General features: G+C 66.2%; 48 protein-coding genes and 2 pseudogenes (2 of these 50 only partly in view). 32 read left to right on the top strand and 18 right to left on the bottom strand.

Features of this window, described 5'->3' with window-relative positions; all coding sequences use genetic code 11:
• Window positions 1–688, bottom strand: the 5' portion of a protein-coding gene (locus F793_RS0101355) for a GNAT family N-acetyltransferase (protein WP_018881869.1). The gene continues 1,241 nt to the left of window position 1, outside the view; the window shows 688 of its 1,929 coding nt (coding positions 1–688); its start codon is at window positions 686–688; its stop codon lies beyond the left edge, outside the window.
• 229 nt (window positions 689–917) lie between these two features.
• Here F793_RS0101355 and F793_RS0101350 point away from each other — a divergent pair, with 229 nt between their 5' ends.
• From F793_RS0101350 to F793_RS0101235, 25 genes and pseudogenes are all read left to right on the top strand, one after another.
• Window positions 918–1,208 carry an STAS domain-containing protein gene (locus F793_RS0101350; protein ID WP_018881870.1) on the top strand — a complete coding sequence of 97 codons (291 nt, stop codon included), beginning with the start codon at window positions 918–920 and terminating at the stop codon, window positions 1,206–1,208.
• A 10-nt stretch (window positions 1,209–1,218) separates the two neighbouring features.
• Window positions 1,219–1,581 carry a response regulator gene (locus F793_RS0101345; RefSeq protein WP_018866670.1) on the top strand — a complete coding sequence of 121 codons (363 nt, stop codon included), beginning with the start codon at window positions 1,219–1,221 and terminating at the stop codon, window positions 1,579–1,581.
• 2 nt (window positions 1,582–1,583) lie between these two features.
• Window positions 1,584–2,331, top strand: a pseudogene (locus F793_RS14245) (Hpt domain-containing protein); the annotation flags it as partial.
• A gap of 107 nt (window positions 2,332–2,438) precedes the next feature.
• Window positions 2,439–3,650, top strand: a pseudogene (locus F793_RS14240) (chemotaxis protein CheA); the annotation flags it as partial.
• Between the two features lie 20 nt (window positions 3,651–3,670).
• Complete coding sequence (locus F793_RS0101335; RefSeq protein ID WP_018866668.1) at window positions 3,671–4,192, top strand: chemotaxis protein CheW; 522 nt, start codon at window positions 3,671–3,673, stop codon at window positions 4,190–4,192.
• Between the two features lie 20 nt (window positions 4,193–4,212).
• Entirely contained in the window at window positions 4,213–4,992 is a 780-nt protein-coding gene (locus tag F793_RS0101330) for a ParA family protein (protein WP_018881872.1), read from the top strand.
• A gap of 26 nt (window positions 4,993–5,018) precedes the next feature.
• Window positions 5,019–7,265: a methyl-accepting chemotaxis protein gene (locus tag F793_RS0101325; protein WP_018881873.1), complete on the top strand. Its 2,247-nt coding sequence runs from the start codon at window positions 5,019–5,021 to the stop codon at window positions 7,263–7,265.
• Window positions 7,266–7,285: 20 nt separating this feature from the next.
• Entirely contained in the window at window positions 7,286–8,107 is an 822-nt protein-coding gene (locus F793_RS0101320; RefSeq protein ID WP_018866665.1) for a protein-glutamate O-methyltransferase CheR, read from the top strand.
• Window positions 8,107–8,730 (top strand): chemoreceptor glutamine deamidase CheD, encoded by a 624-nt coding sequence (gene cheD, locus F793_RS0101315; protein WP_018866664.1) that lies wholly within the window; start codon window positions 8,107–8,109, stop codon window positions 8,728–8,730. The genes F793_RS0101320 and cheD overlap by 1 nt, the downstream gene beginning before the upstream one ends.
• The gene (locus F793_RS0101310; RefSeq protein WP_018866663.1) at window positions 8,731–9,810 is read left to right on the top strand and encodes a chemotaxis response regulator protein-glutamate methylesterase; all 1,080 of its coding nucleotides are present in this window, start codon (window positions 8,731–8,733) and stop codon (window positions 9,808–9,810) included.
• A gap of 11 nt (window positions 9,811–9,821) precedes the next feature.
• Window positions 9,822–11,021 (top strand): methyl-accepting chemotaxis protein, encoded by a 1,200-nt coding sequence (locus F793_RS0101305; protein WP_019592763.1) that lies wholly within the window; start codon window positions 9,822–9,824, stop codon window positions 11,019–11,021.
• Between the two features lie 99 nt (window positions 11,022–11,120).
• Window positions 11,121–11,426 carry an STAS domain-containing protein gene (locus F793_RS0101300; protein ID WP_018866661.1) on the top strand — a complete coding sequence of 102 codons (306 nt, stop codon included), beginning with the start codon at window positions 11,121–11,123 and terminating at the stop codon, window positions 11,424–11,426.
• 8 nt (window positions 11,427–11,434) lie between these two features.
• Window positions 11,435–13,213, top strand: a complete 1,779-nt coding sequence (locus F793_RS0101295; protein WP_018881875.1) for a SpoIIE family protein phosphatase — start codon at window positions 11,435–11,437, stop codon at window positions 13,211–13,213.
• Window positions 13,210–15,504 (top strand): bifunctional diguanylate cyclase/phosphodiesterase, encoded by a 2,295-nt coding sequence (locus F793_RS0101290; RefSeq protein WP_018881876.1) that lies wholly within the window; start codon window positions 13,210–13,212, stop codon window positions 15,502–15,504. The genes F793_RS0101295 and F793_RS0101290 overlap by 4 nt, the downstream gene beginning before the upstream one ends.
• A gap of 137 nt (window positions 15,505–15,641) precedes the next feature.
• A complete protein-coding gene (locus F793_RS0101285; protein ID WP_018881877.1) occupies window positions 15,642–16,361 on the top strand; it encodes an SDR family NAD(P)-dependent oxidoreductase in 720 nt (239 codons plus the stop codon).
• Between the two features lie 559 nt (window positions 16,362–16,920).
• Window positions 16,921–17,124, top strand: a complete 204-nt coding sequence (locus tag F793_RS0101280) for a cold-shock protein (RefSeq protein WP_018873518.1) — start codon at window positions 16,921–16,923, stop codon at window positions 17,122–17,124.
• Window positions 17,125–17,632: 508 nt separating this feature from the next.
• A complete protein-coding gene (murJ, locus tag F793_RS0101275) occupies window positions 17,633–19,213 on the top strand; it encodes a murein biosynthesis integral membrane protein MurJ (protein WP_018881878.1) in 1,581 nt (526 codons plus the stop codon).
• A gap of 54 nt (window positions 19,214–19,267) precedes the next feature.
• Window positions 19,268–20,230, top strand: coding sequence for a bifunctional riboflavin kinase/FAD synthetase (gene ribF / locus F793_RS0101270; RefSeq protein WP_018881879.1), 963 nt, complete (start codon window positions 19,268–19,270; stop codon window positions 20,228–20,230).
• Between the two features lie 33 nt (window positions 20,231–20,263).
• Entirely contained in the window at window positions 20,264–23,110 is a 2,847-nt protein-coding gene (gene ileS / locus F793_RS0101265) for an isoleucine--tRNA ligase (RefSeq protein ID WP_018881880.1), read from the top strand.
• Window positions 23,110–23,613 carry a signal peptidase II gene (gene lspA / locus F793_RS0101260; protein ID WP_018876656.1) on the top strand — a complete coding sequence of 168 codons (504 nt, stop codon included), beginning with the start codon at window positions 23,110–23,112 and terminating at the stop codon, window positions 23,611–23,613. Before ileS ends, lspA begins: the two co-directional genes overlap by 1 nt.
• Window positions 23,614–23,627: 14 nt before the next feature.
• Complete coding sequence (locus F793_RS0101255; RefSeq protein WP_018876657.1) at window positions 23,628–24,062, top strand: peptidylprolyl isomerase; 435 nt, start codon at window positions 23,628–23,630, stop codon at window positions 24,060–24,062.
• Window positions 24,063–24,088: 26 nt separating this feature from the next.
• Window positions 24,089–25,039 (top strand): 4-hydroxy-3-methylbut-2-enyl diphosphate reductase, encoded by a 951-nt coding sequence (gene ispH, locus F793_RS0101250; RefSeq protein WP_018881881.1) that lies wholly within the window; start codon window positions 24,089–24,091, stop codon window positions 25,037–25,039.
• Between the two features lie 177 nt (window positions 25,040–25,216).
• Window positions 25,217–26,071: a formyltetrahydrofolate deformylase gene (gene purU / locus F793_RS0101245; protein WP_018876658.1), complete on the top strand. Its 855-nt coding sequence runs from the start codon at window positions 25,217–25,219 to the stop codon at window positions 26,069–26,071.
• A gap of 110 nt (window positions 26,072–26,181) precedes the next feature.
• A complete protein-coding gene (locus F793_RS0101240; protein WP_038028714.1) occupies window positions 26,182–27,027 on the top strand; it encodes a S1C family serine protease in 846 nt (281 codons plus the stop codon).
• A 54-nt stretch (window positions 27,028–27,081) separates the two neighbouring features.
• On the top strand, window positions 27,082–28,041 hold the full coding sequence (locus tag F793_RS0101235) for a hypothetical protein (protein WP_018881882.1): 960 nt from the start codon (window positions 27,082–27,084) through the stop codon (window positions 28,039–28,041).
• Window positions 28,042–28,417: 376 nt separating this feature from the next.
• On the opposite strand, the gene F793_RS0101230 is transcribed toward F793_RS0101235, so the two are convergent.
• From F793_RS0101230 to F793_RS0101190, 9 genes are all read right to left on the bottom strand, one after another.
• Entirely contained in the window at window positions 28,418–29,524 is a 1,107-nt protein-coding gene (locus F793_RS0101230) for a nucleotidyltransferase family protein (protein WP_018878431.1), read from the bottom strand.
• A complete protein-coding gene (locus F793_RS0101225) occupies window positions 29,521–30,426 on the bottom strand; it encodes an HprK-related kinase A (RefSeq protein ID WP_018876662.1) in 906 nt (301 codons plus the stop codon). The genes F793_RS0101230 and F793_RS0101225 overlap by 4 nt, the downstream gene beginning before the upstream one ends.
• Window positions 30,423–30,725 carry an HPr-rel-A system PqqD family peptide chaperone gene (locus tag F793_RS0101220; protein WP_018878430.1) on the bottom strand — a complete coding sequence of 101 codons (303 nt, stop codon included), beginning with the start codon at window positions 30,723–30,725 and terminating at the stop codon, window positions 30,423–30,425. The genes F793_RS0101225 and F793_RS0101220 overlap by 4 nt, the downstream gene beginning before the upstream one ends.
• 52 nt (window positions 30,726–30,777) lie before the next feature.
• Complete coding sequence (locus F793_RS0101215; RefSeq protein WP_018881884.1) at window positions 30,778–31,545, bottom strand: hypothetical protein; 768 nt, start codon at window positions 31,543–31,545, stop codon at window positions 30,778–30,780.
• Window positions 31,546–31,799: 254 nt separating this feature from the next.
• Window positions 31,800–32,534: a bifunctional 2-polyprenyl-6-hydroxyphenol methylase/3-demethylubiquinol 3-O-methyltransferase UbiG gene (locus F793_RS0101210; protein ID WP_018866644.1), complete on the bottom strand. Its 735-nt coding sequence runs from the start codon at window positions 32,532–32,534 to the stop codon at window positions 31,800–31,802.
• Between the two features lie 13 nt (window positions 32,535–32,547).
• Entirely contained in the window at window positions 32,548–33,270 is a 723-nt protein-coding gene (locus F793_RS0101205; RefSeq protein ID WP_018881885.1) for a GAF domain-containing protein, read from the bottom strand.
• Window positions 33,271–33,422: 152 nt separating this feature from the next.
• Entirely contained in the window at window positions 33,423–36,758 is a 3,336-nt protein-coding gene (locus F793_RS0101200) for a VanZ family protein (protein ID WP_018881886.1), read from the bottom strand.
• 279 nt (window positions 36,759–37,037) lie between these two features.
• Window positions 37,038–38,327, bottom strand: a complete 1,290-nt coding sequence (gene tviB, locus F793_RS0101195; protein ID WP_018881887.1) for a Vi polysaccharide biosynthesis UDP-N-acetylglucosamine C-6 dehydrogenase TviB — start codon at window positions 38,325–38,327, stop codon at window positions 37,038–37,040.
• A 102-nt stretch (window positions 38,328–38,429) separates the two neighbouring features.
• On the bottom strand, window positions 38,430–39,560 hold the full coding sequence (locus tag F793_RS0101190) for a hypothetical protein (RefSeq protein WP_018881888.1): 1,131 nt from the start codon (window positions 39,558–39,560) through the stop codon (window positions 38,430–38,432).
• A gap of 571 nt (window positions 39,561–40,131) precedes the next feature.
• Between F793_RS0101190 and wecB the strand changes: the two genes are divergently transcribed.
• The 5 genes from wecB (at window position 40,132) to F793_RS0101170 (ending at window position 45,672) form a co-directional block, all read left to right on the top strand.
• Window positions 40,132–41,286 (top strand): non-hydrolyzing UDP-N-acetylglucosamine 2-epimerase, encoded by a 1,155-nt coding sequence (wecB, locus tag F793_RS0101185; RefSeq protein ID WP_018881889.1) that lies wholly within the window; start codon window positions 40,132–40,134, stop codon window positions 41,284–41,286.
• A gap of 5 nt (window positions 41,287–41,291) precedes the next feature.
• Window positions 41,292–42,254 (top strand): polysaccharide deacetylase family protein, encoded by a 963-nt coding sequence (locus tag F793_RS0101180; RefSeq protein WP_018881890.1) that lies wholly within the window; start codon window positions 41,292–41,294, stop codon window positions 42,252–42,254.
• A gap of 316 nt (window positions 42,255–42,570) precedes the next feature.
• Window positions 42,571–43,392, top strand: a complete 822-nt coding sequence (locus tag F793_RS13485; RefSeq protein ID WP_231366517.1) for a glycosyltransferase — start codon at window positions 42,571–42,573, stop codon at window positions 43,390–43,392.
• Between the two features lie 133 nt (window positions 43,393–43,525).
• Window positions 43,526–44,521: a polysaccharide deacetylase gene (locus F793_RS0101175; RefSeq protein ID WP_026280827.1), complete on the top strand. Its 996-nt coding sequence runs from the start codon at window positions 43,526–43,528 to the stop codon at window positions 44,519–44,521.
• Between the two features lie 110 nt (window positions 44,522–44,631).
• The gene (locus F793_RS0101170; protein ID WP_018881892.1) at window positions 44,632–45,672 is read left to right on the top strand and encodes a GNAT family N-acetyltransferase; all 1,041 of its coding nucleotides are present in this window, start codon (window positions 44,632–44,634) and stop codon (window positions 45,670–45,672) included.
• On the opposite strand, the gene F793_RS0101165 is transcribed toward F793_RS0101170, so the two are convergent.
• Genes F793_RS0101165 through F793_RS0101150 form a run of 4 tightly spaced genes read right to left on the bottom strand, consistent with a single transcriptional unit; the run spans window position 45,635 to window position 50,091 of the window.
• Window positions 45,635–46,285: a GNAT family N-acetyltransferase gene (locus tag F793_RS0101165; RefSeq protein ID WP_018881893.1), complete on the bottom strand. Its 651-nt coding sequence runs from the start codon at window positions 46,283–46,285 to the stop codon at window positions 45,635–45,637. The two genes, F793_RS0101170 and F793_RS0101165, sit on opposite strands and share 38 nt — an antisense overlap.
• A 37-nt stretch (window positions 46,286–46,322) precedes the next feature.
• Window positions 46,323–47,291 carry a GNAT family N-acetyltransferase gene (locus tag F793_RS0101160; RefSeq protein ID WP_018881894.1) on the bottom strand — a complete coding sequence of 323 codons (969 nt, stop codon included), beginning with the start codon at window positions 47,289–47,291 and terminating at the stop codon, window positions 46,323–46,325.
• Window positions 47,288–48,523, bottom strand: a complete 1,236-nt coding sequence (locus tag F793_RS0101155) for a pyridoxal-dependent decarboxylase, exosortase A system-associated (protein ID WP_018881895.1) — start codon at window positions 48,521–48,523, stop codon at window positions 47,288–47,290. Before F793_RS0101155 ends, F793_RS0101160 begins: the two co-directional genes overlap by 4 nt.
• Window positions 48,520–50,091: an acyl-CoA ligase (AMP-forming), exosortase A system-associated gene (locus tag F793_RS0101150; RefSeq protein WP_018881896.1), complete on the bottom strand. Its 1,572-nt coding sequence runs from the start codon at window positions 50,089–50,091 to the stop codon at window positions 48,520–48,522. Before F793_RS0101150 ends, F793_RS0101155 begins: the two co-directional genes overlap by 4 nt.
• Window positions 50,092–50,326: 235 nt before the next feature.
• Here F793_RS0101150 and F793_RS0101145 point away from each other — a divergent pair, with 235 nt between their 5' ends.
• Together F793_RS0101145 and F793_RS0101140 are read left to right on the top strand one after the other, a co-directional pair.
• Window positions 50,327–51,760, top strand: a complete 1,434-nt coding sequence (locus F793_RS0101145) for a putative O-glycosylation ligase, exosortase A system-associated (protein ID WP_018881897.1) — start codon at window positions 50,327–50,329, stop codon at window positions 51,758–51,760.
• Window positions 51,761–51,782: 22 nt separating this feature from the next.
• Complete coding sequence (locus tag F793_RS0101140) at window positions 51,783–53,618, top strand: hypothetical protein (protein WP_018881898.1); 1,836 nt, start codon at window positions 51,783–51,785, stop codon at window positions 53,616–53,618.
• Window positions 53,619–53,632: 14 nt separating this feature from the next.
• On the opposite strand, the gene F793_RS0101135 is transcribed toward F793_RS0101140, so the two are convergent.
• The 4 genes from F793_RS0101135 to F793_RS0101120 all read right to left on the bottom strand — a co-directional run.
• Entirely contained in the window at window positions 53,633–54,643 is a 1,011-nt protein-coding gene (locus tag F793_RS0101135) for a glycosyltransferase family 2 protein (RefSeq protein ID WP_026280830.1), read from the bottom strand.
• 231 nt (window positions 54,644–54,874) lie between these two features.
• Window positions 54,875–56,218, bottom strand: coding sequence for an asparagine synthase-related protein (locus tag F793_RS0101130; RefSeq protein WP_018881901.1), 1,344 nt, complete (start codon window positions 56,216–56,218; stop codon window positions 54,875–54,877).
• A gap of 223 nt (window positions 56,219–56,441) precedes the next feature.
• Window positions 56,442–57,437: a hypothetical protein gene (locus F793_RS0101125; protein ID WP_018881902.1), complete on the bottom strand. Its 996-nt coding sequence runs from the start codon at window positions 57,435–57,437 to the stop codon at window positions 56,442–56,444.
• A 102-nt stretch (window positions 57,438–57,539) separates the two neighbouring features.
• Window positions 57,540–57,671, bottom strand: the 3' portion of a protein-coding gene (locus tag F793_RS0101120) for a hypothetical protein (RefSeq protein ID WP_018881903.1). It continues 792 nt past the right edge of the window; only the last 132 of its 924 coding nucleotides appear in the window; its start codon lies beyond the right edge, outside the window — the gene reads right to left on this strand; it ends in the stop codon at window positions 57,540–57,542.

Raw genomic sequence — 57,671 nt, 5'->3', positions numbered from 1 at the left:
TGATCAGGGTATCCACGGGCTCGGGCGCTTCCAGCAGGACATCCGGTGCCCGATAGAGACGCTCCGGCGTGTCGACCCACCGACGGGCGCGCGCCAGCAGGGCACCCACGGCCCGTGGACTCGGTGCCGTCAGCGTGATCGCGGGCCCGCCGTGTCGGAGTGTCCCGCCGAGGAACTCGCCCAGGAGGGTCGACTTGCCGCGACCGCGCGGGGCGATCAGCGCGAGGCATTCGTCGGCACCAAGATGCGCGAGACGATCCAGCGCCGCAGCCTGATCCGGCGTCCACGCAAAGGCAGGCGCCGGACGGTCCGGCACCTCGGGCAACCCCTCCGCCGATGCGGGCGTCCGCACCCACGCCTCGGCCAGCGCCGTCCGCCAGCGCCGGGCGAATGCGCCGGCACCGGTGACCCCGTCGAGGACCACCAGGGTGCCCCCGCCGCGCAGCAGCCCGGCCACGGTGACCAGCGCGTCCACGGCGAGCGGATCCCCGGCCTCGAACACCAGGGCCTGCACTTCGTGGCCCAGCCAGTGCCCGACCTGTGCCGGCGCCACGTGCGGCAGGCCGTCGGGCACATGCCGCCCCACCCAGAGCACCGGCCCCCGGGCTGCGGCGGTCCGCAGCCAGGCCGCGGAGGCCTGCCGGGCCGCCGGGTCGGCCGGTAGTCGGTAGAGCGAACGGGCCTCCATCTCAGCATCTCACCGGGGTCGAAGGTTGCATGGAAAAAGCGGGCTTGCGCGGGCGCACACGGCATCTGGTCACACTGGCGCGACGAAAGTCCAGCGCGCTGCCGACGTTTCCATGTGAATCCGTCCTCAAGTTTTCCCACCCGCAGCCGTACAAGTTTTTTACAAGGAGCTGGGAAATATCTGTACAGCTCCTGTACAGTGTGAACGAATTCACGGAAAGGTAACGGCGATGACCACCATAGCGCTGCCCGAACGCCTGCGCATCGACACCGCGACCGCCTGCTGGCAGGAGCTGCGCGTGGCGCTGGATGCCGGCGAGGACCTTCAGGTGGACGCGACGACCGTGGCCGATATCGACGCGGCCGGTGTACAGGTGCTGCTGATGGCACGCCATACGGCGACGCGCCATGCGCAGGGTTTTTCAATCAACGGCGCAAGCGCCGTCTTCGCACAGGCCTTCCAGGCGCTCGGCGCGGAAAGATCCGCCGCGAGTACCGGACAAGAACACGACACCGATTAAGGAGAGATCAATGGCTAAGGTTCTGGTGGTGGACGATTCTGCCTCGATGCGCCAGATGGTCGCATTCACCCTCAAGCAGGCCGGACACGAGGTCACCGAGGGGCGCGACGGCAACGACGGCCTGGGCAAGGCCCAGGGGACGAAGGCGGACCTGGTGATCACCGACGTGAACATGCCGGGCATGGACGGGCTGCAACTGACCCGCGAACTGCGCAAGCTGGGCGATTACAAGTTCACCCCGATCCTGGTGCTGACCACCGAGGCCGGCCCGGAGAAGAAACAGGAAGGCAAGGCGGCGGGTGCGACCGGCTGGCTGGTCAAGCCGTTCGACCCGGACCAGCTGATGAACACCGTGAACCGGGTGCTGCGCTAGTCATGTCGGTCGACATGGCCCAGTTCGTCGATGCCTTTCTCGAGGAGAGCTTCGAGGGGCTGGAGCGCATGGAGACCGAACTCCTGGCGCTGGACGGCGGCGATCCGGAGACCCTGAATACCATCTTCCGCTGCGCCCATTCGATCAAGGGTGGGGCCGGGACCTTCGGATTCGGCGCGATCTCCGAGTTCACCCACGGCGTCGAGACCCTGCTGGACCGGATGCGCAAGGGTGAACAGGAGGCGTCGCCGGAGACGGTGAACCTGCTGCTGCGAGCGGTGGACATCCTGCGCGCCCAGCTGCATGCCGCCCGTGACGGCGGCGAAGCCGACGCCGGCGAGGTGGCCGAGGTGCGCACCCTGATCGAAGCCCACCTGGATGATGCCGCGCCAGCCGACAGCGCCCCGGGCGGCACGGCAAACGGCGGATCGGGCGGAGACGCTGCCGCCGATAGCGACGGTGGCGGCGGCAACGGCCCGCGCGGCTGGCGCATCCAGTTCCGCCCCTACGCGGACCTGATGCGCACCGGCAACGACCCTTTGCGCATGTTCGAGGTGCTGGAGGAGCTGGGCCGACTGACCGTGCACTGCGAGACCGACCGCCTGCCGGACAGCGCGGAGGCCTTCGACCCGGAGGACTGCTATCTCGCCTGGACCCTGGAACTGGAAGGGGACGCGACCCGCGACCAGATCGAAGAGGTCTTCGAGTGGGTCGAGGACGAATGCGACCTGGAGATCGAACCCCTCGCCGTCCCTGAGACGGCCACGGACACAGTGGCAGAGCAACCGGTTACGTCCCCGGATTCCCCTGCCACGGAGACCCCCGCCGAGCCGCCCGCTGCGCGCGCCGGCAATAAACGCAGCGCGGAATCCAGCTCCATGAGGGTGAACACCGGCAAGATCGATGCGCTGATCGACATGGTCGGTGAGCTGGTCATCACCCAGTCGATGCTGACCGACATCAGCGAACAGCTGGAGGAAGACCCCTCGCAGATGGAGGCGCAGATCGAGCGCCTGCGCACCGGCCTGGCGGAGCTGGAGCGCAATACCCGCGAGCTGCAGGAAAGCGTGATGGGCATCCGCATGGTGCCGATCGCCCAGGTCTTCAACCGCTTCCCGCGCCTGGTGCACGATATCTCCGGGCAGCTCGGCAAGCAGATCGAGCTGACCCTGAAGGGCGAATACACCGAGATCGACAAGACGGTCATGGAACACCTGGGCGACCCGCTGGTGCACCTGGTCCGCAATGCCGTGGATCACGGCATCGAGATGCCCGATGTCCGCGCGGCGGCGGGCAAACCCGAGACCGGCCAGGTCAGTCTGGAGGCCTACCACCGCGGCGGTAACGTGGTCATCGAGATCCGCGACGATGGCAAGGGCATGGATGCCGACCGCATCCTGGCCAAGGCCCGCGACGCCGGGATTGTCGGCCCGAACCAGCAACTGGACCGCCACGAGATCCTGCAACTGATCTTCGAGCCGGGGCTGTCCACCGCCGACCAGGTCAGCGATCTCTCCGGCCGCGGCGTCGGCATGGACGTGGTGAAGAAGAATATCCGTGGCCTGGGCGGCAACGTCGAACTGGAGTCCGAACCGGGCAAGGGTTCGCGCCTGACCATCCGCCTGCCGCTGACGCTGTCGATCATGGACGGTCAGTTGCTGAAGATCGGCGACGAGACCTTCGTGATCCCGCTGATCGCGATCGTCGAGTCACTGCAGACGCAGCCGGAGAGTGTGAAGCAGGCCTTCGGCAAGCTGCCGCTGTACCGGCTGCGGGACGAATACATCCCCATCGTCGATCTGGCCGCGCTGTTCGGCCGGGCCGAGCCCAGCCCGCTGCCGGAGCGCGCCCTGCTGGTGGTGGCCGAGGCCGACGACCAGCGTGTCGCCCTGCGCGTCGACGACCTCCTGGGCCAGCAGCAGGTCGTGATCAAGACGCTGGAAACCAATTTCCGCAAGGTCCCCGGCACCGCCGGCGCGACCATCCTTGGGGACGGCCAGGTGGCCCTGATCCTGGATGTCGCGGGGATCGCGCGGATGGCCTCCGGGCGCGACACCCGCGCGGCGTAAAAATCAAGGAGCCCAACGCAATGGCGAACGACGCAACCCAGTCCATCCACGACCCCGCCACCGCCGGCGAGGACCAGTACCTCACCTTCATCCTCGCGGAGGAGGAATACGGCGTGGACATCCTGCGGGTGCAGGAGATCAAGGGCTGGGAGCGGCCCACCCCGCTGCCCAATGCCCCGGACTACATCCGCGGGGTGATCAACGTGCGCGGGATGATCGTGCCGATCATCGACATGCGCCTGCGCTTCGGCATGGAACCGATGGAATACGGCCCGACCACCGTGGTGATCATGCTGCGCGTGATCAACGAGGACCGCGAGCGCGTGATGGGGATCGTCGTCGATGCCGTGTCCGAGGTCTACAGCGTGGGCGCGGACGACATGCAGCCGGCCCCCGACTTCAATACCCGCATCGGGATCGACTTCGTACGCGGCCTGGCGACGGTCGACGACAAGATGATCCTGATGCTGGACATCGACACCCTGCTCGGCCCGGGCCTGATTGCCAGCACCGACGCCATCGAAGCGGAGGCCACGGCGTAGCCGGGGGCTGCCGGGGAACCATGCGGACCATCGCGGTGATCAACCAGAAGGGCGGCGTCGGCAAGACGACCGTGACCCTGAACCTGGCGCATGCCCTGGCCCTGGCCGGGCATCGGGTGCTGGCGATCGACGCCGACCCGCAGGGGCATCTCTCCATGGCCTTCGGGCTGGAGGACCCGGCCGGCCTGGATCAGGTCCTGCAGGGTGGCGCGCGCCTGGAGGACGCCTTCAGCGAAGCCGGGAACGGGCTGCAGATCGTCGCCGCCGGGGAACAGCTACAGGAGGTCGAGAACCTGAACGAGGGTGGAGCCGCGCGTGGCTGGCGCCTGCAGAAGGCCCTGGACCGGCTGGAACAGCCCTTCGATTTCGTGCTGATCGACTGCCCGCCGTCGGCCGGCCTGTTGGGCATGAACGCCATCATCGCCGCCGACGAGATGCTGATCCCGGTCGCCGGAGACTTCCTGGCCCTGAACGGGCTGTCGCGATTGATGCGCATCCTGCAGGGCATCGAGGCGCGCCTGGGTACGAGCCGTCGCAAGTGGATCGTGCTGTCGCGCTTTGTCGAACAGCGCCGCCACGCCCGCGAGGTGCGCGAGCGCATCCGCGAACACTTCGCCGATGCCCTGCTGCCCACCACCATCCGCGAGTCGGTGGTGCTGGCCGAGAGCCCGAGCTTCGGGCAGACGATCTTCGAGTACCAGCCGCGCCATCGCGCGGCCGCGGACTTCCAGCAACTGGCCGCCGACCTGATCGCGGCCGGGGCACCAACCAACACCCGCCCGACGGCGGCACACGCCTGAGCCGCAAGCCAGGGAGAACACGGGCCATGACCACACGCAAACGCAACAAGCTGGGCAACGACCCGCTGGGCTGGATGGACCCATCCAGCGCGGCCCGCGAACCGGGCTCCGACGAGGCCCCGAGCGAGCGCCCGGCTTCGGACGAAGCCGCCCCCGAAACCAAGTCCGGCCCGAAAACCGAGACGCCGAAAACCAACAAACCCGCCCGCCGCCGCACCTCGGCCGCGCGTCATACGAACAAGCCAAGCGAGGACACCCCCATGGCCGCCAATCCGCAAACCGACGCCCCAGAAACCGACCCGAACGAGATGATGGACGGCCGCTTCATGCGTGCCGCCTGCGAGGGGTCGCAAATGGCGGTGATGATGTGTGACGACGATATGAACATCATCTACGCCAACGAGGCGGTCGTCAGTCTGCTGCGGAAACGCCGCCACATCCTGCAGCAGCACTTCCCGAGCTTCGATCCGGACAACCTCGTGGGACAGTCGATCGACCAATTCCACAAGGACCCGTCACATCAGCGCGCCATCCTGTCGAACCCGGCACGCATGCCCTACACCGCCGAGATCGAGGTCGGTGGACTCGAATTCAAGCTGCAGGCATCCGGGATCACCGATGACAACGGCAGGATCATCGGCAGCATGGTCGAGTGGCAGGACGTGACGGAATGGAACGAGGCGGACCGCGAGCGCGCGCGCTTTGCGGCCGCGATCAACGGCGCCTCGTCCTCGCTCATGATGTGTGACGAGAACATGACCATCACCTTCGCCAACGCCGCCCTGACCGCGATGTTCCAGAAACACCGCGAGGCCTTCACCAAGGCGTTTCCAGGCTTCGACCCATACAACATGGTGGGTCAGTCCATTGACCAGTTTCACTCGGTCCCGTCGCATCAGCATTCCATCCTGAAGGACCCGTCCAGGCTGCCGTACGAAACCGAAATCAGCCTGGGCGACCTGCGCTTCTGGATTAACGCGACCGCGATCATCGACGACGACGGCAATTATGCCGGCAACATGCTGGAGTGGCGGGATGTCACCGAGATGCGGACCGCCGAGGCCGAGATCGATGCCCTGATCCGCGACGCGGCAAGCGGCAACCTGGGCGAACGCCTGGAGACCGAGCGCTACAGCGGATTCACCCAAAGTATCGCCGAGAGCCTGAACGAGCTGCTCGACGCCGTCGTCCCGCCGGTGCGCGAGGGCTCTCGGGTGATGCAGGCCATGGCCGAGGGCGATCTGAGCGTGCGCATGCAGGGCGAGTTCCGCGGCGAATTCGCCGAGTTCCGCGACGCCATCCACACCTCGCTGGAGAACCTCGACCAGCTCGTGGGGCAGATCCTCGAAGGCGCGGGCAACGTCCGTTCGGCCTCGGCCGAGATCGCCCAGGGCAATACCGACCTGTCCCAGCGCACCGAGGAACAGGCCTCCTCGCTGGAGGAGACCGCCTCGTCAATGGAAGAGATGACCTCCACGGTCAAGTCCAACGCGGACAACGCCAAGCAGGCCAATCAGCTCGCCAGCGCCGCCCGCGACAAGGCCCAGGAAGGCGGCGAGGTGGTCGACAAGGCCGTGACCGCGATGGGCGAGATCAACCAGTCCTCGAAGAAGATCGCCGACATCATCGGCGTGATCGACGAGATCGCATTCCAGACCAACCTGCTGGCACTGAATGCCGCCGTGGAAGCCGCCCGCGCGGGTGAGCAGGGCCGCGGCTTCGCGGTGGTCGCCACCGAGGTGCGCAACCTGGCCCAGCGCAGTGCGCAGGCCGCCAAGGAGATCAAGACCCTGATCAACGACTCGGTGGAGCGCATCGGCGAAGGCAGCAAGCTGGTCGACAACTCCGGCAAGGCCCTGGAGGACATCGTCGACTCGGTGAAGAAGGTCTCCGACATCATTGCCGAGATCGCCGCGGCCAGCGAGGAGCAGTCCACCGGCCTCGACGAGATCAACAAGGCCGTGACCCAGCTCGACGAGGTGACCCAGCAGAATGCCGCCCTGGTCGAGGAGGCCGCGGCCGCCAGCGAATCCCTGGACGACCAGTCGCGCGAACTGCTGGAGCTGATGAGCTTCTTCAAGGGCGAGCAGGCCGCGGCCGCCGGGCAGGCGATGAGGCAGCCGAGTGCCCGTCCAGCCCCGGCGGGCGCGCCCGCCCAGAGCGGCGCCTCCGCGCTGAAGCGGCCCACCTCTGCCAGTGGCAACGCCGCCAGCAAGCGCCCGGCCCCGGCCCCCTCGCGCCAAGAGGCCTCCGAAGAATGGGAGGAGTTCTGAGGATGGAGGCTCGATGCTAGATGGCCGCCTCCGATCGCCTGAGCGAGCGCGACTTCCGGCGCGTGGCGCGCCTGACGCAGGAACGCACCGGGATCATGCTCAACGAGAGCAAGAAGGAGCTGGTCTTCAGCCGGCTCTCGCGGCGGCTGCGCGTGCTCGGCCTGGATGCCTTCGACACCTACCTGGACCGGGTCGAGGGGGGCGACGAGGGCGAGCTGGAGCAGTTCATCAATGCCCTGACCACCAACCTGACCGCGTTCTTCCGCGAACCGCACCACTTCGAGATGCTGGGCGGCCCGGTGCTGGAGGAGCTCCGGCGGGCCAACCCAACCGGCCCGCTGAAGGTCTGGTCGGCCGGATGCTCCACCGGCGAGGAGCCCTACTCCATCGCGATGACGCTGGCCGAGGCCCTGCCGTCGCCGGAGGATGTGCGCATCCTCGCCACCGATATCGACTCGCGCGTGGTCGCCCATGCCGATGCCGGGGTGTATGACGCCAAGCGCGTCACCGGCATCCCGCAGGCGCGCCAGAAGCGCTGGCTGCTGCGCGGGACTGGCGCCAACGAGGGCCGGGTCAAGATCCGCGACGAGCTGCGCGCCATGCTGAACTTCCGCCAGCTGAACCTGTTCGACCCATGGCCCATGAAGGGCCCGCTGGACGTGATCTTCTGCCGCAACACGCTGATCTACTTCGACAAGCCGACACAGAAGCAGCTGGTGGAACGCTTTGCGCAACTGCTGCGCCCGGAGGGCTACCTGTTCATCGGGCACTCCGAGTCGCTGTTCCGCGTGACCGAGGACTTCCGGCTGCTGGAGCAGACGCTGTACCGGAGGGCGGCCTGATGTCCGCCCTGCCGCAGCTGCACGATGGCGCCTTCGCGCACATCAATCGCTACTGGGACCGGGTGCACGCCTGCCCGGCCGCGAAGCTGTTGCCGGGGGAGTGCTACGTCTCGGTCTCCCCGACCGAACTGATCACCACGGTGCTGGGCTCCTGCGTGTCCGCCTGCGTGTGGTCGCCTACGGCCGGCATCGGCGGCATGAACCACTTCATGCTGCCGGACGGCGCCCGTAACAGCGGCTGGGGACCGGCGGTCTCCAATGCCACGCGCTATGGCACCCATGCGATGGAGTTCCTGATCAACGAACTGCTGAAGCTGGGCGCGGAGCGAAGCGACCTGCGCGTCAAGATGTTCGGCGGCGGCCGCGTAATGGCCGGGATGACCGACGTCGGTGCCGGCAATATCACCTTCCTGCGCCGCTTCCTGCGCGAGGAGAACCTGGACCTGGTCGCCGAGGACGTCGGCGGGCATTGGCCGCGCAAGGTCGTCTTCTTCCCCGCCACCGGGCGCGTGCGCATCAAGAAGCTCGTGGCCCTGCACAACAACACCCTGCTCGAGCGTGAGCAGGACTACCGCCGCCGACTGCAGGACGATCCCTTGCAGGGCGACGTGGAGCTGTTCTAGATGCCTGCCAATGCCAAGCCCATCCGCGTTCTGGTCGTCGACGACTCGGCCCTGATCCGCAAGCTGCTGACCGAGATCCTGTCGCAGGCCGCGGACATCGAGGTGGTCGCCGCCGCCTCCGACCCCTATGACGCGCGCACGAAGATCAAGCAGCACGAACCCGACGTGCTGACCCTGGACGTGGAGATGCCGAAGATGGATGGCATCACCTTCCTGCGCAATCTGATGCGCCTGCGCCCGATGCCGGTGGTGATGGTCTCCTCGCTGACCGAGGCGGGTGCGGATGTGACCCTGGAGGCGCTGGAGGTGGGCGCGGTGGATTTCGTCACCAAACCCAAGATGGATGTCTCGCATGCCCTGCAGGACTACGCCGACGTGCTGATCGACAAGATCCGCACCGCGGCCGGCATCCGCCTGCAGGCCCGCAGCGCGACCCCGGCAGCAGCGCCGCAGCGGCTCGCCTCCGCGGGCGCGGCGCGCTTTCGCACCACTGACCGGGTAATCGCCCTGGGGGCCTCCACCGGGGGTACGGAGGCCCTGCGCGAGGTGCTCACGGCCCTGCCGCCGGACGCGCCGGGCATCCTGATCACCCAGCACATCCCCTCCGGCTTCAGTCGCGCCTTTGCAGAACGCATGGATCGGAACACCGCGCTCAGCGTGAAGGAGGCCGAGGACGGCGACATCGTGATGCCCGGGCATGCCTACGTCGCCCCGGGTACCGACTACCACCTGCGTCTGGCGCGGGACGGCGCCCGCTACGTCTGCCGCCTGGACCGCAGCGGCCCCGTGAACCGTCATCGCCCCAGCGTGGACGTGCTGTTCAACTCGGCCGCAGAACAGGCCGGGGCCAACGTCATGGCCGCCCTGCTGACGGGCATGGGTGACGACGGGGCCCGCGGGCTCAAGGCGCTGCGCGAGGCCGGGGCCCACACCATCGCCCAGGACGAGAGCACCAGCCTGGTCTGGGGTATGCCCGGCGAGGCGGTCAAGCTGGACGCCGCCGACCAGGTGCTGCCGCTGGGCCGGATCGCCGCCGCGCTGATCCGCGATCACCGCAAAGCCGCCGCAGCCGGCGAATAGGAGCCACCGGAATGGACCACCGTATGCAATGGCTGACCCGTGACATCACCCAGAAGGGGCTGGCGCTCAGCCTCGCCGTTTTGCTCCTGCTCGGGGCGATCCTCGCCGCACTGAATGGGGCCGGCTGGATCGCTCTGGGGGCCGCAATCCTGGCCGGACTGGCGGCCCTGATCACCGCAGGCGCGTATCTGCGCGGGCCGGCCCCGGCGGCCGAATCCAGCGCGGACATGACCGCGAGCCAGCCCACCGGCGGCGGCGAACTCTCCGACGCACTGGACCAGGCGATGCGCTTCGAGCTGGACCAGCTGGAGGCGGAGATCGGCCGCCAGCGCGGGCTGATCGCCGATGCCGTGCAGGACCTGGGCACCAGCTTCAACGAGATGCACCAGATCGCCGGCCGCCAGATGGAACTGATGACCAGCGATGTCGCGCGAGAGGGCGCTGACGGGCAGGGTATGACCCACGCCGAGGTCATCACCGAACTGACGCGCAAGTCCGACGAGACCCTGCAGATGTTCATCGACACCCTGGTGCAGATCAGCCGGCAGAGCGTGGAGAGCGCCCACCACATGGAGGACATGAGCCAGCACATGGACGGGGTGTTCAAGCTGCTGGACAGCGCCGGCGCGATCGCCGGGCAGACCAACCTGCTGGCGCTCAATGCCAGCATCGAGGCGGCGCGGGCCGGCGAGGCCGGGCGCGGCTTCTCCGTGGTCGCCGAAGAGGTGCGCTCGCTGTCCCAGCGTTCGGCCACCTTCCACGACGATATCCGCGCGCAGATCGACCAGGCCCGCGAATCGATCAAAAAGGTCCACGGGACCGTACACGACATGGCCTCGCGCGACATGAACCAAAGTATGGGCGAGAAGGAACGCATCACCCGGTTGTTCGCCTACGCGCAGCGCGCCACCGACGAGCTCGAGGACCGCATCCGCGAGGAGGCCGAGCTGAGCGAGCACATGAACCAGGCGGTCGCGACCGCCGTGCGCTCGCTGCAGTTCGAGGACATCGCCCGCCAGTCACTGGGCACCGCGGAGGAGGCCGTGGCACATCTGCAGGAGCTGCGAAGCATCCTGCACGAGGCCCGCTCTACCGAGGACGCGCGGGCCATGGCCACCCGCGTGCGCGAATGGCGCGAGCGCCGCCAGGAGACCTATCACCGCGCAGTCAACCAGCAGAACATGGGCACGGGGGATGTGGAATTGTTCTGAGGTTTTTCCGTCGAACCCCCGCGTACCCGATCGCGAATCCCGGGGCCGCGTACCAACTCTCACCGGGCATGAAGCCCGCCACAGCGCCAGGAACCGCATATGAGCATCGAGCAGTACACCTCCGACGACGGCAAGGAAGTCCGCATCCGGGTCAAGGGCCGGTTCGACTTCGAGCAGCACCAGGATTTCCGCGCCGCCTACCGCGACACCGGCGGGACCGGCGTGCGCTACATCGTCGACCTCGCCCATACCGAGTACATGGACAGCTCCGCACTCGGCATGCTGCTCCTGCTGCGCGAACACGCCGGCGGCGAGTTCTCCGACGTCAGCATCACCGGTGCCTCGGAGGGCGTGCGCAAGGTACTGGACATCGCCAATTTTGGCCGCCTGTTCCGCATCCAGTAACCGGCCCCGTGGACGACACCGCCCCCGAGCCGCGCTCGACCCCGCCCGGTGACCTGATCTCCGGCGAAGGCCGAGTACTGGTCGCCGACGACGACCCGCACAACCGGCGACTGCTGCGCATGATGCTGGTGGGCGCCGGCTACGAGGTGCGCGAGGCCTCGGATGGCCGGACGGCCCTGCAGGCCTGCCGGGAGCAGGCACCCGACCTGATCCTGATGGACGTGATGATGCCGGAGATGGACGGCTACCAGGCGACGTCCCGGATCAAGGCGGAGATGGACGCGCACTTCATCCCGGTGATCTTTCTGACCGCGCTGGACGACGAAAACGCGCTGCTGCGGGCGATCGAATCCGGCGGCGACGACTTCCTCAGCAAGCCGCTGAACCTCGCGATCCTGAAGGCCAAGATCCACGCGATGGAGCGCCTGCGCGACCTGCACACTGGCCTGCAAAGCCGCAACGCCGCCCTGCTGCGCGCCCAGGCGCGCCAGGCCTGGGAGGAGGAAACCGCCGAGACCCTGTTCTCGCGCGCCATCACCCGCCGCAACCGCGGGCTGGACCGACTGCAGCTCTATCGCTGCGCGGCCTCCACCTTCAGCGGCGACGTGGTGCTGTCCGACTACACGCCCGACGGAGCCCTGCGCGTGCTGGTGGGCGACTTCACCGGCCACGGGCTGAGCGCGGCGATCGGCGCCTACCCGGTCAGCGAGACCTTCCACACCCTGACAGAGGCCGGCGTGGACGACCAGGAGCTGCTGCACGAGCTGAACCATGTGCTGCACGATTTCCTGCCGCCGGCGATGTTCATGGGGGCGCTGCTCGCCACCTTCTCCGCGGATGGCCGCCAGGTGCGTCTTTGGAATGGGGGCATGCCGGATGCCTGGCTGTGCAATACCCGCCAGGACCGGGTCCGGCGCATCCAGTCCCAGGCGATGCCCCTGGGCATCCTCGACCGGCTGGACCTCGACACCGGGGCGCGCAGCTACGAGCTCGACGACGGCGACTGGCTGACGCTGGTCAGCGACGGCGTCCTCGAAGCCACCGACATCGCCGGAACGGCCTTTGGCGAGGACGCGATCTTTCGCCACTGCCAGGCCAGCGAATCGGCCGGGACCGCCTTCGAGCGCATCCGCAAGGCACTGGATCTCCACTGTGGCGATCAGACCCCCGCCGACGACATGACCCTGGTCACCATCGACTGCAGCCCGGCGGTAGTGACCGAGAGCGAACGACCGCAGAGCCGCGAGCTTCGGGGCACGCTGCGCTGGTCCCTGGAGGCCAGCGACCAGCGCCTGGCCGAAGTCGACCTGGTCGGCGCGGCTCGCAACCAGCTCCGCGAATGGCTGCCGGATCTGGGCGGGGGCCACGCCGAGGCCCTGCAAACCGTGATTGCGGAGCTGTGCAACAACGCCTTTGAACACGGCGTGCTGCGGCTGGACTCCGGCATGAAGGCCACGGTGGAGGGCTTCGAGCAGTACTATCGCCAGCGCGCCGCGGCCCTGAGCGACATCCGCGGCCGGATCGCCCTCTCCCTGCGCTACCGCCCGCTGGATGGTCAGCACTGCATCCGCATCCGCGTGCGCGACAGCGGACCGGGCTTCGACCACCAGCGGATCCAGGAAGCCCTGGAGGGCCGCGGCGACCAGCGCCTGTGGGGGCGCGGACTGACTCTGGTGCGCCAGCTGTGCGAACAGGTGCGCTATCACGGCAGCGGCAACCGGGTCGAGGCGGACTACCGCTGGCAAGCGGACCCCGACGCCCAGCGCGAATCCGGCGATACGCCATGACCTGCGCCCTGGAGCCCCGTCAAAGCCCCGCCCCGCTCGATCTGGTGAACGCGCTGAGCGAGGCGATCCTCTTCGTCACGGCCGACGGCACCGTACGCTACGCCAACCCGGCGGCGGAACGCCTGTTCGGCACCACCGCCTGCAGCCTGGACGGCCGCAACCTGGCCCGCCTGATCACGCCGCGAGACCCGGCCTTCGACCTGCACGAGCGGCTGCGCGAGGCGACCCGGGCAGAGGGCTGGATCCCGCGGCGCGACCCGGTGGACCTGGTCCGCGAGGACGGCCGGCCCCGTCCCGCCCTGATCGACATCGGGACCTGCCAGCACGCCCAAGAGCCGCTGCAGTTCGCGGTCCTGCGCGAACAGCGCGCGGACCGACCGGACGACACACCGGAGCAGGCCGAACACCTGCGCGAGGCTATCGACCTGCTGACCCATCAGGTGCAGGAACGCATGCGCGCCGAGCAGGCCCTGCAGGACAGCCATCAACGCTTGCTGGCCGCACAGCGTGTGGCCCGCATCGGCCACTGGGACCTGGACCTGGAGACCGACGAGGTCCACCTCTCGCCCGAGGCAAGCAAACTCTTCGGACATGGCGACCAGCCCCGCACCCTGACCCGCGAGGCCCTGGTGGAGGCCACCCATCCGGATGATCGCGCCGCGCTGGCATTCGCCCTGCTGCGCCTGGCCAACGGCCAGACCCACCGCTTCTCCATCCGGCATCGCCTGCTGCTGCCCCACGGCGAAGAACGCTACATGCTGGCCGAAGGCGAACGCGCAGAGGAGACGCCCACGCGCATCCTCGGCATCCACCAGGACCTGACCGAGCGCGAGAAGACTGAACAGGCCCTGTTCAAGCTGGTGAATTTCGACGCCCTGACCGGCCTCCCCAACCGGACCGGGCTGCGCACCCGCCTGCGCGCCACCCTCGACGAGGCCGAGCGCCAGGGGGAACCACTGGCGGTACTGCTGCTGGACATCGACCGCTTCACCTCGATCAACAGCACCCTGGGACACGACACCGGGGACGCCCTGCTGAACGCACTGGCACAACGGCTGCAGCATCAGTTGCAGCCACGCGACACCCTCGCACGACTGGCCGCGGACGAATTCGCCCTGGTCCTGACCGCGATCGCGGACCCGGCCGAGGCCCGTGATCGCGCGCAGGCCATCCTGCAACACTGCGCCGAGCCGTTCGCCCTGGGGGATGGCCAGCATGTGGCGACGATCAGTGCCGGCGTCAGCCTGTTCCCGCAGGATGCACGGGGCAAGGACGACCTGCTGCGCCATGCCACCAGCGCCCTGCACGATGCCAAGAACGCCGGCGGCAACACCTGTCGCTTCTACACGCAGAGGCTGAACACCCAGGCGCGCGAGCAACTGGAAATGGAGCAGGGGCTGCGCACCGCGCTGCGCCAGAGCGAGTTCGAGCTCCACTATCAGCCGCAGACCGGCCTGAATCGGGGTGACACGGTCGGCATCGAGGCCCTGGTCCGCTGGCGCCACCCGGAGCGCGGGATGATCTCGCCGGCGGATTTCATCCCGCTGGCGGAACAGACCGGGCTGATCGTGCCGATCGGGGACTGGGTGCTGCGCACCGCCACGCAACAACTGGTGGAATGGGACCGCAAGGGCCTGCCGGCGCTACGCCTGGCGATCAACCTCTCTGCGCGCCAGTTCGCCGACCCCAACCTGCCCGAGCGCATCCTCGAGACGCTCCAGGCAGCCGGGATCGCCCCCGAACGCCTGGAGGTGGAGGTCACCGAGAGTGTCCTGGTCGAGGACATCGACGCGGCCGCGGCCATGCTCCAGCGCCTGGTGCACCTCGGGGTGTCGGTGGCTATCGACGACTTTGGCACCGGGCAGTCGTCCCTGCGCTACCTGCGGCGGCTGCCGCTGACCACGCTGAAGATCGACCGCGAGTTCATCTGGGGCATCGGCAACGACCCGGACGACGAGGCCATCACCCGCGCCATCATCGGCCTGGGCAAGACCCTCAAGCTGCGGGTGCTGGCCGAGGGCGTGGAGACCGAAGCGCAGCACCGATTCCTGCGCGAGATGGGCTGCGACGAGGTACAGGGCTTCCTGCTCGGCCGCCCGATGCCGGCCGCCGACCTCGAACGCGATTGGCGCGAACGCGCCCGTACGCCGGGGTCGATCACTTTAATCCACCACGAAGCACACGAAGGCACGAAGAAGGGCAAGGGCGGTTCACAGGAAGACGGGAAGTCTGGAAGGATTTTGGTGGGTACTGGATGGGCGGCCGAGGCACATCCGAGAAGTCCGGCATAGCACGAGGGTGTCATCCCATATCCCTCTTCCGGTCTTCGCATCTTCCTGTGCAAACGCTTTTGACCTGGCCCTTCTTCGTGCCTTCGTGCGCTTCGTGGTAGACAATTCAGACATTCGGAATCTCGAAGGAGAGCGATATGCAGGACGGCCGTTTTGGTTCGGCGCTCGTGACCGGCAACTCCAGCGGGCTGGGCCTGGGGCTGACCCGGGTACTGCTGGAACAGGGCGCGAGGGTCTACGGCATGAGCCGTCGCGGCTGCCCCGAGGCCGGGGTCAGCGGCGACGAGCGGGTGGACCTCGGCGACTTCACCGCCACCGGGGCCGCGATGGAACGCCTGCTGCAGGGCGTGGACTCGCTGGACCTGGTGGTGCTCAACGCGGGACTGCTGGGCCACATGCAGCGCATGCAGGACGCGCCGATGGACGAGCTGCGCCTGCTGATGGACGTGAACACCTTCGCCAACAAGGTGATCCTCGACGCGCTGCTGAAGCACCGCGTGCGGGTTGGCCAGATCATCGCCATCTCCTCCGGCGCCTCGGTCTCCGGACATGCCGGCTGGAGCGGCTACTCGCTCTCCAAGGCGGCGCTGAACATGATGATGCAGCTCTACGCCCACGAATTCCCGGAAGAGACGGCGATCAACGCCTTCGCCCCGGGCCTGGTGGATACTGCGATGCAGGACTACCTGTGCGACGAGGCCGACCGCGAGAGCTTTCCGGTCCTCCAGCGCCTGAAGGCCGCGCGCGGCACCCGCGACATGCCCAACCCCGAGGACGCCGCCCGCGCCATCCTCGACGCCCTGCCCCGCCTGCACCAGACCACCCGCGGCAGCTTCGTCGACATCCGCCAGCTCTGATCTGTCGCCCCTTTTTGTCACCACGAAGCTCACGAAGGCACGAAGAAGGGCAAGGTCAAGGGCAATCGCACCACAGAGGCCACGGAGGACACGGAGGAAAGCGACAGATTCCCCAGGGGGCAGGAGGTGTTGAGCGCAGCGAAACGCATCGGGGGCGGGCCGCTCCACGGGATCGATGCGTTTCGCTGCGCCCATCTGCATCCCACCCGCTACAAAACCGCCCCCGCCTTTCTCCGTGTCCTCCGTGCTCTCTGTGGTGAAAATGCCTTTGCCCTTCTTCGTGCCTTCGTGAGCTTCGTGGTCAATCCGCTTTTGACCTGGCCCTGCCTCGTGGAGCCGCGGCTGCCCCACCGGCGTGCGGAAAATCGGCGCTGCAGCGCCAAAAAAAGTTCATGGAGGGGCGTTGGATTTCGCCGGGGATGCGGCGTATAGTCGGAGACGTGATTCGTGGTTGAGCGGCAACACTAGGAAGTTTCTAGTTTCTGAACCAGTGCTCCCGTTGATCTGTTGGCAGCATGCCGCGAACACATTTGTTAGTTACATGAAGAGGTTACAAGTTGTGAATACTGGTGTTGTGAAGTGGTTCAACGAGAGCAAGGGTTTCGGTTTCATCACCCCCGATGATGGCGGCAAGGACGTGTTCGTCCATTTCTCCGCGATCAACGGTTCGGGTTTCAAGACCCTGGCCGAAGGCCAGAAGGTCTCCTTTGAGATCCAGGAAACCGCCAAGGGCCTCGCCGCCGGCGAAGTGACCGCCATCTAAGGCGCCACTCCCATGGCTGACGGCTCCTTCACTGGACCGTCCAAGAAGGCCGCCTCCGGGCGGCCTTTTTCGTGCCCGGCATTCTGATCTCACCACCTGTATTCACCACGAAGCACACGAAGGCACGAAGAAGGGCAAAGGCATTTTCACCACAGAGCACACAGAGACCACGGAGAAAGCTGCAAAGACTTGAGGTGGATACCGGCTCGGAAGCGGCAGGATGCGATGAACGATGCGAAACGCATCGACGCTGGGCCGTCCGTTGGGATTGATGCGATTCGCTGCGCTCATCCACGCCCCTACCAAACGAACCCTCTTTCTCTCCGTGTCCTCTGTGCCCTCCGTGGTGCAAGCGCCCTTGACCTTGACCTTCTTCGTGCCTTCGTGCCCTTCGTGGTGAAATCGCTTTTCACCTGGTCTTTCGTCGCGGGCTTCGTGGCGAAGGCGGCGGTCCGGCGCGGGTGATTCAAGTACACTGCGGGGCTTTCCCGTCGGCCGCCCGCACGCGATGAACCGCCTGTTCCGCTCCACCGCCGTTGTCAGTGGCATGACCATGATCTCCCGGATCATGGGCTATCTGCGCGACATGGTGCTGGCGGTCACCTTCGGCGCCGGCCCCGCGACCGACGCCTTCTTCGTCGCCTTTCGCATCCCCAACTTCCTGCGCCGGCTGTTCGCCGAGGGCGCCTTCAACCAGGCCTTCGTGCCGGTGTTCGCGGAGTTTCGCGAGAAGCGCGGGCGCGAAGCCCTGCGCGATCTGCTGGATCACACCGCCGGCACCCTGATGACCGTGGTGACCGCGGTGACCCTGATTGGGGTCCTGGCGGCACCGGCGCTGATCTGGGTATTCGCCCCGGGCCTGGGCACCCAGGAGGCCGGGCGCGAGGATCTGGCCGCCACCATGCTGCGGATCACCTTCCCGTACCTGCTGTTCATCTCGCTGACCGCGATGGCGGCCGGCATCCTCAACAGCATCGGGCGCTTCGCGGTGCCGGCCTTCACTCCGGTATTCCTGAACCTCGCGCTGATCGGCGCGGCGCTCTGGCTAGCGCCGATGTTCGAGGAACCGATCATGGCCCTGGCCTGGGGCGTATTCATCGCCGGGGCGTTGCAGCTCGCCTTCCAGATCCCGTTCCTGTTGCGTGCCGGCCTGCTGCCGCGGCCGCGCTTCCGGCGCGCCCACGAGGGGGTGCGCCGCATCGTCAAGCTGATGCTGCCAGCAATCCTCGGGACCTCGGTGGTCCAGATCAACCTGCTCGTGGACACCCTGATCGCGTCGTTCCTGGTCGCCGGCTCGATTTCCTGGCTGTACTTCGGCGACCGCTTCGTGGAACTGCCCCTGGCCCTGTTCGGCATCGCGATTGGCACGGTGATCCTCCCGCGCCTGGCGCGGCAGTACAACCTGGCGGACCCGGCGGCCTTCAACCGCACCCTGGACTGGGCGCTGCGCCTGGCGATGCTGGTGGCGCTGCCCTCCATGGTCGGGCTGGTCGCGCTGGCGGTCCCGATCCTCGCCACGCTGATCCAGTATCAGGCCTTCACCCAGTTCGATACCTACATGACCGCGATGGCGCTGGCGGCCTACGCCCTGGGCCTGCCCGGGTTCATCCTGATCAAGGTGCTGGCGCCCGGCTTCTTCGCCCGCCAGGACACGAAGACTCCAGTCAAGATCGCGATCATCGCCATGCTCTGGAACATGGTGCTGAACGGCGCCTTTGTCCTGCCGTGGTATCTCTCCGGCACCCCGGGGGCGCACGCCGGGCTCGCGCTGGCCACCGCGGCCTCGGCCTACATCAACGCCGGGCTGCTCTACCGCGGGCTGATCCGCGAGGGCATCTACCAGCCGGGACCCGGCCTGCGCCGGCTGCGCCTGGGGCTGCCGCTGGGCCTGGCCGCGATGATCGGCGTGCTGGTCTGGCTCTCCCCCGAGTTCAGCCAGTGGACCGAGTGGTCTATCGATACGCGCCTGCTGGCACTGGCCGGCCTGATCCTCGCCGGAACCGCGACGCTGGCCGCCACGCTGTGGCTGGCCGGGCTGCGGCCGCACCACCTGCTGCTGCGCGAGTCCGCGGATCACGCGGATCAATGATGTCCGGGATGGCCACGGCGGGTTATACTCGCGGTTTTGCGCGGGATCGGGGCAATGCGGCTGATACGCGGCCTGGGGCCGGCCGACAGCAAGGCGTTCGAGGCGGCCGGCCTGCACGGCGCGGTGGTGACCATTGGCAACTTTGATGGTCTGCATCGTGGCCATCAGGCTGTTCTGGGGCGCCTGCTCGAGGCGGCGCAGGATCACCAGGCGCCGGCGCTCCTGATGACCTTCGAACCGCTGCCGGGCGAGTACTTCGGCGCGCGGACCCAGGCCCCGGCTCCGCCCGGGCGCCTGCAGCGGCTGCGCGACCGCCTGGTGACCCTGAGCGACAGCGCCCTGGACGCTGCCTGGATCCTGCGCTTCGACGCACACCTGGCCGGGCTTTCGGCCGATGCCTTCATGGAGGAGGTCCTCTACCGGCGGCTGGGTGCCCGGCATGTGCTGGTCGGCGACGACTTCCGCTTCGGCCGCGGGCGCGAGGGGGACCAGGCCGCCCTGCAGAGCGCTGGCCGAAGCCTGGGCTTTACCGTGGAATCCACCCCGACGGTGCGCGATGCCGAGGGCCGTATCAGCAGCACGCGGGTGCGCGCCGCGGCGGTCGCCGGGGACTTCGCCCGGGTGACGGAACTGCTGGGCCGCCCCTACCGCCTGCACGGCCGGGTGGCACATGGCGACAAGCGCGGCCGGACCATCGGTTTCCCCACCGCAAACCTGCGCCTGGGGCCCTGGCCGCTGGCGCTGCGCGGGGTGTACTCCGGCTGGCTGCGACGCGCCTCCGGCGAGGCCCTGCCGGCGGTCGCCAATATCGGCTGGCGCCCGACCGTGGACGGCACCGAACAGCGCCTGGAGGCCCACGTGCTCGAGGGCCAGCCCGACCTGTACGGCGAGGCCGTGTGCTTCGAGCCGGTCGCGCAGGTGCGCGGCGAACAACGCTTCGAGGGCCTGGAGGCGCTGCGCGCACAGATCGCGCGCGACGTCGAAACGGCCCGCATGCAACTTTCCGAACTCGACTGAAACCGGCCCGCAGGGCCGATCCGGAACTCGCTCATGGCACGCAAACCGGCACCGCCGAATCCCTACAAGGACACCCTCAACCTGCCCGAGACGGCCTTCCCCATGCGCGCCGGCCTGGCGACGCGGGAGCCCGAATGGCTGGAGGCCTGGAAGGCCGAGGACCGCTACCAGCGCCTGCGCGAGCACTGTTCCGGGCGGCCGCGCTTCGTGCTCGCCGACGGCCCGCCCTACGCCAACGGCTCGATCCATGTCGGCCACGCGGTCAACAAGATCCTCAAGGACGTGATCGTGAAGAGCCGCACGCTGGCGGGCTTTGATGCGCCCTACGTGCCGGGCTGGGACTGCCACGGCCTGCCGATCGAGCTGAAGGTGGAACAGAACCTGGGCAAGGCCGGGCGCGACGTGGACGCCGCGACCTTCCGCAAGGCCTGCCGCGAATACGCCCAGGAGCAGGTGGACGGCCAGAGCGCGGACTTCCAGCGCCTGGGCGTACTGGGCGACTGGGACCACCCCTACCTGACCATGAACTACCAGGTGGAGGCCGATACCGTTCGCGCGCTGGGCACGATCTTCAAGCGCGGCCACGTGCAGATGGGCGAGAAGCCGGTGCACTGGTGCGTGGACTGCGGCTCGGCCCTGGCCGAGGCCGAGGTCGAGTACGAGGACAAGATCTCGCAGGCGATCGACGTGCGCTTCCGCGTGGTCGACGACATCGACTTCCTGCGCCGCTTCGACGGCATCGACGGCTCGCGCGGCCCGATCAGCGTGGTCATCTGGACCACCACGCCGTGGACCCTGCCGGCCAACCAGGCGGTCGCCCTGCACCCGGAGCTGGACTACGCCCTGGTGGAGCTGGAGCACGAGCGCATCCTGCTGGCGGAGGACCTGGTCGAGGACTGCCTGGCCCGCTATTCGCTGGGCGAGGGCCGGATCGTCGCCCGCGCCAAGGGCCAGGCGCTGGAAGGCCTGATGCTGCGCCACCCGTTCCTGGACCGCGAAGTCCCGCTGATCCTGGGCGACCACGTGACCACCGAGACCGGTACCGGCGCGGTGCACACCGCCCCCGGCCACGGCCAGGAGGACTACGCGGTCGGGTTGCAGTACAGCCTGCCGGTGGAAAACCCGGTGGGCCCGGACGGGCGCTTCCTGCCGGACACCCCGCATTTCGCCGGCGAGAACGTGCACCAGGCCAACGGCCATGTGATCGACGTACTGAAGGAACACGGCGCGCTGATCGTGGCGGTGAAGTTCGAGCACAGCTATCCGCACTGCTGGCGCCACAAGACGCCGATCATCTTCCGCGCAACCCCGCAGTGGTTCATCAGCATGGACCGCGCCGAGCTGCGCGCGGATGCGCTCAAGGCGATCGCCGACACCCGGTGGATGCCGAGCTGGGGCCAGGCCCGCATCCACGGCATGGTGGTCAACCGTCCGGACTGGTGCATCTCGCGCCAGCGTAACTGGGGCGTGCCGATCCCGTTCTTCGTGCACAAGGAAACCAACCGCCTGCACCCGCACACCGCGGAGTTGGTCGAGGCAGTCGCGCAGCGCATCGAGCAGGACGGCATCGAGGCGTGGTTCCAGCTGGATCCGAAGGAGTTGCTGGGCGACAAGGCCGACGACTACGTGAAGCTGAACGACACCCTCGACGTCTGGTTCGACTCCGGCGTGCTGCACTCCACGGTGGTGGAGAAGCGCCCGGAACTGGGCGGACTGCCGGTGGACCTGTTCCTGGAAGGCTCCGACCAGCACCGCGGCTGGTTCCAGTCCAGCCTGCTGACCAGCGTGGCCATGCGCGGCGCGGCGCCGTACAAGGCGGTGCTGACCCACGGCTTCACCGTGGACGAGAAGGGCGAGAAGATGTCCAAGTCGCGCGGCAACGTGGTCGCGCCGCAGGAGGTCGTCTCCACCCTGGGCGCGGATATCCTGCGCCTGTGGGTCGCGGCCACCGACTTCTCCGGCGAGATGGCGATCTCCAAGGACATCCTCGACCGCACCGCCGATGCCTACCGCCGCATCCGCAACACCACGCGCTTCCTGCTGGGCAACCTGAACGGCTTCGAGCCGGCCGAGCACGCCCTGCCGCTGGACGAGCTGCTGCCGCTGGATCGCTGGATCGTCGCCCGCGCGCTGCAGGTGCAGGGCCAGGTGACGAAGGCCTACGACGACTACCTGTTCCACCAGATCTATCAGCGCGTGCACAACTTCTGCTCGGTGGAGCTGGGCAGCTTCTACCTGGACGTGATCAAGGATCGCCAGTACACCACGCAGGCCGACTCGCACGCCCGTCGCTCGGCGCAGACCGCGCTGTACCACGTGTCCGAGGCCCTGACCCGCTGGGTGGCCCCGATCCTGACCTTCACCGCCGAGGAGATCTGGGAGCTGCTGCCCGGCGAGCGGCCGGACAGCGTGCTGTTCGCCACCTGGTACGAGGGACTGGCCCCGCTGCCGGAGGACGCGTCGTTCTCCGACGGTGACTGGGACCACATCCTGGAGGTCCGCACCCATGTCGCCCGCGCGCTGGAACTCGCCCGCAACGAGCAGGGCATCGGCGCCTCGCTGAACGCCGAGATCGACCTGCATCTGCCGGCCGACTCCGCGGCGCGCACGCTGCTGGAGCGCCTGGGCGACGAACTGCGCTTCGTCCTGATCACCTCGGAGGCCCGCCTGGCCGAGAGCGCCGCCCCGGAAGGCGCGCATACCGCCGAACTGACGGACGGCACGGCGCTGGGCGTGGTCGTGCACAAGAGCGAACAGCCGAAGTGCGTGCGCTGCTGGCACCGCCGTCCGGATGTCGGCGAGCACGCGCAGCACCCGGAACTGTGCGGGCGCTGCGTCAGCAACGTGGAAGGCCCGGGCGAGACCCGGCACTTCGCCTGATGCAACTGCGGGGTTCCGGTCTGGGCCCGGGGCTGCTGATCGCGGCCGCGATCGTGGTCGCGGACCAGGTCACCAAGATCTGGGCGGAACACGCGCTGACGCTGTTCGCCCCGGTCGAGGTGACGAGCTTCTTCAATCTGTCGCTGGTCTACAACCCCGGTGCGGCCTTCAGCTTCCTGGCCGGCGCCGGGGACTGGGGCCGCTGGCTGCTGACCGGCATCGCCGTGGTGATCGGGCTGCTGATCATCGGCTGGCTGGCCCGCCTGCCGCGCCGGGCGTGGTGGTCGGTGACGGCCCTGGGCCTGGTACTGGGCGGGGCCGTGGGCAACCTGATCGACCGCGTGCGCTATGGCGCGGTGGTGGATTTTCTCGACTTTCACTGGGCGGGCTATCACTGGCCGGCCTTCAACGTGGCGGACATGGCCATCGTGGTGGGGGCGATCACGCTGATCGTGGCGACCTTCATCGAGGGTGACCACAGCCATTCCGAAGACAAGCACTGAACACGGGAGCACGCATGACCACGGCCACCAAGGGCGCGCACATCGAGATGCACTATCGCCTGATCCTCGAAAACGGCTTTGTAGTGGACGGGACCGGCGACGAACCCATTACCCTGGAGATCGGCTCCGGCGAGATCCTGCCCGGCCTGGAGGATCTGCTGGTCGGGCTGGAGGCCGGCGACCACCGGGAATTTGCGATCGAGGCCGGCGTCATGTTCCCGTTCCGGGATCAGGCGGCGGTGCAACGCATGCCGCGCTCGCAGTTCCCGGATGACCTGCCGCTGGAAGTGGACTACATCTACGAGTTCAACAGCCCCTCCGGCGAGGCCGTGCCCGGCCGCATCGAAGCGGTGGAGGACGACACCGTGACGGTGGATTTCAACCACCCGCTGGCGGGGCAACACTTCACCTTCGAGGTGGATGTGGTATCCGTACGGGAGCCACAATAGGTCGCGACCGACCGCAGGAGAACACCATGAGTATCCAGGCCCAGCTCGCCAATCCGCGCGGTTTCTGCGCCGGGGTGGAACGCGCCATCGAGATCGTGGAACGCGCCCTGGAGATCTACGGCGAGCCGCTGTACGTGCGCCACGAGGTGGTGCACAACCGCCACGTGGTCGGCCGCCTGACGGATGCGGGCGTGCGCTTCGTCGAGGAACTGAGCGAAGTGCCCGACGGCCAGGTGGTGATCTTCTCCGCGCACGGCGTGCCGCGCCGCGTGCAGCAGGAGGCCGAGGATCGCGGCCTGACCGTGTTCGATGCCACCTGCCCGCTGGTCACCAAGGTCCATCTGGAGGTGGCGCGCTACGCCCGCGAGGGTCGCGAGGTCGTACTGATCGGCCACGCCGGGCACCCCGAGGTCGAGGGCACCATGGGCCAGTTCGACGACTCCCGGGGCGGCTGCATGATGCTGGTCGAGACCATCGCGGACGTCGAGAATCTGGAGGTTGCGAACCCGGACCGTCTGGCCTTCGTCTCCCAGACCACGCTGTCGATGGACGACACCGCCGGCATCATCGATGCCCTTACCGCGCGCTTCCCGAAGATCGAGGGCCCGCGCAAGATGGACATCTGCTACGCCACCCAGAACCGTCAGGATGCGGTGAAGGACCTGGCGAAGCAGTGCGACCTGCTGCTGGTGGTCGGCTCGAAGAACAGCTCGAACTCCAACCGCCTGAGCGAGATCGGCGCCCGCATGGGCGTAGCCTCCTACCTGGTGGACGGTGCCGCCGACATCGACCCCGCCTGGCTGGAGGGCAAGAGCCGCATCGGCGTCACCGCCGGCGCCTCGGCCCCGGAGGTCCTGGTCAACGAGGTGCTCGACTTCCTGCGCGGGCACGGCGTCGACACCATCTCCGAACTGTCCGGCCGCGAAGAGACCATCACCTTCTCCATCCCCTCCGGCCTGCGCCGCGAATCCGCCTGACAGGACGATCTACAGGAAGACAAGAAGATTTGAAGAAAATTGGATTGGGGCGCGCCGGACACACCCGCCGTTGCTGGCATATCCCCGAACGTCAGGGGTGCCGCACTCAAAAAAATCCTTCCTGTCTTCCCGACTTCCTGTTAACCGCCCGTGACCTGATTCAGGACTCCAAACGACATGGATGATCGACCGCGTTTTCGGCTGAGTATTCGCTGCCCGGATCAGCACGGGATCGTCGCGCGCATCGCCAACGCGATCGCCAACACCGATGGCTGGATCACCGAAGCGGCCCAGCACACCGATGCCGAGGCCGGCTGGTTCTTCATGCGCTGGGTATTCTCGCTGCCCGTCGATGCCGAGCCCGCCCTGCGCGAACGCCTGGACGAGCTGGCCCTCGATCTCGGCATGGACTGGTGGCTGGCGGGCGCCGAAACGCGACCACGTGTGGTCCTGATGGTCTCGCGCGAGCCGCACTGCCTCAGCGACCTGCTGGCCCGCTGGAGCAACGGCGAACTGCCGATGGAGATCCCGGCGATCCTCTCCAACCATCGTGACCTGGAGCCGCTGGCCCGGTGCTACGGCATCCCGTTCGAGCACATCCCCGTGCCGCGCGAGGACCGCGAGACCGCCTTCGCTACCCTGCAGGCGCGACTCGCCGAACTCGCGCCCGACGCCATCGTACTGGCGCGCTACATGCAGATCCTGCCGCCCGCGCTGTGCGACGAATACCCCGAACGCATCCTGAACATCCACCACAGCTTCCTGCCGTCGTTCATCGGCGCACGGCCCTACCACCAGGCCTTCGCCCGCGGCGTTAAGCTGATCGGTGCGACCTGCCACTACGTCACCGAGGACCTCGACGCCGGCCCGATCATCGAACAGGACGTCACCCGCATCCGCCATGACGACGGCGTGCAGGACCTGATCCGCAAGGGCCGCGACGTCGAACGATGGGTCCTCGCCCGCGGCCTGCGCTACCACCTCGAAGGCCGCGTCCTCACCCACGGCAACAAGACCATCGTCTTCAACTGAACATTCGGCTTAACGCCTCCGCCGGCCACTACCCGCGTCACCTAACGCACTGCCACCACGATCGGAGACGCCTGGCCTAGACTTGGACCATCAACCGGCGGGGGTGGCCCATGAACAATACGACGAGCACGCGATCCGGCCTCTTGTCACCGGCCTCTGCGCCATGCACCCGCCCGCGCAAATGGCGGACGCTGAAGGCCCTGGCCGCGGCCAGTCTTCTGGCCCTTCTGGTCGTCCAGCCCCCGGCCGCGGCCGATGCGCTGCCCGACACCATCGAGCGCGTCAAACCCTCGGTGGTCAGCATCGCCACCCACCAGCCCGCGCGCAGCCCCCGGGCCCATTACCTCGCCACCGGCTTTGCGGTTGGCGACGGTAGTCTGATCGTCACCAATCACCATGTGATCCCGACGTCCCTGGATCACGAGAACCGCGAACAGCTCGTGGTGGTCAGCGGCGAAGGCCGTGACACCTCCATCCACAGTGCGGAACTGGTGGCCCATTCGGCGGACGACGACCTGGCCCTGCTGCGGATTGCCGGGCCCCCGCTGCCACCCCTGCAGCTGGGATCCTCCGATGCCGTGCGGGAAGGCGAACAACTGGCCTTTACCGGCTTCCCGATCGGCATGGTCCTGGGCACCTATCCCGCGACCCATCGCGCGAGCGTGGCGGCGCGCACCCCCATGGCGATCACCGCCCGGCGCTCGAGCGAACTGAGCGAGGCGCGCATCCGGCAACTGCGGGCCGGCGCACCCATGGTGTTTCAGCTGGATGCCACCGCCTACCCCGGCAACAGCGGGAGCCCCGTCTACCGGATCGACAGCGGCGAAGTCGTCGGCGTGATCAATCAGGTCTTCGTCCAGGGCGGACGCGAAGCGGCGGTCGGCCACCCCAGCGGGATCAGCTACGCGGTGCCAGCGGACCGGATTCGTCCGCTGCTGGCAAACGCCCGGGAGTAACCCATCGACGCCCGCACACGTCACGGCAGGCCCTGCCCGGTAGAACGCACGCCCATGGCCGCGCCCCCTCTCGACGCCCCCCGCGTCTTTCGTCAGATCCACATCGACGTGGCGCGCAACGCCACCGATGACTTCAATCCGTTCCATGACGGCGACAAGTGGATGCGGATCCGCGGCAACCCGTTTGGCGGCCCGATTGTGCTGGGCTTTCAACTGGAATGCCTCGCCGAGGCCCTGATCACGCAGGTACGCCAGGCGGAGGGCGACAGCGAGAACATCCGCGAACGGCCATTCCGGAACTACCAGTTCACCTTTGCCGGGGCCCTGCGCCCGGACGAGGCCCTGACCACCGTGGTCAAGCCCACGAACCGGCGCATGGACGAGGCGGGACGGCCGCAACTGTCGAACCGCATCGCGATGCGCACATCCGGCGGTCTGGTGCTGCTGGGACACGTGCGCGACACGGCCACCCCCCGCGCGCTGCCGGACGCGGCACTGCCCCTGCCCGCGGGGTTCGACCTCGACCGGCTCGAGGACCGCCGCGAACTGCCGGACAACGGGTGGTTCCACAAGCGCAAGTTCATGACCAACAGCAACGCGAAGAATCTGCTGTCGGGTTCGCTCGTGCGCCAGGCGGACTACTTCGACGAGCTGGAGGACCGGGTCAACTTTCCCGACATGTTTCCGGCATCCCTGATCTCCTGCGCGCTGCTGGAGAAGGCCCATGCCGATGGCCACGATTTCTATCGCGACCCCATGATCTATACCGCGCATCACATCAGCGTCGACCAGCGTCTGGCGCGCGCCCTGCGCAGCGCCGATGCCCTGCATATGCTGGTGAGCCCGGCCGAACACGTGGACACCTCGGATCGCGGCCTGGCCGGCTCCGGGATGGCACAGCAGCGCTACCGCTGCCTCGGCCTGGTGGCCGGCCCACGCGTCCTGTTTCGCGCCGAGCTGCTCCTGGCACCCCTCGCCACTCTGGGCCTGGATGGAGACCCAGCCACCGCGTAAGGGCCCGCTGGTCGGGTAGACGGGCGGCGGTCGAGCTGCGGGTTCGGGAGCGCGCGGACCTCAGGGAGACGCTGATTGAATCGCACGTCCGCGTTGGTGCCCCCGGTTCTTCGAGACAAAGCGTTCCGAGACAAGGCGCGTCGTGCAGCGGGTAGTGGTTCTACCCGCAAGCGGCGCAACGCAGGATCGGGGAACTTGGGGTGCCAACCCCACAAGCTAGTGAAAGTCGGGGCTCGGCCGCCCGTTGTTGATCAAAAACGGGCGCGGGAACGGCGTTGCGGTTCCCTTGTGCAGAATGACTGCACCGCAGTCACCGCGCCTTGTTCGCACGCAAAAGCGACTCGAGCGCGGACGTGCGATTCAATCAGCGTCTCCCTCAGGGTTCGGGCCGTTCCCGCTTCCCCTTGCGCTGGTCCTTGACCGCCTTGCGCACCAGATGAGGCAGGAGCAGGTGGAGCGGCATGCGCAGGTAATGGGAACGCACGTACAACAGCCAGCGCGCGGCGCCGGACCCGACGCCATCGCAGCTCCAGTGATGGGGTATCAGGCCGCGACGGAACAGCCCGTCCATCAGCCCACGCAGAGGCGCCGACGGGCGCGCGCGGGCCAGGGCCGCGAAGGCCGAATCGGGCACGGGGGTCTGCAGGAATTCGCGGCCATAGCGCAGGGCGTAGAAGAGCGGGCGTGCCAGATCCATCTCGAAGGCGCGCGCCGTCAGCCGCTCCCAGAAACCCGGATCCTCGGCCACAAAGTACCGCAGCAGCGCATCCAGATCGGCCAGGTCCCGCAGCCCGTTCTCCAGCTCGCCGTCGTGGAACAGGTGCGTCGCGCTGTGCAGGACCATGTCCACCGGAGCCGGGATATACACACCCGGATAGTCGTCGAGCGGCAGCGCCGCCTGCCACAGAAGATCCGGGTCGGGATGCAGCCGCGCGGTCGGCGGCAGGATGGTGTGGTGCACGTCCAGCACGCTCTTGCGCTGGATATGCGTGAGCGGCGGCAGTTCGTGCATCCACTGGCGGTAGTACCGCTGGTCATAGGCATCGTAGCCCTCGCAGACCCAACCCTGGACAAACAGGTGCTGCTCCGCCTGCTCAATCCGCGCCTGCGGGACGAGGATGTCGACATCGGAGAACTGACGCCCCGGGGCGCAGGGCAAGCCCGCCATGACATAGGCAGCGCCCTTGAGCAGCATCACCGGGATCGCCTCGGGCGCCAGGGCCTCGTGGATCCGCGCCACCTCCCAGCGGACCATGGCGTGCTGACGGTCCGCCAGGACCCGGGCCGCGTGCAGGTGCCGTCGCGGCGCCGGTGGCACCTCGGGCAGTGTCCCGGCCTCCTCGATCAATGCATGCAGCCGCCCTTCCAGGGAGGCCACCCGCGCCACCCGCACCAGCAGGTCCCAGTCCGCCAGCGAAAGCCTCCCGGCCGACTCCGGAGTGCCCAGGACCGCGAGCAGTTGCGTCAGCACGGAGGATGTCACGCGCCCCCCGCGGTCAGGTCGTTCAGCAGCCCCAGGGTGGCATCCAGATCCGCGTACTCGAGCTCGAGGCACGCACTCTGCTCGATCAGGTCGGCCGCGGCCTCGAAGCCCGCGGCCCCCACCACGCTGTAGTTGAACGACGACCCGACCAGCCGCTGCAGGGCCACGGCCCGGTCCAGCGGCGCAAGGTGGTCACGGCCCCCCGCGGCAAAACGCGGGAAGACCAGCCAGGCCGGTCGCGCCGGGTCGTGCATCTTCTGAATACTCGCATCCGGCGGTCTCAGATGCGCCACGGTCCCCTTGCTGGTGTCATGCGAGGCGGGCCCGATGACCGCCTGCGGGTAGCGCTCGCGGATCAGGTCAATGGCTGCATTCTTCAGGCTGACCGGGCGCGGCAGGGCCACCAGCTGCCCGTCCGTCAGGGAAAGCAGGGCGAATTCGTCCGACAGCAGGCGCCAGCCGGACAGGGTCAGCGCGGCGGTCAGCGTGCTCTTCCCCGCCCCCGGCTCGCCCGGCATCACCAGCGCCCGACCGTTACGTTCCAGCACCGCCGCGTGGATCATCAGGAAGTCGTGGGCGTGCTGGGCAATGCACCAGTTCAGTCCCCACTCGAACAGCGGGTAGGCGTGGGCCAGCGGGAGGGGGCGAAACGGTGATCGACCGTCGAGGAAGAATCGCGCCTGCGGGCGCCAGAGCCAGTGCAGGCCGGAGGCCCGTGCGAGCGTGATGTGAAAATCGGCAAACGCCGCCTGTTCCGGCGGCAGCAACTGCCGGTCGTAGAACAGGGCCAGCGCGCGTTCGACCCGGTCCAGCCGCGAACGCAGCCGGACCACGAACGGGCCCACCTGGAGGGCCACCCCGGCGCCGCGCAGCCCCGCGCGCAGGTCTTCTGGGGCTGTCACGCGTCCCGCGAGTCCGCCGGATCACAGATCAGGTGATGCTCCCGCAACTGACTCAGGCCGGCCTGCATCGCATCCTCCAGCTCCCCCTCGGCGGCTTCGTAACGCTGTTCAAGGTACTCGAACAGGGCCGTCGGCGTCATCGGCCCCTCTTGCAGGGCCTGGAAGAGCTCGGTGAGGGGCGGTTGCAGCACGTGTGTCTCGCCACAGCGCTGATCATAAACGACCACGGATTCGCCCCACGCCCGCACGTGAGCGACCGGCAGCGAAATCAGTTCGAGGGGTTCTTCGGGAACGGACAAGTGCGCCTCGTTTACCGTACGGCCAGCCGTACCCGGGGCAGCGCCCCGCAGGTCAGCGATTGCCCTTCTGGTTGGACGTGGTGGTCCGCACCTCTACGCATACGCCCAGTTCGTTGCGCGAGTAGCCATCCTCGCAGTCGCCCTGGCTGTTGATCGGGCAGAAGCGCTCGTTCATGTAGACGAAGACGTTCTTCACGGCCGTGTACTTGTCCGCGTCATCACGGGCCATGGAATAGGCCTTGATCACTTCGTCCACCGAGGCACCAAAGTCGATCGAGGTGCAGGCCGCGTTCAGGACCGCGCCCACCGCATGCCAGTCCAGCGAGCCACTGCACACGCCACTGGACTGGAGCACCTCCATCAGCGACGGCGAGCCACTCAGACACTCCGGCTTGTAGCCGAACACCGACTCGAAGGAGGTCGCGCCACCGGGATGCACCGTCGCATCGAAGCGGCGGCACTGACTACCCGGGGGATTGGTCTCGTGGCAGGTCCCCGGGGAGTAGCCGGTGCAGTCCCAGGCGAACCAGTTGTTCTTCCAGAAGCCCGGCGTGCAGCCATCGCCCTCGGTGCACTCGTGGTCGATATTGGAGACGTTGGCGGAGAAGATATTGCCCGACAGCGAGCACTGGCCCTGCGCACCCCAGACCGACTTGGCGGGGAGGGACACCAGCATCGCGCCACCCAGGCCGGCGGTGGTCAGACGGCGGCGGGTCCGGCTGCGCGGGCCGGCTGAAGCCTCGTCCCGATCCACGGGGCTGCCGGACGGATCCTCGCCCTCCGGGCCATGGCTGTGGTTCTGATCGTGTTCGTCGCTCATTCTTGCCTGCTCCAGGTCCGTCCCCGGCGTCACGCCGTTCGCGCCAGGGCACCCGCCTCCACCCGCACCGGGGGAATTTCGGGGCACACTGCAATCAGACGCTTTCTACCAAGAGTTAGCAAGCGCAATGCCACTCCATCGAATAACGGGTAACTCACTGATATCGAGGGCCGCCTCACCAGACCTCGAGTTCGCAAGGGAGCTCGTCGCCGCCAAGTGCAAAATTTCCCGACAGGGGCCGGACGACTGGCGCATCACGCCCTGCGCAAGCGCAGAATGAACGAATGGCTCAGCCATGCCCCGGCGACCGGCACCGTCTGCAGCACGCCACGGGTGGCCCGGTTCTCCAGCAGTGGCTGCAGGCGCGCGAGACGCCCGGGTGCCAGCGGCAACCAGTCCAGTTCCAGCGCCACCAGACCCTCGGCCTCGGCGGTGGCACGCAGGGCGGCGGGATCGTCGTAGCGCAAATGCGGCGGCCGGCCCCGGCGATGGCGCCGCCACTCCCGAAGCGCCGTGGGCAGACACCGCAGGTTCAGCGCATCGACCCAGGCCTCGCCACCGGGACGCAGGACCCGCCGGATCTCGGCCAGTGCCGGCGCAGGCTCCGACAACGCCTGCATTACGCCAAAACAGAGTACCCCGTCGAACGCGGCCTCCGGCAGCGGAAGATGCTGGATATCCGCCGCCAGCCACGGGATCGCCGGATCGCTGCGATCCCTCGCCTTCGCCAGGGACGGGTTGGAGTAGTCCAGCCCCCACACCGCATGACCCTGCGCATGCAGCATTCGCGTGTAGGTACCCGCGCCACAGCCGATATCGAGCCAGCGTCCGGGCGCATGGGCCGCGTCCCGCCAGAGACGCTCGAACTGCCGCACGCGGCTGTTCAGGCCAGTCGGCGTCCAGCCGGCGATCCCGGCGTCATCCTCCAGGCTCGCCCCGCGTTCGAGGAAACGCTGGCGCCAGCGGCGCTCGAATCCGGCGTCCTTCATGGCACCCTCGCCGTCATTGCCGCCCCTCGCTCACCTGGCCGATCAGTTCGGTCGCGGCCGTCAGCACATGATCGCGGGAAAACCCGGCGCGGCTCATCTCGTCGTACAGCGTGCGCGCGAGCAACCGGGCAACGCGCTCCGGTGCGTGGGTAATGGGCCCCGTCGCCGCTCCCGGCTGACGGGCCAGCGCCATTTGCGTGAAACTGGTGCGCAGCAGCCCCTTCAGCCGATGGACCAGTACGGACTTGGCCACCACCAGCGCCAGGATCGACGCCATGCGCAGATCCTCCTGCGTCAGCCGCCGCTGATCACGCGGGGAATCAATATTGATCACGCCGATCACTTCGCCATCGAGCAGCACCGGCACCGCGATCACGTCGACCGCCTCCACCTCGTGGCAACGGCGGGCGTCGCCGGCAAATTCGGAATGGTGGAGATCGTTGATCAGGAGTCCTTTGCCGGATGCGGCGACCTGTCCCGCGATGCCAGTCCCGAAACGCTGGGACTCCCCGTAGGCCTGCGGCACAAGCACCCCCTGGTGCGCCTCGACCCGGAGACGTGGTTCGCCGGTCTCGGGATCCTGTTTGACCAGCATGATCGAGCAATGCCGGCAGTCCATGGCGTGGCCCACCAGCACCGTCAACTGGTGCAGCCCCTTCTCCATGGACTCGGCTTCTTCAACAAACCGGGCCAGCTCGAGCAGATGCTCGTCAAACGCCTCGAAGGCCTTGTTCATCTCCCGGGATCCAAGGAAGGTCGGTCAAACGAGAGTAGCAGCGGGATTTCCCGACAGGTACCCGCCCCGGGCCATGCCGTCTGCGCGACCGTGAGCCGACACGAAAAACCCCCGGTCTGGCGAAAAGCCAGCACCGGGGGTTACCGGCCAGCTCAGCTGGCTCCAGGCCCGGCCCGCGCCGAAACAGCGTTAGCATCCAAACCGGCTCGCAGCGGCGCCGACGCCACGCCCAGCAACAGCGTCAGGTAAAACAGCAGCGCGATTCGTGGCGAGAAGAACAGCGTGCTGAACAGTCCGATAGCCAAGGCCCCCGTAAGTGCGGCGGCGGCCCCCAGCGCCACCCGATCGCCCGTCAGGCCACGCCGCAGCAGCAGGACGAGGGCTGCCAGGGTGAGCCAGACGAAGGCCAGCAGGCCGAGCCCGCCCTGGTCGAAGTAGATCTCCAGCCACTGATTCTCGACCCGCCACGGGCGAAGGTGATCCGTCGTGAAATACCAGTACCGCCCCAGCTGTCGGAAATCGGCATTGGCCACATATTCACGGCCCTCCGAATCGCGGATCTGCACACTGTAAAATTCGACGACAGACTGCTGCCGCGCATCGACCGCCAGCGACAGCACGAGCCCGCGCTGGAACGGCCACCGGCGCGACTCCATCGGCTCCAGATCGAAACGCCACTGGAAGGACTCGCGCCCTCCCTCCTGCAGACGCATCCCCTCACTGCGACAGGCAAACGAATGCCGGATCGGCTTTTCGCAGACAAACACCCGGAAGCCAGCGGCCTCGGCACCGGCCACCCGCACGGTCGCGGTGTACTGACCGTCGCGGGGCAGACGCACGCGTTGGTTCACGAACAGCGAGTCGCCACCCCCGATCTGCAGGCGCGGCTCACCCTCTTCGCGGCTGAAGGCGAGGTTCGCGGGCAGGCGTCCGTCGCGGTTGCCCGTACGGTAGTGCTCGGGGAAACTGCCTACCCCGCGCCCTAGCAGCGCGGCCAGAGAACCGCCACCGGGCAGTTCCAGGGCCTCGCGCCAGTGGTCTGCACGGGTGCCGAAATCGCGCTCGATCTGGCCCAGACGCTGTTCGGCGAAACCGCCCAGCGTGGTGCCCGCCACCACGGCTATCGCCACCAGCGGCAGCAGCACGCCCACTACCGCGCCGCGGCCCGGGCGCGCGCGCCCGGCCACTGTGGCCAGTACCACTCCGAGCAGCAGGATGGCCACGGCCACCGCCAGACCGAGGTAGCCGCCGCGAGAATAGGTCATTGCGACCGCGTAGGCCGTCCCCAGCGCCAGCACAGCGGTGCCCGCGAGCATCAGGCCGGGACGCTGCCGCCAGCACCAGACCAGGGCCAGCGGAAAGGCCAATACCAGGAAGCTCTCGATACTGGGGCCACCGGCCTGCATCTCCGAGAACAGGCCGGAGAGCCGGTAGCCGCTGTCGAAATCCAGCAGCCCGGGGTAGGTGATCCGTTCGCGCACCACGAAGGCCAGCTGTGCCAGCAGGGCCAGGGCCACGCCCGGGAGAAACCAGCGTGTCACCTGCTCCCGGACCGGAATGGGCGCAACGCGCAACACCGCCAGCAGCACCACCGCCCACAGCAGCCCCTTGGCCACCCGCAGGGCATTCCATTCGTGGGCAAAGTGCACCGCTGCGCCGGGATTCCAGCCTCCGGGCGGCCACAGGGCCAGCGCCAGGCCGATCAGGGTGGAGACGACCAGCAGCCCCAGTGGCCAGCGGATCCCGCGCGGCAGCAGCGATGCGCCCACATGCAGCGCATGGGGCCCCCGCCACAGGGCCACGGCCAGGGTCATCAACAGGAACAGGTCCAGCTCGGAGACGAACAGGCGCCCGTGGTAAAGCGTGAGATCCAGCGTGGCCAGCAGAACCGGAATGACGACCAGCCAGGCCTGCGGACGCCAGGCCAGCAAGACGGCGTAGGCCAGCAACCCCGCGGCAAGCGCAACCGGCGCCACCGGCCAGGTCATCGCCGCCAGCACGGCCACCAAAGCCAGGAGACCCCCAAGGGCCTGGCGCAACCGCTGCAGAGAACCCTCGACGGGGCCTGGAACGCTCGGTCCCGGGGCTGCATTGCGGGGCCCGTCTCGCGACGCGACGGCCGGTTGCGCGACACCCGCCACGCTCGCGCGTTCCAACCACTGCAGCGAGGCGGCCATGAACCCGGCCGCCAGCCCGGCCAGGACCAGGCTGGCCGGGTCCGGGCGGGCACCGTCCACGAACAGCTTGGCGGCCTCGACCGCCAGTGCCAGCGCACCCCCCGCGACGACCGCCAGCAGGTTCAACGCGGCCGGTTGCAGTGGATGACGCAACTGCCAGAGCCAGACCAGTACCCCCAGGGGCGCGTACATGGCCAGGTGCAGCGCGGTACTGCGCAGGGCGTGGATCTCGTCCACGTGGTAGTGGTAATAGAAAGGCCACAGGTTCAGGTCGGCCCACTGAGCCCGGGCCGCCTCCCCGTCGGCATGAAACGCACCGAAGCCGTGGTTGAGCGCGACCAGCAGCAAGGCGTAGGCAACGGTACCCGTCACAAGCAACGGCGTGGCGAACTGCTGCAGCGAGCGGATCACGCCATGGGGATGTGCAGGCAGGCGTCGGAACAGGACGAGGCCGATCCCCATCCCCAGCGCCCGCAACAGCACGGACCGTCCTTCGGCAATCCCCGACAGCGTCGCCAGATTCAGCAGCTCCAGCAGGCCCGCCAGCAACAGGGCCAGGGGGATCCCGGCCCCCAGCAGGGACACCCCGCGCCGTTGCAGCCACAGCGCCAGGAGCAAGCCCACCGGTACGCTGACCACCACCTCCAGCGTCAGCCAGCTGATACAGCGAACGCCGCCAGTGCAGGAGCCGGCCGCCACCCACCAGCCCCAGGCATCCGATGCCAACCGGGCCCGCAACTCGTCCGCGGCCAGTACAAAGTCAAAGGGGACGAAGCCAATCAGCACGTAGACCGCGGCATAGACCACCAGGCCGGCGGTCAGGGTCTGCGCGCCCGCGCCTTCCAGCACCTGCCGCCAGCGCACCAGCGGATCGCGCAGGGCCAGCCAGGCGAGCGAACCGGCCACGGCCCCGGAAAAATTACCGGCAATGTCGGCGCCCGCGGGGTGTCGATAAGGCAGCCAGACCTGCAGGAACTCCACGCTCGCCGTAACGGCCAGCCCCAGGGTCGCCACGAAGGCGAACACCGCAAGGGCCGTCAGCCGATTCCGGCGGCCATGGGTCAGCCACGCGGTCCAGAAGAAGCCCAGCGGCAGGAACATCAGGGCATTGGCCATAAACTGCTGGCGGCCGCTGGTCCCGGGGCCGGTCAGGCTCATGCCGCGGTAGATCTCCCAGGCACGCTCCAGACTAACCGAGCCGAATTCGAACGGCAGCAGCGTCAAATAGATCGCCGCTCCCAGCGACAGCCAGGCCCAGAGCGCACAGGTGCGCAGCGACAGAGGTTCCACAGCGGCGGCCGGCGGGCTCATCGAAGGGTGGGGGAAACGCCGATCCAGGGATGTATTCCGCCACGCGCCGCCCATGGACGCACAGCGGGCGCAGCACCGCCGCCGTCAGGCTGTACGGTGGAAACCATGGGGCAACAACGCGGAGGGATGCATGCTTAGGCGTCTCCCGGGACGAAGGGCGTCCCGCCACTTTAAACCTGCCCTCGTCCGGGAACAGCGCAGGCGTTATGCGGGCGTGCCGTTCACCAGCCGCGCTGCGCGCCGGTATCCCGGGAGACGCGAAGCGAAACCGCCCAGCTGCTAAAGGCGCAGATCGGTCGCCGCGCGCGGGAAGACCGATTTCACGTCGAAGATCACCGACTCCGGGCGTGCCAGCGCCCGGATCGCCTCGATCCCCATCTTCAGGAACTCGCGGTGCGGCACCGCGACAATGATCGCATCGAACTGCCCCGGGGCCGGGGTCTCGGTCACCGGGGTGATGCCGTATTCGTGTTCGGCCTCGGTCGGGTCCACCCAGGGGTCGAAGACGGTTACCTCGGCGTTGTAGCCGGCCAGGGTCGCGTGAATGTCGATCACGCGGGTGTTACGCAGATCGGGGCAGTTTTCCTTGAAGGTCAGCCCCATCACCAGGATGCGCGCGCCCACCGGGTTGATGCCCTTGCGCACCAGGGCCCGCACCGTGTTGTCCGCGATGTGGGCGCCCATCGAGTCGTTCACACGGCGCCCGGCGAGGATCATCTCCGGGTGGTGCCCCACCGCCTGCGCCTTGTGCGTCAGGTAGTACGGGTCCACGCCGATGCAGTGGCCGCCCACCAGCCCGGGGCGGAACGGCAGGAAGTTCCACTTGGTCCCGGCCGCCTTCAGCACCGCCTCCGTATCCAGGCCCAGCCGCTCGAACAGCAGTGCCAGCTCGTTGATCAGCGCGATGTTCACGTCGCGCTGGGTGTTCTCGATCACCTTGGCGGCCTCGGCCACGCGGATGCTCTCGGCCTTGTGCGTACCGGCGGTGATCACCCGTGCGTACAGCGCGTCGACGAAGTCGGCCACCTCCGGCGTGGAGCCCGAGGTGACCTTCATGATGGAGGTCACCCCGTGCTCCTTGTCACCCGGGTTGATGCGCTCGGGGCTGTAGCCGGTAAAGAAATCCTGGTTGTGCACCAGGCCGGACTCCGCCTCCAGGATCGGCACGCAGTCCTCCTCCGTAGCGCCCGGATACACGGTGGACTCGTAGATCACCGTGTCCCCCGGCTTCAGCACCCGCCCCACACTTTGGCTGGCCCCGAGCAGCGGTCCGAGGTCGGGGCGCTTGTGCCGGTCGATGGGGGTCGGCACCGTCACCACGAACACGTTGCAGGCCCGCATCGCCTCCAGGTCCGAGGTGTATTCCAGATGCGGCGTGGCCGCCAGCTTGTCCGCCTCCACCTCGCGCGTGCGATCCACCCCGGCCCGCAGCTGTTGCACCCGTTCCGGGTCGATGTCGAACCCGATGGTGGACCAGTGATGGCCGAATTCGACGGCCAGCGGCAGGCCGACATACCCAAGACCGATGACCCCAATGGTGACTTCATCCAGCGCGGGAAGCGTATGCATAAGATGTCCGTTCTCGTTGCTCTTCGTCATGCGGCACCCCGGCGGGGGCCGTTCTGTCCCTGGACCGCGTCCGGCTCAGGGAAACATGGGATCCATGTTTCCCTATTGGCAGGGCGCGCAACCCGGCACGCGCGGCCCGATCCCCTCCACGCGCCCCGGATTGGGGCCCGGCGGACCGGCATAGGCGCCCCAGACCGGTCGTTCGCGCAGGCGGCCATTGTAATCGCGATCCGCGCCCGCGATTGCGGGCGAACTCACGCTGTCTCCACGTTCCTGCAAACCGCCCGCGCGCGGGTAGAGATCCAGGGCATCCAGCCCAGCATCCGGGGCCACGAGGTAACGGGCCGCGGCTTCGCGTGAGGCCGTAAAATTTTCGGCTCCCGCGATACCGCCTGAGAGCTGCAACGGGTGCCCGGCGAACACGGCGTTGCCCGCCACCACCTGCTCGTGTGCCCGGTCGGGCTCGTCCACCCGAATCCCGAACCCGGTCGCCAGGACCGTGTTGTTCACAACGTGGATCTCCCGCGGCACATGGTTGTGCGGGCGGACCAGCAACGCATCGCCGACATCATTCACGAACAGGTTGTCGTGGATCAGAAGGTTGCCCTCGCCCTGGAACAGTCGCTCGTGCGGGTTCTGGTAGAACAGATTCCCTTCGATGCGATAGCGGTCTTCAGACCCCGGGCCGGTGGGCGGGAAATGCCCCACCAGCAGATTGGGGCGGGCCCGGGCCCCGTCGCTCCCGCGTTCTGCCTTGTTCAGAAAATTGAAGCGAATCCGCGTCTCGCGCGGGCCCGGGTCCTGATCCGGAATCATCTCCCTTTCCGTCTGGTGCTTGATCTGGATGTTGTACCCCAGAGTGCGGTGCACATGATTGTGTTCGATCACGCCACCGACAAACGGGCTGGTGCCATCCGGCTGCCCGAGATACATCCCGGTACCCACATCATGAATCTCGTTGTGCCGGATCACCCATCCCCAGGCGGGCACGCGCGTCGTGATCCCCGTGTTGCCCTGCGAACGGTCATAATGGCGGATGGTCAGGTGCTCCAGCGTCACGTGATGCACCCCGTCACCGCGCGCCTCCGCCACCACCCCCGCAACCGGTTCCCCGCCGCCATCCAGCGTCAGATGCCGGATCACCAGATGTTCCGCATCCACCAGGCTGATCGTGTTCTCCCCGCGGCGCCCGCGCAGCACGGCCGGCTCACCTTCCGCTGGCCCGCTGATCACGATGGGCCGCTCCGGCGTCCCGCGCACTCCGTGTAACCGCAGCGAACGCGGATAGTCCCCCGGCTCCAGCTGCAACCAGTCACCGGGCCCCAGCGCAGCCACCGCCGCCCGGTAGTCCTCCGGCCCAGCCTGAACGACATTCCGGCCCTCATCCGGCAGACCACCGCCAGGACTCGCCGATACCGCCTCAGCGACGATACCGGCAGCGGCCACCGGCATCCAAAGCAGCAAGACGCACGCCGCAAACATTGCGCAAAGCCACTTAAGCAGTACGTGCTCGAAACACCCCATCACCGAACCTCGGTACCGGTATGCGGATTCACGCAGTTCGTGCCGCACCCGTCTTCTGGATCCAACGATGAGCGCCTCCCACTCGGTTGTCACGCGCAAACCCGCATCCCGGATCTAACGAGCTATTCACGAACGGTGCCGCGCGTTCCTGCCGAAACGATAAAGTGATTCGACAGGGATCCGGACCGGGCCGACGAACCCGACAAGGATGCCGAGCCGCGCCCGTTGGCGTCGTCGCGAGCGGGCCCGCCCATGCGCCCACAGGATGTCTCGATAGCCCATGACTGCCCAGCCGCAATGCGAAATCCTGTGCGTGGTCGGCGCACGGCCGAACTTCATGAAGATTGGCCCGGTGATGCGCGCACTGACAGACGCCGGCATCAGTGCCCAGCTCGTACATACCGGCCAGCACTACGACCCGGCGATGAACGAGCGCTTCTTCACCGATCTGAACATCCCGTACCCGGACATCAACCTGGAGGTCGGCTCCTCCTCCCACGCCGTCCAGACCGCCGAGGTCATGAGCCGCTTCGAACCGGTACTCGACCGCCTGAATCCACAGGCCGTTCTGGTCGTGGGCGACGTAAACTCCACCATTGCCTGCGCCCTGGTCGCGGCCAAGAAGGGGATCGGCGTCATCCACGTAGAGGCCGGCCTGCGCAGCTATGATCGACGCATGCCGGAAGAGATCAACCGGGTCCTGACCGACCAGATCTCCGATCTCCTGTTCACAACCGAAGGACACGCCATCGACAACCTCGCCCGCGAGGGGATCGAACGCGAGCGCGTCCACTTCGTCGGCAACGTGATGATCGACACCCAGCTCCACAACCTGGACCGGGCCCTCCCCTGGAGCGACTCCCTGCAGGCCGTGGGTGTGGACCCGGCCCGTTTCGCCCCGGACGGCGCCTATGGCGTACTGACCCTGCACCGCCCGTCCAATGTCGACGATCCGGCAACCCTGGAACGCCTGATCACCACCCTCGCGAGCATCGCCCGCGAGCTGCCCCTGGTCTTTCCACTGCACCCCCGTACTCGTGACCGGCTGCGGGCCTCCGGGCTGGAACACCACCTGAACGAGGCGGCCATCGCGGTACTGCCACCAGCGGGCTATCTAGAAATGCTGGGCCTGATGAAGGACGCGCGAGTGGTCCTCACCGACTCCGGCGGCATGCAGGAAGAGACCACCGCCCTGGGCGTCCCCTGCATCACTCTGCGGGAGAATACCGAGCGGCCCATCACCATCGACGCCGGCACCAATGTCCTGGTCGGACACGACCCGGAACGCCTGCAGGCCGCCTTCCGTGACGTCATGGACCATGGGGGCAAGAAGGGCCGCGTGCCGCAGTACTGGGATGGCCGGGCTGGGGAACGCATCGCGGCCGTCATCGCCCGATGGCTGGGGCAAGAACCGCGCGCCCAAGCCACGGGCTGACCGCCATGCTGCTGCGCTCGCTGCTGTCCCTGATGTCGCCCGGCGGCGCCCGCGCACGCCTGTCCATCCTGATCTACCACCGCGTACTGCCCGCACCCGACCCGTTGTTGCCTGGCGATCCGCACGCCGACGACTTCCGCTGGCAGATGCGGCTCCTCGCCCGATCCATGAACCCGCTTCCACTGGACGAAGCCGTGGACCGCCTGCGGGCCGGCACGCTGCCCGCCCGCGCAGTCAGTGTGACCTTCGATGACGGCTATGCCGACAACGCCGAGGTCGCCCTGCCCATCCTGCGCGAGGAGGGCGCCCCGGCCACGTTCTTCATCGCCACCGGGTATCTCGACGGCGGACGCATGTTCAACGACACCCTGATCGAGACGGTGCGCCGCCTGCCGAAAAATGCCGACCTGGGCCCGGAAGGCCTTGGCGAGTGGACGCTGGAGACCCACCAGGACCGGCTGAAGCTGATCCACGCCCTGATCAGCCAGTTCAAGTACCAGCCTGCCGAGCAGCGAACCGCCGGTACCGAGGCACTGGCCCGGCGTTTCGCGATCGATCTGCCGAACGACCTGATGATGACCCGCGCCCAGGTCCACGAGCTGGCAGCGGCGGGCATGGGGATCGGCGGGCACACGGCCACTCACCCGATCCTGACCGAAGTGGATGCCGACACCGCCCGCGCCGAGATTCAGCGCGGCAAGACCGATCTGGAGCAGATGCTGAGCCGGCCCCTGCGGCTGTTCGCCTACCCGAACGGCCGTCCCGGCCGCGACTACGCCGCCGAACACATCCAGATCGCGCGCGACTGCGGCTTCGATGCCGCCGTCTCCACCGCCGCCGGCGCCGCACGCATCGATTCCGACCCGTACCAGCTTCCGCGCTTCACGCCCTGGGACCGCACCCCCATGCGCTTCGGCCTGCGCCTGGCCCGCAACCTCGCCGAACCCCGCGAGCGAAACGCCGCATGACCACCGCAGATGATCACGGGGCCTGCCTATCAGACGCCGAAGCCAGGCACATGGCATTCAACGGACGGAGTTCCCTGCCATGAGAATCCTTTTTGCGATGAATCGCCTATTCCTCCCACAGCGTTCAGGTGGAATAGAGTCAAGCGTGCACGACCTGGCCAACGCCCTCCTTAAGCACGACACACAGCCGACAGTCCTCTCTCGTCTTCGGACGTTAGATCGCCATGGTCTCAAGACCCTGTCAAAGCGCATCGTTCTCGGTGCCCCCCCGCGTCCGGAGCGGTTTGGGCAAGGCTACCCTGTATACCGGACACCCATGATGACGCGGGACCTACCCCGCATCGTGGACCAGGTATGTCCTGATGTGGCACTACTTCAAGGAACCGGGCGTCTTGATTTGGGACGCGAACTGGAACGCTTGGGCGTCCCCACTGCCCTGCATGTCCGCGATGTTGAATTCCGGGAAGAAAACATCCCATTCGAACCCGCTACTGTCATTTCTAACTCAAAATTTACGGCCTCTCGGTTTGAAAAAAAATTCGGCCGGAAAAGCACTGTGATACACAACCTATTCAACGCAGACGAATACCGCACCAATCAGCCTGGAAATAAGGTTGTATTCATAAACCCAGTAAGAAAGAAAGGCCTCGACATAGCCATAGGCCTTGCCAAGAAAAACCCGGACATACCTTTTCTATTTGTTGAGGGATGGCCCCAAACAAAAAAAGCACGCTCAAGATTACTATCAGACATCAAACGCCTTCCCAACGTGACGTTCTGGAAGCGACAAAAAGACATGCGGCCTGTATACGGATCTGCACGAATCATTCTAGCCCCCAGCCAGTGGGAAGAAGCCTGGGGACGAGTGATTTCGGAAGCTCAGTTCTCCGGCATTCCGGTTTTGGCTAGCGATAGGGGTGGAATACCGGAGGCACTGGGGAATGGGGGTCTTCTCTTACCGGCTGCGGACCTAAACGCCTGGCAAACCGCACTAAACCGGGTTTGGTATGACCGCAACTATTGGACCAGCCTGTCACAAGCCGCTCATGAACACTCGGAACGACACGAACTTCAACCCGACAGAATCATCAGAGAACTGATAAAGACACTGCGTTATTCAGTCGACAAGGGCGCGTAATGGTTCGCACGAATTCCAAATTTTGGATAGCTTTCCTTAATGGACGCGGAACGTTCGCCCACCGAGTCCACGAACGGACACTCGTCTCAAACCAAACTCGACTTATGGCCAGCACTACAGAGCCTTGTCGCGTATGACTACTCGTGTACACATGACGGTCGACACCGAGTTCAGCATTGGCGGGGCCTTTGCCGATCCGGAGAATCGGACGCCGGTCGGGCCTGCATCCGTGTACTGCGAGCGCCAGGGCCGCTCGGAAGGCCTGGGCTATCTGATGGCGACCCTGGAACAGCACGGCATCCGCGGCACCTTCTTTGTCGAGACCCTGAACACCTGCTATTTCGGCGACGAGCCGATGGGAAACATCGCGCGTGAGATTGCCGCACGCGGGCATGACGTGCAGCTCCACCTGCACCCCTGCTGGACGTACTTCGAAAAGTCGGACTGGGCCCAAAGGCTTCAGGTAGACCCACCGAACGACGACATCACTCGCCGCAGCGAAGACGAACAGGTGCGCCTGATCCAGATAGGCCAGGACACGTTTCGCCGCTGGGGGCTGCCCGCCCCCGGCGTCCTGCGCACCGGTGGACTCAAGGTCGGACTGGGCGTGTACGCGGCGATGCGCCAATGCGGCATCGGGATGGCCTCGAACATCGGCCTCGCGATCTTCCGTCCGCACGAACCAGAGTTGCAGTTGTTCGCCGGGCACCACGATATCGACGGCATTCGCGAGTTCCCGGTCACCACCTACTCTGACTTCCGCTGGCCCGGGCGGCGCCACCACAAGACCCTCACGATCACGGGCTGCTCCTGGCCGGAGACCCGCACTGTCCTGAAAAAGGCCTGTGAACAGGGGATATCGGATGTCGTAGTTCTCACCCACCCATTCGAGTTCGTCAAGCACCGGGGCGACGCCACCCGGCCGCCAGCCATCGATCGCGTGACTCGACACCGCCTGGAACGGCTGTGCGAGTTCGTCACGGAAACACCCGGTCTGGAGCCGGCCTGCATGAGCGCACTCGGCAACGTGCCGGCAACCCCCCACGAAGATACGCTGGACGTGCCCGCCTACCACGCCCTGGGGCGCATCCTGGTCAACCGGTTGAACCACGCCCGGGTTGGGGTATAGACGTGCAGACCCGAGCAGCGACGCAGCGCGGTGATGATGCCCACACAACGCGCTGGCACCTGCGCGAGGCCTCGCCGGCCGAGGCCTTCGCTCCCCCGGCGCCGGGTACCATGATGGAACATGACCCGGAGTGGCTGCTCGCCATTCGTCACCCGGGCCACGGCCGCGTGCTGCTGGCCGAAAAGGACTACCGCCAGTTACCAATCTATGTCCACGACGGGGCCCTCAGCTTCGTGCTCGGTGGCATGGCCCTGCGGCGCATCGAGATCCGGCGCCACGTACTCACCGGCAACCTGCCCGACTGGTCGCAAGACGACCTGACCGCCATCCTCTCCGCGCTGCGGGAACAGCTGGACCGGCGCGGCGTGGTGTTCCTGATCGGTGTGATCGAAAGCGAGCCCCTCTGGCACGCATTGCAATCGACCGAGCTTCGCCGTCATTACCACGTGCTGCAAAGCGGCGAGACAGACACACGCCGCCTCGCCGCTTTGCCCGACACTTTCGATGAATACCTCGGGTCGCTGCCACGCAAGGCTCGCCAGGACATCCGCCGTAGTGAACGCCGATTCAGCGAACACTTCGGCCACGGTACCCGCCTGGAAGTCTTCTCCCGACCGGAAGAGATCACGCCATTCCTTGATACGGTCGAGCCCGTGTCGGCCCGCACCTACCAAAGCCGCCTGCTCGGACTGGGGGTCAAGCGGGGACACTGGATTGAGCGGATGTTGAAGGCTGCAGCCGAACGCGGCTACGCACGATGTTACGGCTTGTTTGTCGACCAGACACTCGTTGCCTGGAGAGTCGGCTTCGTCTTTCAAGGGACTTATTTCAGCCACCACATCGGCTATGACCCGGACTGGGCCGACTGGCATCCCGGCATTGTGCTGCAGGCACGAACCATCCAGGACCTCTGTTCCATATCGCCAAGAGTCAACTGCATCGACATGCTGCACGGCGACAACGCGGCGAAACGCAAGCTCTCGAACCAGTGTCGCCGCGAAGGCAAGTTCTATCTGTTCCCTCGAAACTGGCGCGGAACAATCCGATATGCCTTGTTGGGCTCCTTCAACGCGCTCTCGGACATCCTCTCGTCATTCGCCGAACGCACGAAACTCAAGGAGCGGGCCCGGAAGGCTCTGCGACGGCTTTGAGGGGGCTCACGCCGAACCCCCGCCTGCGTGTGCCGGGGCTTGCGAGCAGACGTCCGGACGTAGTCGCGACGATACCCCCCGCCGGCCGCCAGCCCGCACGCCGGAACGCCTGGCGCGACGCCAGATTGGTGGAGCGCACATGACAAAACGCGCGGCCATAGCCTTCCTGGAACAGGGCCTCGCAGGCATGTCGCAACAGGATCTGGGCGTACCCGTGACCACGCTCGGCTGGCGGTGTGTACAGGAAGGACACGAAGAAGGCATCGCTCGGCAGGCAGAAGCGCAACGGAATCGGCGTGGACACATCGAATTCGCCGAACTGCACGTTGAGCTGGGAGACGATCCGTCCATTCGACTCCAGCGCATGGATGCGCCCCCCCTCGCGCAACAGGCGACGAGGGGATCGGCCGGTGTGTCCCGCGATGGCCCGGGCATGCTCCTCGGGCAAACCATCGAACCCCGCCACATCAATGAACTGGTGATGACGCGCATCGGCCGGCATGCCTCGGGATTGGCCACCATGCGGCGTATTCGCACCCAGTTGATAGAGCCAGTGCACCTGGATGCCGGTCACGCGCTTCAGCAACCAAAGCGAGGAGGCCTCGAGCGTCATCGGTGACAGCCGCAAACGGCGCACGAGCTCTCTCGTCTCAACCGGCCGAGGCGGCCCTGGCATGACGCTTGGCCCGCCCCTTCAGCCGCAGGCGGCCAAGGGCGGCGCTGACCAGGCGCGAAAGGTCCGTTACCGCCAGATACGAGTACACCAGGGCGCGGTTACGCCAGGACGGGCGCAACAAGTACAAGTCGGCGCAAAAGCGGGCATCCTTTCCGAACAGCGACTTGTGCGCCCCCTCACCCGGGCTGAAATCAAACAGGGCAAACCGACCCTCGCGGAACAGCGCCTCCAGCACCAGCCACTGCAGGACCGTGCCGGGCGACAGGTCGGCATGTTCCTGGAGGTATCCGAGGAATGCATACCGCAGGATTCCGTCATCGATCGGACAATACAAATATGCAATGGGCTGCCCGTGCAGGAACAGCAGGTAGCCCCGCACCCGCCCCTCGCGCGCACGCTCCAGCATCTGCTCGATGAATCCCTCGCTGCCCGGAAGCCCCGCATCCAGCAGCCGTTCCTGATAGGTCCGCGACGAGACCTCGCGAGCCAGCTGATGAAATTCCTGTATACCTTCTGGCGTGTCGTACTGGCGCCAGTCCACCGCGCCTCCGGAAGCGTCTGCCAGCTTGCGCACCTTGCGGCGCATGCTCGACCTCGATTTCGAGGAAAAACGCGCCTGATAGGCCTCCCAGCCGGTCGTCAGGTCAATGAAGTGGCGCTGGTACTGCCGCGGCACGAAGCGCAGCCGCCCCCGGAACCGCGAGATGCGGGGCAAAGGCGCCTCCACCGGCATGGAGCGGATCAGGCAGTCCTCCTCCGGTGCAGCCGCGAGGATCTGCTCGGCATGCTCGACACGAATCCGGGTAAACGGGAGCTGCAGCACCTGCATCGTGCGCACCGGCTCCGCCAGCGTGCGATACCCGAAGCGGAAGGGCAGGTACACGCTCTGCCGCGCCAGCGGCAACGCCGAGGGCTCCACGGAAGCGGCAACGGCGGTGCTCACACCAGGATCTCCACCGGTTCCGGATGGCTCAGAAAGCGCGTCGGGCTAGCGGTATAGCCGTAGGCACCCGACTGGAAGACCACGATCAGATCGCCCACATCGGCACGCGCCAACTCCATCTGCTGGGCCAGCACGTCCAGCGGGGTACACAGCGGGCCGACCACGTTCACGAGCTCACGCTCGTGGCCATGCACCCGGTTGCCCACCACCACCGGATAGTTCTTGCGGATCACCTGGCCGAAGTTGCCGGAGGCAGCCAGGTGGTGGTGCAGCCCGCCGTTCGTGACCAGAAAGACCTGACCACGGGACTCCTTGCGGTCCAGCACCTCGGCCACGTAGATGCCGGCCTCGCCGACGAGATAGCGACCCAGCTCCAGCATGATCTCCGCATCCGGCAGCGCCTCGCGCACCCCCGGCAGGCGGTTCTCCAGGTGTTCCGCGATGGGCCCGAGATCCAGCGGCTGATCCCCCGGGAAATATGGGATGCCGAAGCCACCGCCAATGTTCAGCATCTCGACCGGCCCCGGTGCCGACTCGGCCAGGCGCAGGGCGAGATCGAAGGTATGCCCCTGCGCCTCGACCAGGGTTTCCGGGCGCAGGTTCTGTGAGCCGGAAAAGATGTGAAACCCGCGGAAGTGCAGGCCCAGCTCGCCGATACGGGCCAGCAGCTCGGGCACACGCTCGGCATCCACGCCGAAGGCCTTGGGGCCGCCGCTCATGCGCATGCCGGAGCTTTTGAGCTCGAAGTCCGGGTTGACTCGGACCGCCACGTGCGCCTGCCGCCCCGTGCGTTCTGCAATGGCCCCGATCCGCTCCAGTTCCGTCGGCGATTCCAGGTTGATGGTAATCCCGGCCGCCACCGCCGCCTCCAGCTCGGGTATCGATTTGCCGGGACCCGCAAAGCTGATATCCCCCGGCGCCGTGCCGGTATCCAGTGCCACCTGCATCTCTCGGCTGGAGGCCACATCGAGCCCATCCACCAAGCCAGCCATGTGCTGCACAACCGCCGGCATCGGGTTCGCCTTGATCGCATAGTGCAGCGACAGCCCCTGCGGGAGTCCCGCGCGCAACTGCGCAACCCGTTCGGTCATAGCCTCCCGGCTGTAGGCATAGAAGGGTGTCTGGCCGACTCGGGCCGCCAGCTCCATCAGCGACTGCCCGCCAAGTTCCAGGCGGTCGTCCACCACCCGGAACGGATGCAGCGCACAGTGCTCGGGGCGGGTATCACTCATGCCGGCACCCCCTCCCGGAACAGGTCTCCGAACTCGGCGGCCAGCGCCTTGCGATCGATCTTGCCGTTGGCGTTGCGCGGCAGCGGCTCGGTGCGCAGCCCCACATGCGCCGGCAACATGAACCCCGGCAGGCCGGGGCGCAGCGCATCGATCAGGGTCTCCGGGCTCAGATCCGGCTGCTGCGGCAGGGCCACCAGTACGATGGCCTGCCCCAGCGTCGGATGCTCCACCCCGAGCGCGGCGACCTCGGCCACCAGCCCGGAGGCATAGGCCGCCTCTTCCACCTCGTTGGGGCTCACGCGATAGCCGGAGGTCTTGATCATCTCGTCGCGCCGCCCCACGAAATAAAGAAAGCCATCCTCATCCATACGCACGGTATCGCCGGACCACACCGCGATCTCGGGCAGCGGCACGCCAGGCGGCTGCCCGGGTGCGGGCCGAAACCGCTCTGCCGTGCGCTCGGGGTCGTTCCAGTACCCCATGGCAACCAGCGCGCCACGATGCACGAGTTCACCCGGCTCGCCCGGCGCACAGAGGCTGCCATCCGGCCGTACCACCTGGATCTCCGCGTTGGGGATGGCCCGCCCCATGGACCCCGGACGCCGGTCCAGCTCGGCCGGCGGCAGGTAGGTAGAGCGAAACGCCTCGGTCAGGCCATACATCAGGTAGCAATCCGTACGCGGCAGACGCTGGCGCAGGGCGGCCAGTGTCTCCTTCGGCATCGCACCGCCGGAGTTGGTGAGGTAGCGCAACGACCGCTGCGCCTCTTCGGGCCAGTCCAGGCCAGCGAGCTGGATCCACAACGGCGGCACGGCGGCCAGACCGGTGATCTCATACCGCGCCACGGCCCGAACCACGTCGCGCGGGAGCAGGTAGTTCAGCAAAACAGTCTGGGCCCCGGTGCGAAACGCCGTGGTCAACTGGCTCAGGCCGTAGTCGAAGCTGAACGGCAGCACGGCGAGGAGACGATCCTCGGGCCGGTTCTCCAGATAGGTCGCAACGCTTTGCGCCCCCGCGACCATGTTGCGATGCGAGAGCACGACCCCCTTGGGACGTCCGGTACTCCCGGAGGTGTAGAGGATCGCCGCCATGTCCGTATCGATCACCCGGTGCGGGCGCAAGCCGTCACGCTCCGGCGCGGCATCCCAGGCATCCACTCGGACATGCCCGACCTCGGCATCGCCCGAGTCCTGGCTAGGCTCCCGCCCCACAAGCAGCACCGTGTGCAGATCGGGGCAGCCGGCGAGGACCGGACTCAGCGCCGAAAGGCGGTCCGCTGAGGTAACGAGGATGCGCACATTGCAGTCGCGCAGGATATGCGCCACCTGCTCCGCCTTGAGCAACGGGTTCACCGGCACGAAGACGCCACCGGCCCGGGCGGCGCCGAACAGGGCATGCACCGTCTCCGGACGCTTGTCGAGGTAGACCGCCACCCGTTCCTGGCGCCCCAGACCGCACCCCAGAAGGCGCGTAGATGCCCGCTCGATACCGGTCGCCAACGTCGCGTAGTCCTCGCCCTCCTCCCGAAAGCGCAGGGCCGGGGCGGCCGCTGCGCTATCGGCTTGCATCCATACGGAATCGTGCACAAGAAAGGACATCTCGGCGCCCGGGGCTATCGGAAACTGACGGCTCGATCATACCCCAGGCATCAGCGGCTTCCGGCCGCAGCCCAGGCGCACCGTTAGTAGCCCGTTCGTCGGCCCGGGGTTACACGGGAGCGGCCGCGTGTAACATGCGACGAAACGGGCCATGAGCCAGCCCCTATCGCCTGAACCAGCCACAGCGGCGCGAGGTTCGAACTGCATGCGTGATTACCTGCTCGCCCTGATCGTCGTCGTGCTCGTGCCCCTGATCGTGCGCTACGCGTGGATCGGCATCCTGGCCTGGTTCTGGGTCGGGCTCTTTGCGCCCCAGTGGCACACCTGGACCTTCATGCGCGGCGCACCCCTAGCCACCTACTTCGGCGGTGCCACCCTGATCGCACTGTTCCTGGCGAAGGACCGGAAGCCGTTCCCGTTCACCCGCGAGACGGTGATGCTGTTCGCACTGGCGGGCTATTTCGCGATGACCAGCCACTTCGCGGTCAACTCGAGCGGGGCGTGGGACTTCTGGTTCCACTTCATGAAGATCCTGCTGATTACGTTCATTACCCCGCTGCTGATCTACGGCGAACGCCGCATCGTCTGGCTGCTGCTGGTCATTACCGCCTCGCTCGCCTTCTACGGGTTCAAGGGTGGATTGTTCGCGATCCAGACCGGCGGCGCTTACATGGTCCTCGGCCCTGCCGGGTCGTATCTCTCCGGAAACACCTATATCGGATTGGCCATGATTATGGTTCTGCCGCTTGTCTTGGTGAGCGCGCGTATGTTCCATCACCAGTGGGTCGACCTTGGATTCGACCTACTCCGTCGATTCTCGCGCCCCATCAGCTGGTTTCTATATGGCGTCTTCTGGCTGACAGCCATCGCCATCCTCGCGACTCACTCGCGCGGGGCGTTTGTCGGCCTGCTGGCGATTGTGCCCCTGCTCTTCTGGCACATGCACAAGAAGTGGCTGATGGTGCTCGTCGGCTTCTTCCTGGTGGCGGTCGTCGGCGTGACCGCACCAGAACCCCTCGTCGAGCGCTGGCAGACCATCGAGACCTACGAGGAAGACACCTCCGCCATGCAGCGAATCCAGTCTTGGGGCGTGGCCTGGAACATGGCGATGGAACGGCCACTAACCGGGATGGGATTCCGCAACGCCGCACTGGGCTATGACTGGTGGATTAGTTATGCAAATTTCGAAGGTGGCTGGCGCCACGTCCTGTCCCCGCACAGCGTGTACTTCGGGATACTGGGACAGCACGGATTCGGCGGCCTAGCCGTATTCCTGCTGCTGATCGCGTTCACCTTCCACACCCTCAATCGTATACGGCTGGGTGCGCGCCAACGAACTGGAGAAATCTGGCTGTCGGAATACGCTTGGGCACTCCAGGTAGGGCTCGTTGGCTACCTGATTGCCGGCATCTTTCTGGACGTTGCCTACTTCAACCTCCTGTACGCCTTTGTCGCTCTGGCCGTCATCATGCGCCGAGAACTGGAACAGACCCCACAGCCCGCTACGGCTCCGGTCGCCAGCAGGCCGGTACAGTCGAAACCTTCCTCCTCCCCCGACCTCGACTCCGATCCGGTCAAAACCGAAAGCGACACGGTCATGTCCGGCACCCTGATGGGGCCATCGTCATCCCGAAACTGATTCGGTTCTGGATGACGCCCTGATGGAGACCTTCCCGATCAACGCCCCCTTTAAGCAGACGGCGGCAGTGCTGGACCAATGCATCAACAGGTTGACCGCTGCGCTACGTGCCAACACCCAGCCCAGGGTGAGCCTCTACGATCCAGTGGACGAGGCCCCTACGCCCAGGGATCACTACGGACAAACCGCCACCGCGCTGGCACTCGCCATCCAGGAGGGTCCCAGTTCCGGGTTTTGGCGCCACCCCCTGGAGGCATGGGAGGCCCTGCCGGCGCACCAGACAGGGCACGCCCCCTTCAACCGATTCCTCCTGAATCTGCTCGCAGAGCACCTCGAGCAATCCGGCGCATCCGCAAGCGAGGTCTCGCACATTCGACGCCTGGCGCGACGGTGCAAGCTTTCCCGCGGATATCCCTCCAACAACTGGACCCTGCTGGCCCGGTTATGCGAACTGCAGGAGGCCAACGGTAACGCCAGAATCCGTGCGCATGCGCGCCTGCGAGGGCTCTTTGACCGCTGGATCACACCTTCTGGTGCATTCGTCGATTACCCGGCCCACCCCGGCATACCAGCACACGGGGCGACGCCCGCGGCCTACCACCACAAGGCGCTGTTCGTAGCGGTCATGGCTGCAGAGTACGGGAACCAGGATGTGTGGAAACCCATTATTAAAAGGTTGCTGACCTGGAGCCTTTACATATGGGACGGCCACGGCCACGTCGGCAGTCTCGGCCGGAGCAGCCACGCGCTTTTCGGAGACGCCTGCCTCGTAGCAAGCCTGCTACTACTTGGAGCAGCGGAAGACCGGCACCCCAAAACGGCGCCTGGCCGGATGCTCGAGGGCGTGCTGGCACGCTGGGCCCACCAGATCCGGCCGGACGGTTTTCTCGGGCTGAATCCCGCAGACACCGCAAAGCCCGGGACTGGGTGGGATGACTACATGCATCTGTCCGTCTATAACGCCTGGGCGGCGGCTCTTGTCGCATGGTCACGCGGCCAAGCCGGCCGCACTGAGCGCGATCGAATTTTCCCCTTGGAGGAATGTGAGTCCGCACCACCCACCTGCGACGGCTTGGAAATCCTGAGGGTCGGCGACCCTTCCGGAACGCTTGCTCTGGTCTCGGCTCGCGGACAACCCCCGCAGGGCTTCAGTCGCGACACCGTGGAACTGCGCTATGCCGGTGGCATACCTCTGCACGTGACCTGGCAGGGCAAGGTTCTGTGTCCCGCTCCTGTGCGAATCCCCGCAAAAACGCTGCTGGAGACGCCGGCTCTGGCCGGCTGGACGCCCATCTTCCTGATCGACGGGCAACTGTTCGGGCTCACCGACTTCGAGCGCTGCGAAACCGACGCCTCGAAGGAATACCTTCAAATAACGCTCTGGGGACGCCCACGCCCGCTGCTTCGCCCAGCTGAAAAGGGTCTCCCGAAACGGGCTCTCGCAGCGCTGGACTGGCGACTACTGGGTGGCGCGCTTGGGCGGCGAGCCGCCCTTCAGAGACACGCATTCCGGCCGTTGGCTGCCACCCTTTCCCTGACCATTTCCCTGCGGAGACCCCGCCTCAGTCAGCGGCTCGAGCTCGAATACGACGGGCAGCACCCGGTCACTTACCTGAACCCGGGCGGGCACACGATGACCGGCCTGCCAATGGCGAAACATTCCTTCCAGTGGGAAACGAAGGGCACCCCAAAAGGACATCCATCGAACGAATGGCTTGAGCGAGCCTTGCCCTCTGCCATCGCTGGCGGCAGGGGGGTTTGCCAAAGTCCCGAACGTATCGCGAAAGGTTCTTGCAGGTCCGAGCTGATTCTGGAATGGCCCGCTCGCGTGTTCGATATCGCAGATTCGCCATGCTAGGACGACAACATAGCCTACCCAGGAGGCCGCCGTCCCTTTACTCCAAGGTGGCCAGCGACCAGGCGAAGAACATTCGGGAGGAACAGGACAGCCCCTGTCGGATCGCCGCGCAGTGTCGCCCGGACCTGTGCCCAGTCGAGCGGCTTCCGGTGTCTCAGCTGGTGCAGCACCGCTGCCACGAAGGCACGCCGCGAGTCGGCCAGTTGCCCCCGCACAAAAGCGCGCTGCGATGCATCAAGCCGGATCTCATCCAGCACCATGCGCGACAGCGCAATGTAATTGGATGTCAGACGCAGGTATCCGTCCGTCTTCCAACCCGATTTGTCGAATATATTTACTCCCTCGCCTTCGTCGGCATAAATGCGTGGGGAGAATGCCACCCGCTCGACCGCTTGCCCCATTTGAAGCTTGAAAAACCTGTCCTCACCCTGCTTCAGATCTTCTGGGAATCGGTTGCTGCGAAACCGATCGAGTCGATAAGCCATGGCATTCGCACTAATGATGTTACTCCGATGAACTAGGAGGTCGAAGAAGTCACCAGAAAACTCGTAAAGCTCATGCTCCGAATCGATCAGTGCATGGTCCCCTGGACGAATATTTTGGTCTGGGGAATCCGCCCACAGGAACCGCGTTTTCGAAATCCCAGCTCGACGCGTATCGCCTATGAACAAGTCGAACCCCCGGCCAAGCGCGCGGACCGCATCTCCCAGAAACGGACCAATCAATTGATCGTCTGAGTCCAGAAATGTCACGAACGGTATATCACTAGGCAGATGATCAAGACCGGTGTTTCTTGCCGCACCCGGCCCTCCATTTTCTCTGCGAATGATCTGGATACCCCCTCTATCGAGGAGGTCGCCGATCTCCTGATCAGCAGGCAAAGGGGACCCGTCGTCCACCACAATCACACGAACCGGAAGCGCGCCTCCCCAATCCAGAACGGATCGGACACACCTGCGCAAAAGACCCGGCTCACGCTGAAAATAGGGGATGATCACAGCGATCTTCGAAGGAATCACGTACAAGTTAATATCTCCACGACGCGCGCTCACAGCGTCAAGGCCGGTTGGTGACGGGACTCAAGGCCGCAGCCTTCTCGGGGAAGGCTCTCGCGGATGGTAGAGAATGCCCGTTGTCAACTGTGTTCGGAGGCAATTATCGAGGACCGGCTCCGCCACATCGACAAGAGGATCCAAGACTTCCACTTTCTGCGTCCGGAGTAGCTAGAAAGTGCACAGTAACCAACACACCCGGACTCAGAGGCCGTCGATTCCTCCCACAACCCGTTCCATTTCCAGCCTTCTTAACAACGGCTGGAGGTACCAGAGGTTGCCCGAGTGCCCGGCCACCGCAGAACGAGCAAGCATTGCCGCGAACCGCCCTGTCCTCACTAGACGGGAACGCATCAGCTTAGGGTTTCTGGCCAGATACACTAGAGTCTCGCGCGCTGCCTTGCGGTAATACCGATCTAGCTCGCGCTGTCCCGGCGTCGAGGCACCCCCAGATTCATAGGGGATGTCCGCGTAGTCCGGGTAACTGCGGCGAATGGTCTCGTCATGCAATCCCTGGCGCCCAAAGGCTGGATCCAGATCCATCAGAAAGTCGAACAAATCATGGTCTAGGTAGGGGCAGAACACGGTTTCGACGTCTCGCAAGAGGCCAAAGGGAACAAGGCTGATACATCGCCGAGTACGGTTCCAGAAGACAAACGAGAGCAGCGGATTGGTTGCACTGCGGTGTTGCTCCAGCTCCTCCGCCAAACGATCGATCGCCACTGATCGGGGTATCCGTTTAAGAAAATTGGCTTGAGAACATGAATGGATAAACCCCTCGTTTCCGGATTCTCCCAACAAGTCCTCAGCGAGCCGTGATGTCTGGCCAGCACCAAGGAGCTGCTGTTTCTCTTCAGTGAGCGTATGGCCTGCGGAAAGAACGTCGCCGCCAATGCCATCGTAGATACAATTCACCCCGCGATGCGAGAAATAGCCGGCCAATGGATCAAGCCAGGTGTGCCCGCTCGCACAGAATTCGGTCAGCTCGATATCCTGCAAGGTAGCCTCGAGGTAGGAGGGCGGATAGTCCACCTCGTCATGCAACTGCCCCGTGGCCTGCGCGAGGCGCCGTGCAATCAGCCGGTCTTCGTCATCGATTGGGGGATATCCTTGGACCGTAACGGTTCGCCCTGGGGCATGGCCTTGAGCTAACAATTCCAGAAAGATGTGGCGCGAATCCCTGCCCCCGCTGAGTGCCAGATCAAAACCGCCCGGCGGAGGCCTCCTGCGCCGGATGGCTTCTGCAAATAAGTGAGCATACTGGTCGGCAGCCTCCTCGATGCTCGCCGCTTTCGATGCTGCGCATGAATTCCTCACATAACGCGACTCCACTGAGTGCTTCTCACTCGACCACTCCAGCCTCACCCCCGGGGGCAAAACCCTCACGTTCTCGAAGGGTGTGTCGTTCCCCAGGAAGATCCCCAACCTCTGAAACACAGCCAATGCCGCGAAATCGAGTGTCTTCGGGAAGGAGCCATCCAGCACATGCCGGATTGATGGGGAAATCCGTATCTCGCCCCCCCAAATGCTGTAGAACAGTGGGTACATCCCGTACCGATCGTTTTCCACGACTAACGTTTTTCCGTCCCAATCCCATCGGCCGAAGATCCCATCCAATTCTCGCCCGTGACCGAGATCGACTTCATGCCCTAGCCGAACCCGTTCATTCCCCTCGACGCGAACGCCCGAAGGCGTCCTCCGGGCAGCAAAAAATGGCGACGGGCTAGGCGCTTTAGGTAGATATTGCAACGGGCGCTCCTGAGTCTATCTGCTAGACAAGTCTACTTTTGAGGCCTTTGGACCAACGCCACAACCGGTTGCGCAGCAGGACGCCCCCATCGACAGCTGTCCCAACAGCCACTGGGATCTTCCGTGCGACCTTCGGGCCTGCGGACCACCTTTCGAAGGACTCCCTTATCTCGCCGGATAAAAGCTTTACCCACCGATCCCGCGTATTTTCTCGGCTACCGACCTTGTTCAGACGGCGGCGACCCTCAGCGATAGCATCCTCTCCTACCCTTGGTTGGTGAGACAGCACCGCCAGCAGGCTCTCCAACTCTCCCACATCCGAGGCAACGAAGTGGTCCTGTCCGGCCACACCGATTTGCTGGTAAGCGGAATCCGCACCGCCAATAAATACACAACCGGCAAGCCAAGCATTAATGAGTTTTGTTGGCGGTTTGTTGTCGTAGGCCTTATTGCCGAAACTTCTGATACCAATGGCTACATCCACATCTCTATAATCGTTCCATTCGGATGGGGCGCGAATCGAAAACTTCATGCCATGCCGGCGACAGACTTCCCGCCACCACCGCTGGTCCCCCTCCAAGTTCCGAGCCAATCCAAAAAACACGACGTTGGAAAAATGCTTGCGTTCCGGGTCACGTCTCAGCAAACCAGGCTGAGGCCAGTGCGGCACCCAAAACGCCCGCCTTCCCGCCTGTCTCTGATTCTGAACGACGAAACGGTTGGACCAGCGCGCCCTCAGCTGGTCCGCATCCACACTGACCCGAAAGCAGTCAGCGGAACGCGGCAATGAGCGGAGATCGGCGGCAAGCCCCACGTTTATCGAATCCGGGCGAAGCGTGCCGCCAATGGTCACTTCCAGGCCGGCGTCTCGCATCAACAATGCCGTCTGTGCGATCCACGCCCAGCCGCTGTTGGTGAAGCGCTCATACTCGGCATCGATCAACCGACCCGCATCGTTGCCAGATGCCGCGTAGAAAAACTCCGAAATCTCCTCTCCGGCTAGAAAGTGGTAGCGCATCTTGTGTTCCTAGACGGCTGGCTCGTTTGGGCGATATCAAGAATGCGCCAACACGCGCAGATTACAGAGAACCGGCCGACCCAAAGGCCATAAACGTCGCCCTTAAGCGCGCGGCTGCCGAAAGTCTTTAAGGAAATCTGTGACATCGAGACCCCTGCATACCTCCTGCAGGTCATAATTGAAGGACAAATCCTTACTGAGGTCCCGTCGAACATCATTGGGTGACTGCGCCAC

The organism is Thioalkalivibrio sp. ALE22, from assembly GCF_000381445.1.
Classification (GTDB): Bacteria; Pseudomonadota; Gammaproteobacteria; order Ectothiorhodospirales; family Ectothiorhodospiraceae; genus Thioalkalivibrio.
This window is presented reverse-complemented; position numbering and strand designations above follow the sequence as displayed.

Bases quoted from the DNA above. Each gene is read 5' to 3' on its own strand.
- F793_RS0101330 (WP_018881872.1), top strand. From the start codon at position 4,213: ATGCGGACCATCGCGGTGATCAACCAGAAGGGCGGCGTCGGCAAGACG.
- F793_RS0101235 (WP_018881882.1), top strand. From the start codon at position 27,082: ATGGCCGCGCCCCCTCTCGACGCCCCCCGCGTCTTTCGTCAGATCCAC.
- F793_RS0101175 (WP_026280827.1), top strand. From the start codon at position 43,526: ATGACTACTCGTGTACACATGACGGTCGACACCGAGTTCAGCATTGGC.
- F793_RS0101300 (WP_018866661.1), top strand. From the start codon at position 11,121: ATGAGCATCGAGCAGTACACCTCCGACGACGGCAAGGAAGTCCGCATC.
- F793_RS0101290 (WP_018881876.1), top strand. From the start codon at position 13,210: ATGACCTGCGCCCTGGAGCCCCGTCAAAGCCCCGCCCCGCTCGATCTG.
- F793_RS0101150 (WP_018881896.1), bottom strand. From the start codon at position 50,091: ATGCAAGCCGATAGCGCAGCGGCCGCCCCGGCCCTGCGCTTTCGGGAG.
- F793_RS0101210 (WP_018866644.1), bottom strand. From the start codon at position 32,534: ATGAAGGACGCCGGATTCGAGCGCCGCTGGCGCCAGCGTTTCCTCGAA.
- F793_RS0101310 (WP_018866663.1), top strand. From the start codon at position 8,731: ATGCCTGCCAATGCCAAGCCCATCCGCGTTCTGGTCGTCGACGACTCG.
- F793_RS0101345 (WP_018866670.1), top strand. From the start codon at position 1,219: ATGGCTAAGGTTCTGGTGGTGGACGATTCTGCCTCGATGCGCCAGATG.
- F793_RS0101255 (WP_018876657.1), top strand. From the start codon at position 23,628: ATGACCACGGCCACCAAGGGCGCGCACATCGAGATGCACTATCGCCTG.
- murJ (WP_018881878.1), top strand. From the start codon at position 17,633: ATGAACCGCCTGTTCCGCTCCACCGCCGTTGTCAGTGGCATGACCATG.
- F793_RS0101130 (WP_018881901.1), bottom strand. From the start codon at position 56,218: ATGTACCCACTGTTCTACAGCATTTGGGGGGGCGAGATACGGATTTCC.
- F793_RS0101200 (WP_018881886.1), bottom strand. From the start codon at position 36,758: ATGAGCCCGCCGGCCGCCGCTGTGGAACCTCTGTCGCTGCGCACCTGT.
- tviB (WP_018881887.1), bottom strand. From the start codon at position 38,327: ATGCATACGCTTCCCGCGCTGGATGAAGTCACCATTGGGGTCATCGGT.
- ileS (WP_018881880.1), top strand. From the start codon at position 20,264: ATGGCACGCAAACCGGCACCGCCGAATCCCTACAAGGACACCCTCAAC.
- F793_RS0101140 (WP_018881898.1), top strand. From the start codon at position 51,783: ATGGAGACCTTCCCGATCAACGCCCCCTTTAAGCAGACGGCGGCAGTG.
- ribF (WP_018881879.1), top strand. From the start codon at position 19,268: ATGCGGCTGATACGCGGCCTGGGGCCGGCCGACAGCAAGGCGTTCGAG.
- wecB (WP_018881889.1), top strand. From the start codon at position 40,132: ATGACTGCCCAGCCGCAATGCGAAATCCTGTGCGTGGTCGGCGCACGG.
- F793_RS0101320 (WP_018866665.1), top strand. From the start codon at position 7,286: ATGGCCGCCTCCGATCGCCTGAGCGAGCGCGACTTCCGGCGCGTGGCG.
- purU (WP_018876658.1), top strand. From the start codon at position 25,217: ATGGATGATCGACCGCGTTTTCGGCTGAGTATTCGCTGCCCGGATCAG.
- F793_RS0101170 (WP_018881892.1), top strand. From the start codon at position 44,632: ATGATGGAACATGACCCGGAGTGGCTGCTCGCCATTCGTCACCCGGGC.
- ispH (WP_018881881.1), top strand. From the start codon at position 24,089: ATGAGTATCCAGGCCCAGCTCGCCAATCCGCGCGGTTTCTGCGCCGGG.
- F793_RS0101180 (WP_018881890.1), top strand. From the start codon at position 41,292: ATGCTGCTGCGCTCGCTGCTGTCCCTGATGTCGCCCGGCGGCGCCCGC.
- F793_RS0101325 (WP_018881873.1), top strand. From the start codon at position 5,019: ATGACCACACGCAAACGCAACAAGCTGGGCAACGACCCGCTGGGCTGG.
- F793_RS0101155 (WP_018881895.1), bottom strand. From the start codon at position 48,523: ATGAGTGATACCCGCCCCGAGCACTGTGCGCTGCATCCGTTCCGGGTG.
- cheD (WP_018866664.1), top strand. From the start codon at position 8,107: ATGTCCGCCCTGCCGCAGCTGCACGATGGCGCCTTCGCGCACATCAAT.
- F793_RS0101125 (WP_018881902.1), bottom strand. From the start codon at position 57,437: ATGCGCTACCACTTTCTAGCCGGAGAGGAGATTTCGGAGTTTTTCTAC.
- F793_RS0101165 (WP_018881893.1), bottom strand. From the start codon at position 46,285: ATGACGCTCGAGGCCTCCTCGCTTTGGTTGCTGAAGCGCGTGACCGGC.
- F793_RS0101145 (WP_018881897.1), top strand. From the start codon at position 50,327: ATGCGTGATTACCTGCTCGCCCTGATCGTCGTCGTGCTCGTGCCCCTG.
- F793_RS0101305 (WP_019592763.1), top strand. From the start codon at position 9,822: ATGGACCACCGTATGCAATGGCTGACCCGTGACATCACCCAGAAGGGG.
- lspA (WP_018876656.1), top strand. From the start codon at position 23,110: ATGCAACTGCGGGGTTCCGGTCTGGGCCCGGGGCTGCTGATCGCGGCC.
- F793_RS0101240 (WP_038028714.1), top strand. From the start codon at position 26,182: ATGAACAATACGACGAGCACGCGATCCGGCCTCTTGTCACCGGCCTCT.
- F793_RS0101215 (WP_018881884.1), bottom strand. From the start codon at position 31,545: ATGAGCGACGAACACGATCAGAACCACAGCCATGGCCCGGAGGGCGAG.
- F793_RS0101335 (WP_018866668.1), top strand. From the start codon at position 3,671: ATGGCGAACGACGCAACCCAGTCCATCCACGACCCCGCCACCGCCGGC.
- F793_RS0101285 (WP_018881877.1), top strand. From the start codon at position 15,642: ATGCAGGACGGCCGTTTTGGTTCGGCGCTCGTGACCGGCAACTCCAGC.
- F793_RS13485 (WP_231366517.1), top strand. From the start codon at position 42,571: ATGATGACGCGGGACCTACCCCGCATCGTGGACCAGGTATGTCCTGAT.
- F793_RS0101350 (WP_018881870.1), top strand. From the start codon at position 918: ATGACCACCATAGCGCTGCCCGAACGCCTGCGCATCGACACCGCGACC.
- F793_RS0101205 (WP_018881885.1), bottom strand. From the start codon at position 33,270: ATGAACAAGGCCTTCGAGGCGTTTGACGAGCATCTGCTCGAGCTGGCC.